At 72.6% G+C, this 55556-nt stretch carries 56 protein-coding genes (2 of these 56 cut by a window edge); 19 read left to right on the top strand and 37 right to left on the bottom strand.

Annotation, left to right across the window (positions count from 1 at the left end; genetic code table 11):
- Positions 1 to 27 carry the 3' end of a 3-deoxy-7-phosphoheptulonate synthase gene (aroF, locus tag KUV85_RS03090; protein ID WP_219961754.1) on the top strand. It extends 1011 nt beyond the left edge of the window, so only the last 27 of its 1038 coding nucleotides appear in the window; its start codon lies beyond the left edge, outside the window; it ends in the stop codon at positions 25 to 27.
- Here the strand turns inward: aroF and KUV85_RS03085 are convergent, their stop codons facing one another.
- The 4 genes from KUV85_RS03085 to KUV85_RS03070 all read right to left on the bottom strand — a co-directional run bounded on the left by KUV85_RS03085 (position 28) and on the right by KUV85_RS03070 (position 4186).
- The gene (locus tag KUV85_RS03085) at positions 28 to 1026 is read right to left on the bottom strand and encodes a threonine aldolase family protein (RefSeq protein ID WP_219961753.1); all 999 of its coding nucleotides are present in this window, start codon (positions 1024 to 1026) and stop codon (positions 28 to 30) included.
- Positions 1023 to 2360, bottom strand: a complete 1338-nt coding sequence (locus KUV85_RS03080; RefSeq protein ID WP_237690189.1) for a class II 3-deoxy-7-phosphoheptulonate synthase — start codon at positions 2358 to 2360, stop codon at positions 1023 to 1025. The genes KUV85_RS03085 and KUV85_RS03080 overlap by 4 nt, the downstream gene beginning before the upstream one ends.
- 69 nt (positions 2361 to 2429) lie before the next feature.
- Positions 2430 to 3482 carry an S-adenosylmethionine:tRNA ribosyltransferase-isomerase gene (locus KUV85_RS03075; RefSeq protein ID WP_219961752.1) on the bottom strand — a complete coding sequence of 351 codons (1053 nt, stop codon included), beginning with the start codon at positions 3480 to 3482 and terminating at the stop codon, positions 2430 to 2432.
- Positions 3479 to 4186 carry an SDR family NAD(P)-dependent oxidoreductase gene (locus tag KUV85_RS03070; RefSeq protein WP_219961751.1) on the bottom strand — a complete coding sequence of 236 codons (708 nt, stop codon included), beginning with the start codon at positions 4184 to 4186 and terminating at the stop codon, positions 3479 to 3481. The genes KUV85_RS03075 and KUV85_RS03070 overlap by 4 nt, the downstream gene beginning before the upstream one ends.
- An 83-nt stretch (positions 4187 to 4269) precedes the next feature.
- On the opposite strand from KUV85_RS03070, the gene soxR reads away from it, so the two are divergent.
- Entirely contained in the window at positions 4270 to 4743 is a 474-nt protein-coding gene (gene soxR, locus KUV85_RS03065; RefSeq protein WP_219961750.1) for a redox-sensitive transcriptional activator SoxR, read from the top strand.
- Positions 4744 to 4764: 21 nt separating this feature from the next.
- On the opposite strand, the gene KUV85_RS03060 is transcribed toward soxR, so the two are convergent.
- Positions 4765 to 5793: a 6-phosphofructokinase gene (locus KUV85_RS03060; RefSeq protein ID WP_219961749.1), complete on the bottom strand. Its 1029-nt coding sequence runs from the start codon at positions 5791 to 5793 to the stop codon at positions 4765 to 4767.
- Between the two features lie 68 nt (positions 5794 to 5861).
- Here KUV85_RS03060 and KUV85_RS03055 point away from each other — a divergent pair, with 68 nt between their 5' ends.
- A complete protein-coding gene (locus KUV85_RS03055) occupies positions 5862 to 6677 on the top strand; it encodes a DUF1028 domain-containing protein (RefSeq protein WP_219961748.1) in 816 nt (271 codons plus the stop codon).
- Positions 6678 to 6690: 13 nt separating this feature from the next.
- Here the strand turns inward: KUV85_RS03055 and KUV85_RS03050 are convergent, their stop codons facing one another.
- Genes KUV85_RS03050 through KUV85_RS03030 form a run of 5 tightly spaced genes read right to left on the bottom strand, consistent with a single transcriptional unit; the run spans position 6691 to position 10639 of the window.
- A complete protein-coding gene (locus tag KUV85_RS03050; RefSeq protein ID WP_219961747.1) occupies positions 6691 to 7584 on the bottom strand; it encodes a hypothetical protein in 894 nt (297 codons plus the stop codon).
- A complete protein-coding gene (locus tag KUV85_RS03045) occupies positions 7577 to 8221 on the bottom strand; it encodes a response regulator (RefSeq protein WP_219961746.1) in 645 nt (214 codons plus the stop codon). The genes KUV85_RS03050 and KUV85_RS03045 overlap by 8 nt, the downstream gene beginning before the upstream one ends.
- A 10-nt stretch (positions 8222 to 8231) precedes the next feature.
- Positions 8232 to 8747 (bottom strand): flavin reductase family protein, encoded by a 516-nt coding sequence (locus KUV85_RS03040; protein ID WP_219961745.1) that lies wholly within the window; start codon positions 8745 to 8747, stop codon positions 8232 to 8234.
- Complete coding sequence (gene macS / locus KUV85_RS03035; protein ID WP_219961744.1) at positions 8744 to 9871, bottom strand: MacS family sensor histidine kinase; 1128 nt, start codon at positions 9869 to 9871, stop codon at positions 8744 to 8746. The genes KUV85_RS03040 and macS overlap by 4 nt, the downstream gene beginning before the upstream one ends.
- A gap of 24 nt (positions 9872 to 9895) precedes the next feature.
- Positions 9896 to 10639 (bottom strand): lysophospholipid acyltransferase family protein, encoded by a 744-nt coding sequence (locus KUV85_RS03030; RefSeq protein ID WP_219961743.1) that lies wholly within the window; start codon positions 10637 to 10639, stop codon positions 9896 to 9898.
- Positions 10640 to 10704: 65 nt separating this feature from the next.
- Here KUV85_RS03030 and KUV85_RS03025 point away from each other — a divergent pair, with 65 nt between their 5' ends.
- A complete protein-coding gene (locus KUV85_RS03025) occupies positions 10705 to 11472 on the top strand; it encodes an alpha/beta hydrolase (RefSeq protein ID WP_219961742.1) in 768 nt (255 codons plus the stop codon).
- A gap of 21 nt (positions 11473 to 11493) precedes the next feature.
- Positions 11494 to 11931 (top strand): hypothetical protein, encoded by a 438-nt coding sequence (locus KUV85_RS03020; protein ID WP_219961741.1) that lies wholly within the window; start codon positions 11494 to 11496, stop codon positions 11929 to 11931.
- Positions 11932 to 11946: 15 nt separating this feature from the next.
- On the opposite strand, the gene KUV85_RS03015 is transcribed toward KUV85_RS03020, so the two are convergent.
- The 5 genes from KUV85_RS03015 to KUV85_RS02995 are packed head-to-tail and all read right to left on the bottom strand — an operon-like array spanning position 11947 to position 15933.
- Entirely contained in the window at positions 11947 to 12885 is a 939-nt protein-coding gene (locus tag KUV85_RS03015) for an ROK family protein (RefSeq protein ID WP_219961740.1), read from the bottom strand.
- Positions 12882 to 13823, bottom strand: a complete 942-nt coding sequence (locus KUV85_RS03010) for an ROK family glucokinase (protein WP_219961739.1) — start codon at positions 13821 to 13823, stop codon at positions 12882 to 12884. The genes KUV85_RS03015 and KUV85_RS03010 overlap by 4 nt, the downstream gene beginning before the upstream one ends.
- Entirely contained in the window at positions 13820 to 14242 is a 423-nt protein-coding gene (locus KUV85_RS03005) for a hypothetical protein (protein WP_219961738.1), read from the bottom strand. The genes KUV85_RS03010 and KUV85_RS03005 overlap by 4 nt, the downstream gene beginning before the upstream one ends.
- Positions 14239 to 15468 (bottom strand): ArsA family ATPase, encoded by a 1230-nt coding sequence (locus tag KUV85_RS03000; protein WP_219961737.1) that lies wholly within the window; start codon positions 15466 to 15468, stop codon positions 14239 to 14241. Before KUV85_RS03000 ends, KUV85_RS03005 begins: the two co-directional genes overlap by 4 nt.
- A gap of 9 nt (positions 15469 to 15477) precedes the next feature.
- Positions 15478 to 15933 (bottom strand): SRPBCC family protein, encoded by a 456-nt coding sequence (locus KUV85_RS02995; RefSeq protein ID WP_219961736.1) that lies wholly within the window; start codon positions 15931 to 15933, stop codon positions 15478 to 15480.
- A gap of 17 nt (positions 15934 to 15950) precedes the next feature.
- Between KUV85_RS02995 and KUV85_RS02990 the strand changes: the two genes are divergently transcribed.
- Positions 15951 to 17828 carry an AMP-dependent synthetase/ligase gene (locus KUV85_RS02990; RefSeq protein WP_219961735.1) on the top strand — a complete coding sequence of 626 codons (1878 nt, stop codon included), beginning with the start codon at positions 15951 to 15953 and terminating at the stop codon, positions 17826 to 17828.
- A gap of 25 nt (positions 17829 to 17853) precedes the next feature.
- Here KUV85_RS02990 and metF read toward each other — a convergent pair whose 3' ends face one another.
- Complete coding sequence (gene metF / locus KUV85_RS02985) at positions 17854 to 18744, bottom strand: methylenetetrahydrofolate reductase [NAD(P)H] (RefSeq protein WP_219961734.1); 891 nt, start codon at positions 18742 to 18744, stop codon at positions 17854 to 17856.
- 111 nt (positions 18745 to 18855) lie between these two features.
- On the opposite strand from metF, the gene KUV85_RS02980 reads away from it, so the two are divergent.
- A complete protein-coding gene (locus KUV85_RS02980) occupies positions 18856 to 19926 on the top strand; it encodes a polyprenyl synthetase family protein (protein WP_219961733.1) in 1071 nt (356 codons plus the stop codon).
- A 3-nt stretch (positions 19927 to 19929) separates the two neighbouring features.
- Here the strand turns inward: KUV85_RS02980 and KUV85_RS02975 are convergent, their stop codons facing one another.
- From KUV85_RS02975 to KUV85_RS02955, 5 genes are all read right to left on the bottom strand, one after another.
- Positions 19930 to 20814, bottom strand: a complete 885-nt coding sequence (locus KUV85_RS02975) for an alpha/beta fold hydrolase (RefSeq protein ID WP_219961732.1) — start codon at positions 20812 to 20814, stop codon at positions 19930 to 19932.
- A 59-nt stretch (positions 20815 to 20873) separates the two neighbouring features.
- Entirely contained in the window at positions 20874 to 22178 is a 1305-nt protein-coding gene (locus KUV85_RS02970) for a hemolysin family protein (protein WP_237690238.1), read from the bottom strand.
- Entirely contained in the window at positions 22165 to 22641 is a 477-nt protein-coding gene (ybeY, locus tag KUV85_RS02965) for an rRNA maturation RNase YbeY (protein WP_219961730.1), read from the bottom strand. Before ybeY ends, KUV85_RS02970 begins: the two co-directional genes overlap by 14 nt.
- A complete protein-coding gene (locus tag KUV85_RS02960; RefSeq protein ID WP_219961729.1) occupies positions 22631 to 23668 on the bottom strand; it encodes a PhoH family protein in 1038 nt (345 codons plus the stop codon). The genes ybeY and KUV85_RS02960 overlap by 11 nt, the downstream gene beginning before the upstream one ends.
- A 100-nt stretch (positions 23669 to 23768) precedes the next feature.
- Positions 23769 to 24119, bottom strand: a complete 351-nt coding sequence (locus KUV85_RS02955) for a histidine triad nucleotide-binding protein (RefSeq protein WP_219961728.1) — start codon at positions 24117 to 24119, stop codon at positions 23769 to 23771.
- Positions 24120 to 24230: 111 nt separating this feature from the next.
- On the opposite strand from KUV85_RS02955, the gene KUV85_RS02950 reads away from it, so the two are divergent.
- Positions 24231 to 24743 (top strand): Gmad2 immunoglobulin-like domain-containing protein, encoded by a 513-nt coding sequence (locus tag KUV85_RS02950; protein ID WP_219961727.1) that lies wholly within the window; start codon positions 24231 to 24233, stop codon positions 24741 to 24743.
- A 2-nt stretch (positions 24744 to 24745) separates the two neighbouring features.
- Here KUV85_RS02950 and KUV85_RS02945 read toward each other — a convergent pair whose 3' ends face one another.
- The 3 genes from KUV85_RS02945 to hrcA all read right to left on the bottom strand — a co-directional run bounded on the left by KUV85_RS02945 (position 24746) and on the right by hrcA (position 27775).
- Positions 24746 to 25483 (bottom strand): 16S rRNA (uracil(1498)-N(3))-methyltransferase, encoded by a 738-nt coding sequence (locus KUV85_RS02945; RefSeq protein ID WP_219961726.1) that lies wholly within the window; start codon positions 25481 to 25483, stop codon positions 24746 to 24748.
- A 16-nt stretch (positions 25484 to 25499) separates the two neighbouring features.
- The gene (gene dnaJ / locus KUV85_RS02940) at positions 25500 to 26669 is read right to left on the bottom strand and encodes a molecular chaperone DnaJ (RefSeq protein WP_219961725.1); all 1170 of its coding nucleotides are present in this window, start codon (positions 26667 to 26669) and stop codon (positions 25500 to 25502) included.
- Positions 26670 to 26758: 89 nt separating this feature from the next.
- Complete coding sequence (hrcA, locus tag KUV85_RS02935) at positions 26759 to 27775, bottom strand: heat-inducible transcriptional repressor HrcA (RefSeq protein ID WP_219961724.1); 1017 nt, start codon at positions 27773 to 27775, stop codon at positions 26759 to 26761.
- Between the two features lie 159 nt (positions 27776 to 27934).
- On the opposite strand from hrcA, the gene KUV85_RS02930 reads away from it, so the two are divergent.
- The 3 genes from KUV85_RS02930 to KUV85_RS02920 all read left to right on the top strand — a co-directional run bounded on the left by KUV85_RS02930 (position 27935) and on the right by KUV85_RS02920 (position 30468).
- A complete protein-coding gene (locus KUV85_RS02930; RefSeq protein WP_219961723.1) occupies positions 27935 to 28669 on the top strand; it encodes a hypothetical protein in 735 nt (244 codons plus the stop codon).
- 28 nt (positions 28670 to 28697) lie between these two features.
- A complete protein-coding gene (locus tag KUV85_RS02925) occupies positions 28698 to 29549 on the top strand; it encodes an MBL fold metallo-hydrolase (RefSeq protein ID WP_219961722.1) in 852 nt (283 codons plus the stop codon).
- A 67-nt stretch (positions 29550 to 29616) separates the two neighbouring features.
- Positions 29617 to 30468, top strand: a complete 852-nt coding sequence (locus KUV85_RS02920; protein WP_219961721.1) for a DUF3097 domain-containing protein — start codon at positions 29617 to 29619, stop codon at positions 30466 to 30468.
- Between the two features lie 397 nt (positions 30469 to 30865).
- On the opposite strand, the gene KUV85_RS02915 is transcribed toward KUV85_RS02920, so the two are convergent.
- The 3 genes from KUV85_RS02915 to KUV85_RS02905 all read right to left on the bottom strand — a co-directional run bounded on the left by KUV85_RS02915 (position 30866) and on the right by KUV85_RS02905 (position 34396).
- The gene (locus KUV85_RS02915; RefSeq protein ID WP_219961720.1) at positions 30866 to 31228 is read right to left on the bottom strand and encodes a TM2 domain-containing protein; all 363 of its coding nucleotides are present in this window, start codon (positions 31226 to 31228) and stop codon (positions 30866 to 30868) included.
- Between the two features lie 27 nt (positions 31229 to 31255).
- Positions 31256 to 32479: a radical SAM family heme chaperone HemW gene (gene hemW / locus KUV85_RS02910; protein ID WP_219961719.1), complete on the bottom strand. Its 1224-nt coding sequence runs from the start codon at positions 32477 to 32479 to the stop codon at positions 31256 to 31258.
- A 93-nt stretch (positions 32480 to 32572) separates the two neighbouring features.
- Positions 32573 to 34396, bottom strand: a complete 1824-nt coding sequence (locus KUV85_RS02905; protein WP_219961718.1) for an AMP-dependent synthetase/ligase — start codon at positions 34394 to 34396, stop codon at positions 32573 to 32575.
- A 120-nt stretch (positions 34397 to 34516) separates the two neighbouring features.
- Between KUV85_RS02905 and KUV85_RS02900 the strand changes: the two genes are divergently transcribed.
- Positions 34517 to 35587, top strand: coding sequence for an NAD-dependent epimerase/dehydratase family protein (locus KUV85_RS02900; protein WP_219961717.1), 1071 nt, complete (start codon positions 34517 to 34519; stop codon positions 35585 to 35587).
- A 16-nt stretch (positions 35588 to 35603) separates the two neighbouring features.
- Here KUV85_RS02900 and lepA read toward each other — a convergent pair whose 3' ends face one another.
- On the bottom strand, positions 35604 to 37481 hold the full coding sequence (lepA, locus tag KUV85_RS02895) for a translation elongation factor 4 (protein ID WP_219961716.1): 1878 nt from the start codon (positions 37479 to 37481) through the stop codon (positions 35604 to 35606).
- A 71-nt stretch (positions 37482 to 37552) separates the two neighbouring features.
- Here lepA and KUV85_RS02890 point away from each other — a divergent pair, with 71 nt between their 5' ends.
- Both KUV85_RS02890 and rpsT read left to right on the top strand, forming a co-directional pair.
- Complete coding sequence (locus KUV85_RS02890; protein ID WP_219961715.1) at positions 37553 to 38506, top strand: phosphotransferase family protein; 954 nt, start codon at positions 37553 to 37555, stop codon at positions 38504 to 38506.
- 225 nt (positions 38507 to 38731) lie between these two features.
- A complete protein-coding gene (rpsT, locus tag KUV85_RS02885) occupies positions 38732 to 38992 on the top strand; it encodes a 30S ribosomal protein S20 (protein ID WP_219961714.1) in 261 nt (86 codons plus the stop codon).
- Between the two features lie 118 nt (positions 38993 to 39110).
- On the opposite strand, the gene holA is transcribed toward rpsT, so the two are convergent.
- From holA to KUV85_RS02865, 4 genes are all read right to left on the bottom strand, one after another.
- Positions 39111 to 40055 (bottom strand): DNA polymerase III subunit delta, encoded by a 945-nt coding sequence (holA, locus tag KUV85_RS02880; protein WP_219961713.1) that lies wholly within the window; start codon positions 40053 to 40055, stop codon positions 39111 to 39113.
- Positions 40056 to 40099: 44 nt separating this feature from the next.
- Positions 40100 to 42397 (bottom strand): ComEC/Rec2 family competence protein, encoded by a 2298-nt coding sequence (locus KUV85_RS02875; protein WP_219961712.1) that lies wholly within the window; start codon positions 42395 to 42397, stop codon positions 40100 to 40102.
- Between the two features lie 4 nt (positions 42398 to 42401).
- Complete coding sequence (locus KUV85_RS17525; protein WP_237690188.1) at positions 42402 to 43343, bottom strand: helix-hairpin-helix domain-containing protein; 942 nt, start codon at positions 43341 to 43343, stop codon at positions 42402 to 42404.
- Between the two features lie 97 nt (positions 43344 to 43440).
- Positions 43441 to 44301: a DegV family protein gene (locus tag KUV85_RS02865; protein WP_219961711.1), complete on the bottom strand. Its 861-nt coding sequence runs from the start codon at positions 44299 to 44301 to the stop codon at positions 43441 to 43443.
- 115 nt (positions 44302 to 44416) lie between these two features.
- Between KUV85_RS02865 and KUV85_RS02860 the strand changes: the two genes are divergently transcribed.
- Together KUV85_RS02860 and KUV85_RS02855 are read left to right on the top strand one after the other, a co-directional pair.
- A complete protein-coding gene (locus KUV85_RS02860) occupies positions 44417 to 45334 on the top strand; it encodes a hypothetical protein (protein ID WP_219961710.1) in 918 nt (305 codons plus the stop codon).
- A gap of 120 nt (positions 45335 to 45454) precedes the next feature.
- The gene (locus KUV85_RS02855) at positions 45455 to 47044 is read left to right on the top strand and encodes a S8 family peptidase (protein ID WP_219961709.1); all 1590 of its coding nucleotides are present in this window, start codon (positions 45455 to 45457) and stop codon (positions 47042 to 47044) included.
- Between the two features lie 254 nt (positions 47045 to 47298).
- Here the strand turns inward: KUV85_RS02855 and leuS are convergent, their stop codons facing one another.
- On the bottom strand, positions 47299 to 49770 hold the full coding sequence (gene leuS / locus KUV85_RS02850) for a leucine--tRNA ligase (protein WP_219961708.1): 2472 nt from the start codon (positions 49768 to 49770) through the stop codon (positions 47299 to 47301).
- A gap of 55 nt (positions 49771 to 49825) precedes the next feature.
- Between leuS and KUV85_RS02845 the strand changes: the two genes are divergently transcribed.
- A complete protein-coding gene (locus KUV85_RS02845; protein ID WP_219961707.1) occupies positions 49826 to 50587 on the top strand; it encodes an SDR family NAD(P)-dependent oxidoreductase in 762 nt (253 codons plus the stop codon).
- Between the two features lie 16 nt (positions 50588 to 50603).
- Here KUV85_RS02845 and KUV85_RS02840 read toward each other — a convergent pair whose 3' ends face one another.
- Genes KUV85_RS02840 through KUV85_RS02830 form a run of 3 tightly spaced genes read right to left on the bottom strand, consistent with a single transcriptional unit; the run spans position 50604 to position 54076 of the window.
- Positions 50604 to 52676, bottom strand: coding sequence for a PhoX family protein (locus KUV85_RS02840; RefSeq protein ID WP_219961706.1), 2073 nt, complete (start codon positions 52674 to 52676; stop codon positions 50604 to 50606).
- Positions 52677 to 52705: 29 nt separating this feature from the next.
- Positions 52706 to 53392: a Pr6Pr family membrane protein gene (locus KUV85_RS02835; protein WP_219961705.1), complete on the bottom strand. Its 687-nt coding sequence runs from the start codon at positions 53390 to 53392 to the stop codon at positions 52706 to 52708.
- A 51-nt stretch (positions 53393 to 53443) separates the two neighbouring features.
- Positions 53444 to 54076: a hypothetical protein gene (locus KUV85_RS02830; protein ID WP_219961704.1), complete on the bottom strand. Its 633-nt coding sequence runs from the start codon at positions 54074 to 54076 to the stop codon at positions 53444 to 53446.
- Between the two features lie 154 nt (positions 54077 to 54230).
- Between KUV85_RS02830 and KUV85_RS02825 the strand changes: the two genes are divergently transcribed.
- Both KUV85_RS02825 and KUV85_RS02820 read left to right on the top strand, forming a co-directional pair.
- Positions 54231 to 54755 carry a sigma-70 family RNA polymerase sigma factor gene (locus KUV85_RS02825; RefSeq protein ID WP_219961703.1) on the top strand — a complete coding sequence of 175 codons (525 nt, stop codon included), beginning with the start codon at positions 54231 to 54233 and terminating at the stop codon, positions 54753 to 54755.
- Positions 54756 to 54817: 62 nt separating this feature from the next.
- Positions 54818 to 55477: a zf-HC2 domain-containing protein gene (locus tag KUV85_RS02820; protein ID WP_219961702.1), complete on the top strand. Its 660-nt coding sequence runs from the start codon at positions 54818 to 54820 to the stop codon at positions 55475 to 55477.
- A gap of 21 nt (positions 55478 to 55498) precedes the next feature.
- Here the strand turns inward: KUV85_RS02820 and KUV85_RS02815 are convergent, their stop codons facing one another.
- Positions 55499 to 55556, bottom strand: partial view of a hypothetical protein gene (locus tag KUV85_RS02815; protein ID WP_219961701.1) — the 3' end only. 1496 nt of this gene lie beyond the right edge of the window; only the last 58 of its 1554 coding nucleotides appear in the window; its start codon lies off the right edge, out of view; its stop codon occupies positions 55499 to 55501.

Below are 55556 nucleotides of genomic sequence, written 5' to 3'. Positions count from 1 at the left end.
GGGCGCTCGCCGGCGGCTCCGGCCTGATCAGGCCACGACGGTCGCGAGCTCGGCGGCCGCACGCCGGGCGTCTTCGGCCGTGACGTCGAGGTGCGTGACGAGGCGAACCGTGCGCGGGCCGACGGCACTGATCAGTACGCCGCGCTCCTTCGCCGCCGCGACCACCCCCGGGGCGTCGTCGTGGTCGAAGGTGACGATGTTGGTCGCGACCGTGGTCGGGTCGACACCGCACGCCTCGGCGAGCAGGCGGGCGTGCTCGTGGTCCTCGGCCAGCCGCTCCACGTGGTGGTCCAGCGCGTGCAGCCCCGCCGCCGCGAGCACCCCCACCTGACGCATGCCGCCGCCGAGCCGCTTGCGTCGCACGCGCGCCTCGGCCACGGCGTCGCGCGAGCCCACCATCAGCGAGCCCACCGGGGCGCCGAGTCCCTTGGACAGGCACACGGCGAGGACGTCCACCGTGGCGCCGTACGCCGCCAGTGGGGTGCCGGTCGCGACGTGGGCGTTCCAGATCCGGGCGCCGTCCAGGTGGACCGCGGTGCCGCGGCGGTCGGCGAACTCGCGCAGGGCCTGCAGGTCAGCCAGCGGCAGCACGGTGCCGCCGGCGAAGTTGTGCGTGTTCTCCACCGAGATCGCGGCGGTCGGCACGAAGAACGGCCCCATGTCCGGGGCGTGGAGGTCCTCGAGGGCAGCGAGGTCGACCTGGCCCCCCGGGTCGGACCAGGTGCGCATGGTCAGCCCGGTGACCGCACCGTGGGCGCCGAGCTCGGCGCGCGCGATGTGGGCACGCGCCTCACACAACACCTCCTGCCCGGGACCGACGACCGAGGCGACGGCGAGCACGTTGGCCAGCGAGCCGGTGGGGGTGAACAACGCGGCCTCGTGCCCGAAGGAGGCGGCCACCCGCTCCTCGAGCGCCGCCACGGTGGGGTCCTCGCCGTAGACGTCGTCGCCGACCTCGGCCCGCGCCATGGCGGCGCGCATGTCCTCGGTGGGGCGGGTGACGGTGTCGGAGCGGAGGTCGATCATGCGTGGCGGAGCATGTCGGCGACCTTGAAGGCCATCTCCAGGCTCTGCACGCGGTTGAGCCGCGGGTCGACGACCGACTCGTACCGGTGCGCGAGCCCGTGCTCGTCGAGCTCCTCACCGCCGCCGATCACCTCGGTGACGTCGTCGCCGGTGTTCTCCACCAGGATGCCGCCGGGCACCGTGCCGAGCTGGCGGTGGACGTCGAAGAAGCCCTGCACCTCGGCGAGGACGTCCTCGAACCGACGGGTCTTGAAGCCGGTGGAGGCCTCGAAGGTGTTGCCGTGCATCGGGTCGCTCATCCAGGTGACGTTGGCGCCCTCCGCGGTGACCTTCTCCACCAGCGGCGGCAGGCCCTCGCGGATGCGGTCGTGGCCGAACCGGGTGATGAAGGTCAACCGTCCCGGCTCGTTGTCCGGGTTGAGGGTGCGCGCGAGTGCGAGCGCGTCGTCGGCGGTCGCGTTGGGACCGAGCTTGCAGCCGATCGGGTTGTGGATGTGGCGGAAGTACTCCACGTGCGCGCCGTCGAGCTGCCGGGTGCGCTCACCGATCCACACGAAGTGGCCCGAGACGTTGTAGGGGCGCTCGGTGCGCGAGTCGATGCGGGTCATCGCGTGCTCGTACTCCAGCAGCAGCGCCTCGTGGCTGGAGTAGAAGTCGACCCGGTGGAACTCGTCGGGGTCGGCGCCGATGGCCTTCATGAAGGTGAGGGCGCGGTCGATCTCGGCCGCGACGGCCTCGTAGTGCTGGCCGACCGGGGAGTTGCGGACGAACTCGGAGTTCCACGCGTGCACCTGCCGCAGGTCGGCGTAGCCACCGGTGGTGAAGGCCCGCACGAGGTTCAAGGTGGAGGCCGAGGCGTGGTAGACGTCCAGCAGCCGCTGCGGGTCGGGACGCCGCGACTCGGGGGTGAAGTCGAAGCCGTTGACGGCGTCGCCCCGGTAGGCCGGCAGCGTGACGCCGTCGCGGGTCTCCATGTCGCTGGAACGGGGCTTGGCGTACTGCCCGGCGAGCCGGCCGATCTTGACCACCGGCACCGAGGCGGCGTAGGTCAGCACGACCGCCATCTGCAGCAGCACGCGCAGCTTGTTGCGGGTGTTGTCCGCCGTGGCCTCGGCGAACACCTCCGCGCAGTCACCGCCCTGCAGCAGGAACGCCTCGCCGCGACCGGCCGCCGCGACCTTCTGGCGCAGGTCGTCGCACTCCCCCGCAAACACCAGCGGCGGGAGGCCACGCAGCCGCTCGACGGCACCCGCGAGCGCCGCGGGGTCGTCGTAGGTGGGCTGCTGCTTCGCGCCGATGGCGTGCAACTGCTCGAGGGTGGGGAAACTGCTCACCCCTCAAGGGTACGGCGAACCGGCCGACGTCCCGATTCGAGGACGACCCGTCGAGACGCCGGCCCGCACTCACGGCAGGAACAGCGCACTGTCCCCGAACTCGTGCCACCGGTAGCCGCCCGCCACCGCCGCGTCGTAGGCGCGCTGCGCGAGTGCGGCGCCCGCCACCGCCTCCACCAGGAGCAGGTGGGAGGCGCCGGGGTCGTGCCAGCCCGTGACCAGCCCCGACACGACGCGGGGCGGGTCGGCCGGCGTCACGACCCGCTCGGTCCAGCCGTGGTGCGCACCGAGCCGGTCACCGTCGACGGCGGACTCCAGCGCGCGCGTCACCGTCGTGCCGACGGCCACCACGCGGCCGCCACCGGCGCGTGCGGCCTCGACCAGTCGCGCGGTGCTCCCGGGCACCGCGAACCACTCCGGCTGCGGCGCCTCGCCCGCCTCCTGCGAGCTCACGCCGGTGTGCAGCGTGACCGGCGCGACGGCGATTCCCCGCGAGACCAGACGGGTGACCAGCTCGGGCGTGAACGGGCGTCCCGCGGAGGGCATCTCCGCGCTGCCCGGACGGGTGGCGAAGACCGACTGGTAGGCCGCGAGCGGGTAGCGCCGGTCGAGATAGCCGTAGGAGATCGGGCGCCCGTGGGCGGACAGCACCTCGTCCAGCGGCCCCGAGACGGCCGCGCGCCACAGCCGGTTGCCGGTCCCGGTCGGTGAGGAGGTCGCCGGGTACGGCGCCACCAGCTGCACCGACGCCGCCCCCGCGGTGACCCGGTCCCCGACGGCGGCATCGAGGAGGGCGCGGTCGGCACCGGGCGGCGTACGCAGCTCCACGACGCGGGTGCCGTCCGGCAGCCTCGTCGCCACGTGCAGCACCACCGGACCGCGGCCGGCGAGGTCGGCGTCCAGCTGGCCGAGCACCGTAGCGCTGTCGTTGACCACGACCACGTCGCCGGGCCGGAGGTGGTCGGCGAGCTCGCCGAACGCGGTGTCGGTGATGCCGTCGGGGCGGGCGAGGAGCAGGCGGACGTCGTCGCGGGCGCCGCCACGCGCCTCGGGCGGTTGCGCGGCCGTGGCCCGGTGCGGCGACGGGAACACCACGCGGGGGGTCTCGTTGAGCAGCGTCATCGCACGACCGCCTCTCCGGGAGTGCCCGGAGCCGCGGCCGCCCAGTCCGCGGCGCGGTGACGACCGCTGGGCGGCCGCCGGTCGAACAGCGCCAGCAGCTGCGGCACCACGCTCTCGGGCAGCGGCCGGTCGGAGATGTCCTCGCCGGGGAACGCCGCCTGGTGCATCGCCGTCCGCATGTCGCCCGGGTCCACGGCGTACGCCGCGATGCCCGGATGCTCGGCGCCGAACTGGGCCGTCGCGTGGTCCAGGGCCGCCTTCGAGAGCCCGTAGGCACCCCAGCCCGGCTCCTGCTCGACGGCGACGTCGGAGGAGATCGAGGCCAGGATGCCGCCCGTCGCCTCCAGCCAGAGCAGAAGGCGCTGGGTGAGCGCCACCGGTGCCCACACGTTGGTGGCGATGACCCGGGCCAGGTCCTCCTCGGTGACCGCGCCGAGCTCGGGCAGCGGCGTCGGTCCCAGGGTGCTGGCGTTGTGCACGAGGAGGTCGAGTCGGCCCTCCGCCGCGACGGCGGCGAGAAGGTCTCCCCGGTGGTCGGGATCGGCGACGTCACCGGGGACGGCGCGCACCGCTGGGTGGTCGACCTCGGCGAGCCGTGCCGCGTCCCGCGCGTCGGTGATCACGCGCCAGCCGCGGTCGGCCAGGGCGCTCACGAGGGCACGGCCGAGTCCGGCCGATCCTCCGGTCACCAGTGCTACTGACATGTCGTACTCCTTGTCGAAGGGTTCGTTGCATGTCAGTCTTGAAGTTCAAGTTAACTTTATTTCAAGTGCGATCGGGAGGAATCATGGACAAGCACGACGTGCTGACCGTGACGCAGGTCAGCGAACGCAGCGGGTTCGCCCCGTCGGCACTGCGCTTCTACGAGGAGCGCGGACTGATCAGTGCGAGCCGCTCCCCCGGCGGACGGCGCCGCTACGAGCGCAGCGTCCTGCGTCGCCTCGCCTTCATCCGCGCGGCCGCGAACGTGGGCCTCACCCTCGACGAGATCCGCGACGAGCTCGACCGGCTCCCCTCCCACCGCACGCCCACGAAGGCCGACTGGACCCGGATCTCCCAGCACTGGCGCACCCGTCTCGACGAGCAGATCAGCGCGCTGCGAGCGCTGCGCGACGGCCTCGACTCCTGCATCGGCTGCGGCTGCCTGTCGCTGCGGACCTGCGGCGTCGCCAACCCCGGGGACACCGCAGCGACCAGCGAGCGTGCCCCCGGCGCCACCCGGCTCCCCGCCGCGTTGCGCCGCCCCCACGGACTCGGGTGAGGGCCGCGGGGACGCCGACGATCAGCCGAAGAAGACCTGCGCCTCGGCGTACTCCTCCGGGCTCACGAGCTTGAGTTCACCGGTGCCCTCGATCAGGGGCACACGGACGATGTCGGTGCCACGCAGCGCCACCATGACGCCGTGGTCCCCCTCGGCGACGGCGTCGATCGCCTGGAGACCGAACCGGGTCGCCAACCACCGGTCGAACGCCGACGGTGTGCCGCCCCGCTGCACGTGGCCCAGGACGACTGCCCGCGCCTCCTTGCCGGTGCGCTGCTCGATCTCGTGGGCCAGTCGGTCGCCGATGCCGCCGAGCCGGACGTGACCGAAGGCGTCCTCCTCCCCCGACTGCAGTGTCATGCCGCTCCCGTCGGCGGGGACCGCCCCCTCGGAGACCACCAGGATCGGGGCGAACTGCGACTCGAACCGCTGCTCGACCAGGGCACACACCTGGTCGATGTCGAAGGGCTGCTCGGGCACCAGCACGATGCTGGCGCCGCCGGCGATGCCCGAGTGCAGTGCGATCCAGCCGGCGTGCCGTCCCATCACCTCCACCACCAGTGCCCGGTGGTGGGACTCCGCGGTGGTGTGGAGCCGGTCGATGGCCTCGGTCGCGATGTTGACCGCGGTGTCGAAGCCGAAGGTGAAGTCGGTGCCGGAGAGGTCGTTGTCGATGGTCTTCGGCACCCCCACGACCGCGACGCCGGCATCGGCGAGCTTGGTCGCCACGCCCAGGGTGTCCTCCCCGCCGATCGCGATCAGGGCGTCGACACCGGCCGCCGCCAGGTTGTCCTTGATGCGCTCGACGCCGTCGTCGAGGCGGAACGGGTTGGTGCGCGAGGAGCCGAGGATGGTGCCACCACGGGGCAGGATGCCGCGGCAGGTCTCCACGTCGAGCGGCATCGTGGTGCCCTCGAGCGGCCCGCGCCAGCCGTCCCGGAAGCCGACGAACTCGAACCCGTGCTCGTTGACACCCTTGCGGACGACGGCCCTGATCACGGCGTTGAGGCCGGGGCAGTCACCGCCTCCGGTCAGCACTCCGACTCGCATGGGCCCTCCCCGGGGTCGACGTCGCGTGCCACGAGCCTAGTCGTGCGGCGTACCCCTAGGCTCACGGCATGACCTTCTCCATCGTGGCCCGCTCCGCCGATGGCGCGTCCTGGGGCGTCGCCGTCGCGTCGAAGTTCCTCGGCGCCGGTGCGGTCGTGCCCGCCGCCGTCGCCGGGGTCGGTGCCGTCGCCACCCAGGCCGACGCCAACGTGGCCTGGAAGGGCCTCGCCCTCGCGCACCTCGACGAGGGCGCCACCGCCGACGTGGCGCTGCAGTCGCTGCTGGACGACGACGAGGGACGCGACCACCGCCAGGCCGGCATCGTCGACGCCACCGGCGGGGCTGCCGGGCACACCGGCGTCGCGTGCATCCCGTGGGCGGGCGGGGTGACCGGGGACGGCTACGCCATCCAGGGCAACTGCCTGGCCGGATCCGACGTGGTGGCCGACATGGAGGCCACCTGGCTGGGCGGTGACCCGGAGGCCCCGTTGGCCGAGCGACTGGTCGCGGTACTCGCCGCGGGTGACGCCGCCGGTGGCGACAAGCGTGGCCGCCAGTCGGCCGGCGTGTTCGTGGTGCGGGACGCGGCCGGGTACGCCGGCCGCGACGACGTGGCGGTCGACCTGCGCGTCGACGACCATGCGGCACCGATCCCGGAACTGGCCCGGCTCCTCGACCTCCACGCGCTGTATCTCACCGCCAGCACCGAGGAGGAGAAGGTGCCCGTCGATGCGGACCTGCGCGAGGAGCTGCAGCGGTTCGCCGCGGCGGCCGGACACGACGACTTCGCGACCTGGGTCGGCACCGAGAACTACGAGATGCGGGTCGCGCCCGACCTCAGCTGGATCGATCGCCGCATCCTGGCGATCGTCCGCGCCTCCTAGCCAGCGCCGTCGGTCAGCCGAGCCGGTCCACCGCTGCGGCGGCCGCGTCGCGTTCGGCGTCCGCGGTGCGCAGTGCCGCGGAGGCCTCGTCGCGGACCTCCTGGGCGTCGGCGAGCTCGTCGTCGACCTCCTCCAGCTCGTCCTCCAGGCCCGCGATGGTGCGGCGCAGCTCGTCGATCTCGGCCTGCAGCTGGAGCTCGCGGGCGTTGAGGCGCTCCACGTCGGCCTCCGCCTCGGCGTGGGCGGCGGTCGCCTCCTCGTGCGCCGCCGTGGCGTCCTCGAGCCGCTCCCGCGCCCGGGAGCGCTTCTTCTCCTCGGCGTCGGGGTCCGGGACGACGTGCAGGTCCGGTCGTGGCGCCGGGGCGGCCTCCCGCGACGATGCGGTGAAGCCCAGCGCCTCGGGCAGGGCGACCGCGGCGGCCACCTCCGCCTCGGCCACCGGCTCGACACCGGTGGTGGCGAGCGGTGCCACCAACAGTCCGCTGCGCACGGCGCGGCCACACTCCGCGTCCACCATCGCGGCGGTCAGCGTCGCCTCGACCTGGTCGGCCACGGCTCGCGTCACCCGCAGCCCCTCGTCGCCGGCGTGGCGCCGGGCCTGCTGTGCCACGGCGGCCGTGACCTGTCGCCGCTGCCTGGTCAGGTTGCGGAGCTCGCCGCTGGACATCGCCTGCTGTGCCTCCCGCAGCGCGGCGCCGACGTTGAGCAACTGGTCGACCTGGTCCGGCTCGCGCCGGACGAGCAGGTCGACCACCCAGGCCGCGGTCGTCGGCTTCCGCAGGCCCTTGATCCGCGTCGCGAGGTCGGTGCCCCGGTGCGCGCGTGCCCGCTCGTCGCGGGCCGCGGTGAACTCGCCCAACGGCAGGCCGTAGAGCTCGTCGGCGACCGCGAGCAGCTCCTCACTCATCCAGGCCCTGCTCGATGGCGTAGCGGGTCAACTCCACGCGGTTGTGCAGCTGGAGCTTGCGCAGGGTGTTCTGGACGTGGTTCTGCACGGTGCGGTGCGAGAGCACCAGACGCTCGGCGATCTGCTTGTAGGACATGCCCTTGGCGACCATCTTCAGCACCTCGGTCTCGCGCTCGGTGAGGCGCTCCCCCGGCGGCGTCTCGGGCTGGTTCATCCGGCGGAACTCCCCCAGCACCAGTCCCGCCAGCCCCGGGGTGAAGACCGAGTCGCCGGCCGCGACGCGGCGTACGGCGTCGAGCAGCTCGCCCTTGGAGGCCGACTTGACCAGGTAGCCGGTCGCGCCGGCCTTGACCGCCTGCAGCACGTCGTCCTGCTCCCCGCTGGCCGAGAGCACCAGGACCCGCGCCGCGGGGTCGCGCGCCAGCACCGTGGCCGTGACCTCCACACCGTTCGGCGGCGGGATCTGCAGGTCCAGCACCACGACCTGCGGACGGGCGGCGGCGAACCGGGCGATGGCCTGCTCGCCGTCCGCCGCGGTGGCCACGACCTCGAATCCGGCCGCCGTGAGGTCACGCTCGACGGCGTCGCGCCACATCGGGTGGTCGTCGACCACCATGACGCGCACCGCACTCTCCATGGCAGGGACCCTAGGCCATCGGCGGCGTGAAGAACCGGCCCCGACGGTGCAGCAGCGGCTCGTCGTCCTCGTCGCCGACGGCGACGTCGTCCAGGGTCGCGGTCACCTCGACCGACCAGCCGACCTCGCGCTGGTCGGCCAGCGACACCGCCGCCCAGGCGTCCGCGTCCACCAGCCGCGGACCGTGCTCGGTGTCGACGAACTCGCCCTGCCGGAACGCGCCGCCGGGGGCCGGAGCGGTGCCGGCGAAGGCCTCGGCGAGCTGCCGGTGCTCCCAACGCAGCAACTGGACCACGGCCCGGCCCGAGTCCTCGAAGGCGTCCCGGAAGTCGCTGTCGGGGTCCAGCAGCGCCAGGACCCGTGGGGTCTCGCCCAGCGCGATCATCGTCGAGCTGATCGTCAACCCGGCACGCCCCGGTCCCTGGCCGGTGGTCCACAGCGTCACGGTGTTGCCCAGTCGTCCGCGCAGCCGGCGGGCCGGGTCCGGGTCGGGGTCGGCGAAGGGGTGGCTGGTGTGGATGGTCACTTGGGTACCTCGAACTCCCACTCGGTGCCGAAGTCGCCGGTGCTCAGCTGCGCGGTGCCCCCGAGGTCGCGGATGCGGCCCCGGATCGACTCGCTCACACCCAGGCGGCCCTCGGCTGCGGCATCGTTCAGACGGCCCTCGGGGATGCCGGGACCCTCGTCGCGCACCGACAGTGCCACACAGTCCGGGAGGTCCTCCACCAACACCCAGGCGGGCGCACCCTCGCCGACGTGGCGCGCGACGTTGTCCAGGCACGCGCCGACGACGCCGACGAGCTCGGCAGCCGTCCGGGCGGGCACGCGGACCGGCCCGGACGGCACGGCGACCTCCACGCCGGGCCGAGCAGCGAGCGCTCCCAGCGCGGCCGCCAGGTCGTCGTACCCGTCGTCGGTGTCGGGCGCGACGGAGTCCTGGCTGCGGATCAGGTTGCGCAGGGCCGTCTCCTGCTCTCCGGCCAACCGCCCGAGCTCGGCCATCTCCCCACCGACCTCGGTGCCCCGCCGCTGCACCAGCGCCAGCACCTGGAGCACGCCGTCGTGGACGACGCGCCCGAGGCGGACCCGCTCCTCGGCGGCCGCGGCCTCACGTTGGGCGACGTCGCGCTCACCGGCGAGCTGCTTGAGCGACTCGCTGACGAACCCGATCATCGGACCGGCCAGCAGGAGCAGGAAGACCTGGCCCACGTTGCCCTGGCTGATGTCGTCCCGGGCGAGCAGGTCGGTGGCGCCCAGCAGCACGGCGGCGGCGAGGCCGCCATGCCAGCCGTAGCGCGCCGCCCACGCCAGGAGGGCTCCGACGACCCAGAAGCCGGGAATGCTGGCGTCGAACCACTCACCCTTCGCGAACGGCGTGATCGCGAGCGCCCCCACCGCCAGGGCGAGGTCGACGGCCAGGAGGGGCCAGCTGCGCCGGTCGGCGCGGGCACACCACCAGATCACCAGTCCGGTCCAGACCGCCATCGCGGCGAGGACGGACCAGGCGAGCGCCGGCCGCTCGAAGTTGGCGCGGTAGGCGTTGAGCCCGACCGCATTGGCGAGCACCACCACGCGGACGACCGCGAGCGCGGCGAAGAGGCGGTCCTCGACCGCCAGCGAGGCACGAAGCCGGGTGGCGGGCGCGCTCATCGTGGCCATGGACCGGGACACGGCCTAGGAGGCGAGCTTGCCCTCGTCGCCGCCTCCGGCCTCCTTGGCCTCCTGCTTGGCCACGGCGGCGTACTTGTCGACGTACTCCTGGCCGCTGAGCTCCATGATGTCGTAGACGATCTCGTCGGTGATCGAACGCAGGATGTAGCGGTCGTTCTCCATGCCGGCGTAGCGGCTGAAGTCCAACGGCTTGCCGTAGTGGACGCGCGGGCGGGTCCAGCGGCCGAAGACCTTGCCCGGCGGGGCGAGGACATCGGTGCCGACGACCCCGACCGGGATCACGGGGACCCCGGTCTCCAGTGCGAGGCGGGCGACACCGGTCTTGCCGCGGTAGAGCCGGCCGTCATGGCTGCGCGTCCCCTCCGGATAGATGCCGAAGAGGCCGCCGTCGGCCAGCACGCGCTTGGCCGAGAGGAGCGCACCGGACGCCGCGTCCGCGCCGGAGCGGTCGATCGGCACCTGACCGGTGCCACCGAAGAAGGTCTTCTTGAACCAGCCGCGCAGGCCCGGCTCGGTGAAGTACTCCGACTTGGCCACGAAGGTCACCCGGCGCGGCAGCGACAGCGGCATGAAGAGCCAGTCGGCGTAGGAGAGGTGGTTGCTGGCCAGGATCGCGGGGCCCTCGGTGGGGACGTTGTCGATCCCGGTCGCCTTCGGCCGGAAGATCACCCGAAGCAGCGGCCCGAGCGCAATGAACTTCAGGAACCAGTAGAACAAGACACCGCCCTTTCCTCCCACGACCGTCACCGCCACCCTAGGGCATGTCGGCGGGCTGCCGGGGCGTCGGTGCGGGCTGGTGCCAGAATCGCCCCATGGAGATCGACCCCCATGCCGCGCCGCTGTCCGTGACCGCACGCCCCGAACTCACCGGTGGGCGTCGCATCGGCGTCCTGCTGAGCCACGGCTTCACCGGCTCGCCGGCCTCGATGCGACCGTGGGGCGAGCACCTCGGCGCCCTGGGGTACGGCGTGGAGGTGCCCCGCCTGCCCGGTCACGGCACCACGTGGCGCGACCTCAACGAGCACCGGTTCGGCGACTGGTACGCCGAGGTCGCAGCGACCTTCGACCGCATGCGGGCCGATCACGACCAGGTCGTCCTGGGCGGGCTCTCCATGGGCGGCACGCTGGTGCTGCGCCTCGCGGCCGACCACCCGGGCGACGTCGCGGGGGTGATGCTGGTCAACCCGGCCGCCGCGAGCAAGCGCCTCGACCTCAAGGCGCTTCCGGTGCTCAAGCACCTCATCGCCGGGTTCCCCGCGATCGGCAACGACATCAAGCGCGAGGGCGTCGACGAGCACGGCTACGGCCGCACGCCGCTGAAGGCGGTGCACTCACTCGTCCAGGCGTGGCCGCACCTGCAGCGCGACCTGGCCGCCGTCACGTCCCCGCTGATCTACTTCCGTTCGACGGTCGACCACGTCGTCGACGACGCCTCCGAGCCGGTGATCCTCGACGGGATCTCGTCCACCGACGTGACGCGGGTGCGGCTGCCGGACTCCTACCACGTGGCGACGCTGGACAACGACGCCGACCTGATCTTCGACAAGTCCGTCGAGTTCATCACGCGCGTCACGTCCTGACCCGGGTCGTAGGCTGGTCCCGTGCAGCGCAACGACGAGGACGACGCCTGGCAGGCGATCGTCGACAACTACGGCGAGCGCCCCACGCTGGAGGACGAGCCGGCTGCCGACGGAGCAGACGACGACACCGCCACCGGCCAGGTGGCCGGCGGCCACGATGCCGAGGCCCTGACCGACACCGACGCACCTGACGTCGACGCCGAGGCCGACCCCTTCGAGGAGGAGTTCGTCCCGCCCCGCCCGGCACCGGCACCGCGCCCGCCCGCGGACCGGCTCGCCGCCTGGTGGGGCGTCCTGGGCGCCCCCGCGGTGCTGGTGGTGCTCGCCGTCGCCGGCATCGACCTGCCCGACTGGGTCCTGCTGGGCCTGGTGGCCGCGATCATCGGTGGCTTCGGCTACCTCGTGGCGACGATGAACCGCGAGCCGCGCGACCCCTGGGACGACGGCGCCCAGGTCTGACGCGGCGGCACGGCCTCACGCCACCGGACCCGCCCGGCGTCCCGACGCGGCCAGCAACGCGGCTCCCAGGGCTCCGGCCTCGGCTCCGAACGCGGCCGGGACCACCGGGGGCACCGTGCGGCGGTCGGCGGCCTGCAGCGAGTCCGCCAGCGCCGCACGGGCCGGCTCCAGCAGGAGGTCACCACCGGCCGACACGCCTCCCCCGACGACCACCAGCGCCGGGTCGAAGCTCGAGGCGAGCCCCGCGATGCCCACACCCAGCCAGGTGCCGATGGCGTCGAACGCGCCGCGGGCGACGTGGTCACCCGCCCGGGCCCGGGCCGAGATCTCCGGACCGTCCAGGTGGGAGCCGACCGCGACGCGCATCACCCGCTCGAGCGCGCGACCGCTGCAGTACTGCTCCCAGCAGCCGCGCAGCCCGCACTCGCACGGCAGCCCGTCGGGCACGACCTGCACGTGCCCGAACTCCCCGGCCATGCCGTTCGCTCCCCGGACCAGGGCGCCGTCCAGCAGGATCGCGCCGCCGATGCCGGTGCCCAGGGTGATCATCAGGGCCGACCCGGCTCCCCGCGCGGCCCCCGCCGCGGACTCGGCGTACGCCGCGCAGTTGGCGTCGTTGTCGAGCACGACCGAGGTGCCCCACCGGTCGGCGAGGCGGCGGCGTACCGGCGCGTCGCGCCACGGGAGGTGCGCGGCGAACCGCAGCCGCTCGCGTTCGGCGTCGACGAGGCCGGCCGCGGCAACCCCCACCGCCGCCACCTCACGACCAGCGGCGAGCCGGGTGACCGCCGCGGTGAGCGCGTCCTCGACCTCCCGCTCCGAGGCGTCGCGGCCCGGCATCGGCACGTGGGTGGCTGCGACGACGCCTGCCTCGGGACCGAGCTCGACCGCCAGCACCTTGGTGCCGCCGATGTCGACGCCCAGGACCGGACCGGGCGCGGGCACGTGCGTCACGCCCGCGCGAGGTCGGCGGCGCCGATGATGCCGGCGCTCCCGCCGAGCTCGGCGGTGCGGATCTCGGCCTCGGGACGGTGGTGGCGGCCCGTGAGGTGCTCGCCGAATGCCTCGCGTGCCGGAGCCAGCAGCAGGTCACCGGCCGCGCCGACGCCTCCACCGACCACGATCACCTCGGGGTCCAGCACCGAGGCCAGGGACGCGAGGCCCAGGCCGAGCCAGCGCCCGAGGAGGGTGAACTGGTCGACGGCGAACCGGTCACCGTCGCGGGCCGCGGCGGTCAGCAGCGGTCCGGTGACTGACGCGGGGTCGCCACCGGCGCGGTCGAGCACGCCTGCGGTGGCCGGGTCGCCCGCGGCGACGGCGGCGCGCGCACGCCGCACCAGCGCGGTGCCGCTGGCGTAGGCCTCGAGGCAACCGCGCTTGCCGCACCCACACCGCTCCCCGTCGGGCACCAGGCGCAGGTGCCCGATCTCGGCGGCGACCCCGAAGCCGCCCCGGAGCAGCTGGCCGCCGGCGATGATGCCGCCGCCGACACCGGTGCCGACGGTCACCATCAGCTGGTGCTGGACGTCCCGGCCGGCGCCGTGCACGAACTCGCCCCAGGCCGCGGCGTTCGCGTCGTTCTCCACGACCACCCGCAGGCCGGTGAGCCGGGCGAGGTCCGCTCCCAGTGGGGCGTCGCGCCACGCGATGTTGGGGGCGAACAGGACGGTGGACCGGTCGGCGGCGACGTAGCCGGCGGCACCGACGCCGAGGGCGGCGAGGTCGTGGTCCCGTCCGAGGTCAGCGACGAGGTCGGCCACCGCGCGCTGCAGGGCGGCACCGTCGGTGGCCGGCGAGGTCGTGCGGCCCTCGGCGAGGAGCACCCCGTCGTCGTCGACGACGCCCCCGGCGATCTTGGTGCCGCCGATGTCGATGCCGCAGGTCGCGGTCACGACCCGTCGTCCGGTCCGTCGTCGAGGTCGATGTGCTCCACGTCCGGGCCACGCCGGGCCCCCTGCTCCTCCTCGCTGGGGGGCAGCGTGGCCAGCAGTTCGGAGGCGGCGTGCAGCAGCGAGGTGGCGGCGGTCGTGAGGTGGGCGCGGACCTCCGGGGAGGTCTCGCGCACCACGTGGACGACTCGACACACCGGGCAGTAGCGACACTCCGCGGCGTCGGTGGCGAGGTGGTCGTTGACCTCGTGCGCGAGGTGCGCGGCGTGCCCCGCGAACCCGCCGAGTCCCTCGCCGACGTCGCCGCCGTGCTGGCGGGCTGCGTCGGCGAGCGCACCGAAGAGCTTGGCGGCCTCCTCGCCCAGGCTGCCGACGTCGGGGTCGTGACCGTCACCGGACGGCCCGTTCGGACCTTCGGTCATGGTGCACCTCCCGCGGCACGGGGCTGGGAAACGTCGGGCGATGCGAAGCGTACGCGGAGCTCGCCCTCGACCACACGACCACCCGCGACCTGCATCCGCGCCAGTGCTGCCGGCAGTGTCAGCAGCCGGCGGGAGGATCCGACGGTGACGACCAGCTCGTCGCCGTTGCGCGCCAGGTCGACCTCACTGGTGCGGACGAAGGGCAGCGCGAGCCGCAGCGTGGCTCCCCCGTCCTCGGCGACCTCGACGCCGAACGGACCCTCGCCCACGGGCGCCGCGAACGGATCGGCCTCGTCGTAGAGGCGGTCGGCCAGCTCGGTCAGCGCCGTCAGGCCGCGCGGTTCGGCCGGCCGGTAGTCGGCCAGCCACTGCGGGAGTCCGGCGAAGGACTCGGCGACCTCGGCCAGCACGGCGGCCTGCGCGGCGACCCACTGCTGGCGCCACTCGTCGGCACCCTCGTCGGGGAAGACGCGGTTGGCGACGACCCCGTCGACGCGATAGCCGAACAGGCTCAGGCTGGTGTGGGCGCGTCGCGCCTCGGCCAGCACCAACTGCTCGGGCGTCAGCACGAGACGGATGCTGGCCTCGGGCCCCGCGAGCAGCCGGTGGACCTGGTCGAGCTCGTCGTGGAGCCGGGTGATGGCGTCGAACACGGTGTCGGTCGGCATCGGTACCCCGGCACTGCGGGTGAGCACCGGGCGCAGCGCCTTGACGAGCCGGCGCTGGATGGGCAGCAACCGCTCCATGTACCACCCCAGCGCCTCGGGCAGCGCGAGCAGCCGCAGCGTCTCACCGGTCGGGGCGCAGTCGATGACGATCAGGTCCCACTCCCCCGAACGCGCGTGGCGCCGCAGCTCCAGCAGCGCCAGCACCTCCTCGGCGCCGGGGATGACGGTCATCTCCTCGGCCGCCACCGGGTCCATGCCGGCCGCGTCGAGGACGGAGAGCAGGTAGCGCTGCACCTCGGCCCAGGACTGCTCGAACCGCAGCTGCGCGTCGACCTGCTGCACGTGGAGGCGCGGCGCCAGAGCGACGGGGTCGGCGGACCGCGTCGCCTCGGGTACGTCGTAGGCGTCGGCGAGGGAGTGGGCGGCGTCGGTGGAGAGCACCAGCGTGCGGAGCCCACGGGCTGCGCCGAGGGCAGCCGTCCCGGCGGCGACGGTCGACTTGCCGACCCCGCCCTTGCCGGTGAACAACAGGATGCGCACGCCCGACCAGTCCGTCACGAGGTCGGGTCAGCCGCGGCTCTCGACGCGCTTCTTCAGCCCCTTCAGCGCGGTGTCGATGAGGATCTTCTCGCCCTTGCGCTTGAGCATGCCGATCAGCGGGATGGAGACGTCCAGCGCCAGCCGGTAGGTCACCTGGGTGCGACCGCCGGACTCCTCCAGGACGTAGGCACCGTCGAGCTCGCGCAGCATCTTGCCCTCGACCAGGGTCCACTCGACCCGGTGGTCGCCGTGCCAGGTGTAGGCAAGCGTGTACTCGTCCTTGATCGGGGAGACGTCGAGGGCGAAGAACACCCGCTCGGCACGTCCGCGAGCCGCGGGGTCACCGTCGTCGTAGGACGCGACCACGTCGGCGACCGTCACTCCCTTGGCCCACTCGGGGTAGGCCGGGAAGTCCGCGATGACGGCCATGACGTCCGCCGCGGGTGCGTCGATCGTGATCGTCGAGGACGTCTGTTCGGCCATGTCGCGCAGGCTACCGGATGTCGGGGACCCCGTTCCCGCCGGTAACGTGTCGCATCGCCCACATCGCAGCCCGCCCCGCCCGCACGACCCAGGAGGCCACGGTGCGCGAGTACGCCACCCCGCAGACGGTCGACGCCCCCCAGGAGGGGAACCTCGCCGACGACGTCGTCCGCAACGCCGAGGAGGCGCCCGACGCCGCCGTGCTCAGCCGCCGCGACGCCGACGGCTCGTGGCACGACGTCACCGCTGCCGCGTTCCTCGCCGAGGTGCAGCAGGTCGCCAAAGGCCTCGTCGCCGCCGGGGTCGCAGCCGGCGACCGGGTCGGGTTGCTGTCGCGCACGCGCTACGAGTGGACGCTGGTCGACTACGCCGTGTGGCACGTCGGTGCGGTCACGGTGCCGATCTACGAGAGCTCCTCGGCCGAGCAGGTCGCACAGATCCTGGCGGACTCCGGTGCCACGGCGATCGTGGTCGAGGGCGCCTCGCACCGCGAGAGGGTCGCCGAGGTGCGGTCCGACCTCACCGACCTGAACCACGTGTGGTCCCTGGACGCCGGCGCGATCGACGAGCTGGGACGCCTGGGCCATGACACCGCGCAGGACGTCATCGACCAACGCAGGCGGGCGGTGGGTGCCGACGACCTGGCCACGCTGATCTACACCTCCGGCACGACCGGTCGCCCCAAGGGCTGCATGCTCACCCACGGGAACTTCCACCACGAGCTCGACGTGGCGGTCCACGAGCTGGAGGAGCTCTTCGGCGCCGACGACGCGGCCACCCTGCTGTTCCTCCCCCTCGCGCACGTGTTCGCCCGGATCATCCAGGTCGGCGCCATGAAGTCGCGCACGCGGCTGGGGCACAGTGCCGACATCCTGCAGCTCTCCGCGACGCTGCAGGAGTTCCGGCCGACGTTCGTGCTCGCGGTGCCGCGGGTCTTCGAGAAGGTCTTCAACACCGCCTCCCAGCGAGCGACCGCGGACGGCCGCGGCGCACTGTTCGACCGGGCCGCGGACACCGCCATCGCCTACTCCCGGGCGCTGGAGTCGGGCCGGGTGCCGCTGCGCGTCCGTGCGCGGCACGCCGTGTTCACCCGACTGGTCTACGGACGGCTGCTGGAGGCGCTGGGGGGCCGCTGCACCCACGCCATCTCCGGCGGGGCGCCCCTCGGTGAGCGCCTCGCGCACTTCTACCGCGGGATCGGCCTGACGGTGCTGGAGGGCTACGGCCTCACCGAGTCCACCGCGGCGCTGACGGTGAACCTCCCCGGCGCCCTCAAGATCGGCACCGTCGGCCGGCCGCTGCCGGGCACCGCGGTCCGGGTGACCGACGACGGCGAGCTCGCGTTCTCCGGTGGGCAGGTCTTCGCCGGGTACTGGGGCGACCAGGCGGCGACCGACGAGGTCCTGCAGGGGGGCTGGTTCCACACCGGCGACGTCGGCGAGGTCGACGACGAGGGCTTCGTGCGCATCACCGGGCGCAAGAAGGAGATCCTCGTGACCGCCGGCGGCAAGAACGTCGCTCCGTCGGTCCTGGAGGACCGCGTGCGCGCCCACCCGCTCGTGAGCCAGTGCCTGGTTGTGGGCGACGGCGAGCCGTTCATCGCCGCCCTCGTGACGCTCGACCCCGAGGCACTGCCGGACTGGGCCGAACAGCACGGCAAGCGCGGCCGGGACGCCGCAGACCTCCACGACGACCCGGACGTGCAGGCGGCCGTCCAGGAAGCCATCGACGACGCCAATCAGGCGGTGTCGAAGGCGGAGTCGATCCGGAAGTTCACCGTGCTCCCCCACGACTGGACCGAGGAGACCGGCCAGCTGACGCCCAGCCTCAAGCTCAAGCGCAACGTCGTACTGCGGGAGTCGGCCGACCGCATCGCCGACCTCTACGAGCGCTGACGCGGACCGGCACGCCGCGGGGGGGTCAGACGGTGATCTGCAGCTGGGCGAAGATCTCCAGGGTCGCCTTGGACCGGTTGAGCGTGTAGAAGTGCAGCCCCGGCGCCCCGCCCTCGAGGAGGTCGCGGCACAGCTCGGTCGAGATCCGGATGCCCTCGGCACGCAACTCCTCGGGCTGGTCGGCGAGCGGCTCGATGCGCGCCAGCACCTCCTCGGGCATGTGGCGCCCCGAGAGCTCGACCATCTTGCTCATGCCCCGCAGGCTGAGGATCGGCATGATGCCGGGCACGATCGGGATCGTGACGCCCGCGGCGCGGCAGCGCTCCACCAGCCCGAAGTAGTCCGATGCCCGCAGCACCATCTCGGTGACGGCGAACTCCGCACCGGCGGCCTGCTTGGCCAGCATCACCTCGACGTCGGCGTCCAGCGACGGTGCATCGACGTGGCCCTCGGGGAACGCGGCGACGCCGATGCAGAAGTCGGCCGCCTCGCGCACGATGCCCACCAGCTCGCTCGCGAAGTCCACCCCGCCCTCGGTCGGCACCCACGCGGTGTGGGGGCCACCCGGCGGGTCGCCGCGCAGCGCCAGCACGTTGCGTACGCCGGCCGCCCGCAACTCGTCGAGCACCCGGTGGATCTCCGGGACCGTGTGTCCCACGCAGGTGAGGTGGGCCATCGGCATCAGCGACGTCTCACGGGCGATGCGGCCCGTGATCGCCACCGTCGTGTCGCGCGTCGTGCCGCCGGCGCCGTAGGTCACCGACACGAAGGTCGGGCGGTAGGGCTCCAGCTCCTTGATGGCGCGCCACAGCTGCTCCTCCCCCTTTGCGTCCTTGGGCGGGAAGAACTCGAAGGAGAACGAGCGGTCCCCGGAACTGATCAACTCTCCCAGTGACGGTGCACGACGCTCAGTCATGGTGCGGAGTCTAGGGCGGACCGAACGCCGGTCCGGGTGGCGTCTCGTCACGGGCGGGCCGCACCGAGGCGGCGTGCGTCCCCGCCGTGCGGCTCATCTAGGCTCGCCGGCATGAGCAGCGACGGGTGGGACCGCAGCGCATTCCGCGACCGAGTACAGGTCACGCTCGACGACCACCTGGACCGGATGGCGACCCGCCTCTCACCGCTCGGGGACGACGCCGCCGCCCTGCTCGACGAGGCACGAGCGGTGGTCTCGGGCGGCAAGCGCTTCCGCGCCGCCTTCTGCTACTGGGGCTTCCGTGCGGTCCAGCCGGGTGGGGAGGACGAGGCGGCCGTGCTGCGAGCGGCCGCCGCACTCGAGCTGCTCCACGCCAGCGCGCTCGCCCACGACGACCTGATGGACGACTCCGACACCCGGCGCGGACGGCCCGCGACCCATCGCGGGTTCGCGTCGGCCCACGCCCGCGACGGCCTGCCCGGCGACGCCGAGGACTACGGGGCCGCGGCCGCCATCCTGCTCGGTGACCTGCTGCTGTCGTGGTCCGATGAGTTGCTGCGACGGTGCGGCCTGCCCGAGCAGCGGGTCGGTGCCGCACTGGACCTGTTCGACCAGTGCCGCACCGAGGTGATCGCCGGCCAGTTCCTCGACGTCTCGGTGCAGGCGCGCGGCCGGGCCGACGTCGACACCGCCATGCAGGTGCTGCGCTACAAGTCCGCCAAGTACTCCATCGAGCGGCCACTGCACATCGGTGCTGCCCTCGCCGGCGCGGACGCCGCGACGCTGGCGGCCCTCACGGCGTACGGCCTGCCCGTGGGCGAGGCCTTCCAACTGCGCGACGACCTCCTCGGCGTCTTCGGTGACCCGGACACGACCGGCAAGCCCGCGGGGGACGACCTGGTGGAGGGCAAGCGCACGGTCCTCGTCGCGCTTGCGCTGGAGGCCGCACCCGCCGAGGATGCCCGCCGCCTCGACGCCGCCCTGGGCACCGACCTGGGGACCGAGCAGGTCGCGGAGCTGCGCGGCATCATCCAGCGCTCGGGGGCCCAGGCGAGGGTCGAGGCGATGATCACCGAACTCGCCGACGACGCGCGGTCAGCACTCGAGCAGGCCCCGATCGACGACCACGCCCGCGCCGTGCTCGGCGAGCTCGCGGCCGCCGCGACGCAGCGCTCGGTCTAGCACTCAGCGCGGGACGTTGCGGACGATCTCGTCCACCATCTCCTCGAAGGCACCCACGACGATCGACAGGTGGCCCTCCCCCTCCAGCAGGTGAGGCACGACGCCGGGGATGTGCTCGGCGAGCCACTCGCCGTGGTGGAAGGGGACCATCTTGTCCTCGGTGCCCTGCCACAGGTAGGTCGGCACCGCGATGTCGGCGAGGTCGAAGCCCCAGTCCCGGGTGAAGGCGAGATCGTCGTCGAGCCAGCCGTACAGCTCACGGACCCCGCCCTGCAGGTTGCGGATCACGTCGACCCCGACCTCGTCGGTGAGCACGGCCCGGTCCACGTCGGGCAGCAGGCTGTCCAGGGTGGCGATGACGCCCTCGGCATCGGCGTCGACCAGGCCCTCGCGGTCGGCCTCGAGGAACGGCATCAGCGCCTCCTCGCCCTCCAGCGCGAGCGTGAACTCGGTGACGTTGTCCTCCCCCATGCCGGCCAAGAAGTCGGACTGGCCGACGTAGGGCTTGACGCAGCAGACCGCGAGCGTGGCCAGCACCCGGTCCGGCAGCCCGGCGCCGGTCGCGAGGGCGTGCGGACCGCCGCCGGATCCGCCGCCGGTGAGGATGTGCTCGGCCCCGAGGTGGTCGGCGATGGCGGCGACGTCAGTGGCGACGTCGGCCACGCTGCGTCCGGCGTTGCGGGTCGAGCCCGCGGCACCGGCGCGGGAGTAGCTCACGTAGCGCAGGCCCCGGCCGGCGAGGGCCCGCCGCTTGGCCGCCGACTGGTAGGAGCACCCGGGCGTGCCGTGGTGCCACACGAACGGCACGCCGTCCTCGGGTCCGGACACGCACACGTCCAGCACGCGGCCGTCGGGGAGGTCCAACGCGATCCGCTGCACTTCGTCCATGGGCCTCAGCCTGCCACGCGACGTCTCCGCCGGCGACGCGGCGGGGCCGGTCGACGTCCTCAGTCGTCGTCGCGACGGGCCTCGGCCGCGGCGACGGCCGCCTCCAGCTGCCGGATCCGCACCGTGCCGATCTTGTTGCGCCGCCCCGCCGTGTCCTCGGCAGTGAAGCGCAGGCCGTGGGCCTCCACGTAGGCCCCCGGGATCGGCACCTTGCCCAAGTGCTTGGCGAGCAGGCCGCCGACGGAGTCGACGTCCTCCTCGTCGACCGCGAACCCGAAGATCTCCTCCAGGTCGTCGATCGGGTAGCGCGAGGAGACCCGCACCTCCGCCTCGGCCAGCTGCTCCACGTCGATCTCGTCGGCGTCGAACTCGTCGGTGATCTCGCCGACGATCTCCTCCAGCAGGTCCTCGATGGTGATCAGGCCCGCCGTGCCGCCGTACTCGTCGACCACGATCGCGACGTGCTGCCGCGTCGCCTGCATCTCGCGCAGCAGCCCGTCGACGGACTTGGAGTCGGGCACCCAGGGCACCGGGCGCATGATCGTCTCCACCCGCTCGGTCACCTCCACGTCGGGGGCCTCGAAGTCACGCCGCACGATGTCCTTGAGGTAGGCGAAGCCCCTGACGTCGTCGAGGTTCTCGCCGATCACGGGGACACGGGAGAAGCCCGAGCGCAGGAACAGCGAGAGTGTCTGGCGCAGGTTCTTGGTGTGCTCGATGTAGACGACGTCGTTGCGGGGCACCATCACCTCGCGGACCGTGGTGTCCCCGAGCTCGAAGACCGAGTGGATCATGCGGCGCTCCTCGGCCTCGATCACCGAGGACGCCTCGGCCATGTCGACCATCTCCCGCAGCTCGGTCTCGGAGGAGAACGGGCCCTCGCGGAAGCCGCGACCCGGCGTGATCGCGTTGCCGATGCCGATCAGCAGCCGGGTCAGCGGCCCCAGCACCTTGGTCAGCAGCCAGACCGGCCACGCCGAGGTCAGTGCCACGGTCTCGGCGTGCTGGCGGCCCAGGGTGCGGGGCGCCACGCCGACCATGACGAAGGACACCACCAGCATCACGCCGGCGGCGACGGCCACGCTGGTCCACCAGCCCGCGACGTACTCGGCGACGAACAGCGCGACGATCACGATCGCCCCCACCTCGCACAGCAGGCGGAGGAAGATGACCGTGTTGACGTACGGCGCGGGGTCGGACAGCACCACGACCAGCCGGGACGCACCCGGACGCTCGTCCTCGGTCAGCTCCTCGGCGCGTGCGCGCGAGAACCCGCCCAGGGCCGCATCGGCGGCGACGAACAGGCCGGCGGCCACGACGAGGACGGCTGCTCCCAGGAGCAGCCCGAGATCACCGCTGTCCATCGTCGGTGGTGGCACGCCAGGAGCCGAGCAACTGGTCCTGAAGGCCGAACATCTCGCGGTGCTCCTCGGGCTCGGCGTGGTCGTAGCCCAGCAGGTGGAGGATGCCGTGGACGGTGAGCAGCTCCAGCTCGGCCCAGTGACCGTGACCGGCGGCCTCGCCCTGTCGCTCGGCGACGACGGGGCACAGCACGAGGTCACCGAGCACGGGCTGCTCGTCGGGGTCGGGGTCCTGGTTGATCTGGCCCGGGCGCAGCTCGTCCATCGGGAAGGCCAGCACGTCGGTCGGCCCCGGCTTGCCCATCCACTGCTCGTTGAGCTCGGCGATGGTGTCCTCGTCGACGGCCTTGATGCACAGCTCGGCCTGGGGGTGCACCCGCATCTCGTCGATCACGAAGCGGGCCAGTCGGGCCAACGCGGTGAGGTCGACGCCGGTGCCGGACTCCTCGAGGATCTCAATCGTCACGGTGACGAGTTCCCTCCCGACGTCCCCGCGAGCGCAGTTGGCCGGCCTCCGTCTCGGCGTCGTGCTCGTCGTACGCCGCCACGATGCGGCCGACCAGCTTGTGCCGGACGACGTCGCCGGCCGAGAGCCGGATGAAGGTGAGGTCCTCCACGTCGCTGAGGATCCCCTCGACGATCCGGAGGCCCGACCGCGTGCCCGAGGGGAGGTCGACCTGGGTGACGTCGCCGGTCACGACGATCTTGGAGCCGAACCCGAGCCGGGTGAGGAACATCTTCATCTGCTCCGGCGTGGTGTTCTGCGCCTCGTCGAGCACGATGAAGGAGTCGTTGAGCGAGCGACCGCGCAGGTAGGCCAGCGGCGCGACCTCGATCGTGCCCGCCGCGAGCAGCTTGGGGATCGTCTCGGGATCGAGCATGTCGTGCAGGGCGTCGTAGAGCGGCCGCAGGTAGGGGTCGATCTTCTCGCTCAGCGTGCCGGGGAGATAGCCGAGCCGCTCACCGGCCTCGACCGCGGGCCGGCTCAGGATGATCCGGTTGACCTGCTTCTCCTGCAGGGCCTGGACCGCCTTGGCCATCGCCAGGTAGGTCTTGCCGGTGCCGGCCGGACCGATGCCGAAGGTGATCGTGTGGTGGTCGATCGCGTCGACGTAGCGCTTCTGGTTGACCGACTTCGGCCGGATCGAGCGCCCGCGGTTGGACAGGATGTTGAGCGAGAGTACGTCGGCCGGTCGCTCCTCGGTCTCGGCGCGGAGCATGGTGACCACGCGCTCGACGGTCTCGGCGGTGACGCCCTGCCCGGTGCGCAGGATCGCCACGAGCTCGTCGAGCAGGCGCTCGGCGAGGGCGACCTCCCCCGGGTCACCCTCGAGGGTGATCCGGTTGCCGCGGACGTGGACGTCGACGCCGAACCGGCCCTCGAGGAGTCCGAGGTGTTCGTCCCCCGGCCCGAGCAGGCTGACCATGTCGATGCTGTTGGGGATCACCACGGCGTGGCGCGACGGCGTGGAACTGGTGCTGGTGTCGGTCATGAGCCCGGCTGGGCTGCCTTTCGGGGACGGGAGTGCAGTCCCCCCATGCTAGAGCGCGCGCGAAGCCCGCACCAATGCGTTGTCGTCGCGGTCACCGCGGTCACCCCGGCGGCCAGGCGAGGTCGCGCCCGCCGATGACGTGCAGGTGGGTGTGGAACACGGTCTGGCCGACGGCGGCCCCGGTGTTGAACACGGCCCGGTGGCCCGGCAGGCCCTCGTCCCGGGCGACCGCGGCGGCGACGGTGAAGAGCTCGGCGAAGCCGTCCGGGTCGGCGGCCGCGGACGCCGCGGCGTTCTCGTGGTGGGCCTTGGGGACCACCAGCACGTGGGTCGGCGCCTGCGGGTTGACGTCGCGGAAGGCCAGCACGCGGTCGGTCTCCCGCACCGTGTCACCCGGGATCTCGCCCGCGACGATCTTGCAGAACAGGCAATCGGGGTCGGCGGCACTCATGGGGCCACCCTAGGCGGTGTCGGGCCCGCGCCGGGGCGGTGTCGGGGCCGCGGTCCACGACACGCGCGGGAGGTGCGGACGAGGTGTGGCACCGGCGAGGATGATGCAGACATGCGACGCACATCCTTCCCCGCCCTCGTCCTGACCGGCCTGCTCGCCGCCGCGACCCTCACCGGTTGCGGCGACGACGAGCCCGCCACCGACCCCACGGCGTCGGACTCGGCGTCCTCACCCACCAGCGAGGCCACGCCGGAGGAGACCGAGACGACCGAGGCCACCGAGCAGCCGACCGAGGACTCCGGCGTCCGCGAGTCCGACAACATCACGCTGGACAAGCCGGCCGAGGGAGCCACCGTGTCGGGCCGCTTCACCGCCTCCGGCACCGCCAACTCCCCCGAGGCGAACGTCCCGTGGCAGGTGCTCGACGCCGACGGTGCGACCGTGCTGGAGGGCTTCGCCACCGCGGAGGGCTGGATGGACAGGCTGTACCCGTGGCGGACCAAGGTCGACGTCTCCTCGCTCGACGCGGGCACCTACACCTTCGTCGCGATGACCTCCGACCCCTCCGGTGGCGCGGAGGGCAACGGCGCGGAGGAGGTCCGGGCCACCATCGTGGTGGAGTGACCTCAGCGCCACCGCTCGGTCCGTGAGAGCAGGGCGGCGACGGCGCTGAGTCCCGCCGTGGAGGTGCGCTGCACCTCCACTCCCATGCGGACCGGCGTCGCGCCGGCCCGGGTGAACGCGTCGAGCTCCTCCGGCGCCAGTCCGCCCTCGGGGCCGACCACCACGACGACGTCCCCGGCCGGCTCGGGCAGGGCCGCGATCGCGGTGTCGGCATTCTCGTGCAGCACCACGGCCAGGTCGGCACCCGCGAGGCGGTCGACGACCTCGGAGGTCGTCGCCAGCGGGGTGACTTCGGGCGCCCACGCGCGCCGGGCCTGCTTGGCGGCCTCCCGCGCCGTCGCCTGCCACTTGCGGTGCGACTTGGTGGCGCGCTCCCCCTTCCAGACCGCGACGCTGCGGGCCGCGGCCCAGGGCACGACGGTCGCGACGCCGACCTCGGTGAGCACCTCGACCGAGAGCTCACCCCGGTCCCCCTTGGGCAGGGCCTGCACCACGGTGATGCGCGGCGTCGGCTCGGCGACGTCGTGCACCTCGTGGACGGCGACGTCGAAGGAGCGCTTCGTGGTCGCCACGACCTCGCCGACGGCGTAGCGGCCACGCCCGTCGCCGAGGCGGACCGACTCCCCGGTCCGCAGCCGGCGCACGACGACGGCGTGGTGGGCCTCCTCACCCTCGACCGTCACCACGCCCCCACGGACCGCGTCGGCCAGCGAGTCGACGAGGTGCTGCGGCAGCGTCACGTCGCGCTCCTGCGGCTCAGTGACTGAAGGCGTCGCGGAGGCGTCCGAACATCCCCCGCGGAGCCGGACCGACGCTGCCGGTGGGCTGCTCCTCGTGGCGCAGCGCCGCGAGCTCGCGCAGCAGCTCGGTCTGGCGGCCGTCGAGGCGGGTCGGGGTCTCCACGTCGATCGTCACGACGAGGTTGCCCCGGCCCCCGCGCAGGCCGGGTACGCCGTGGCCGCGCAGGACGTACTCCTTGCCCGGCTGGGTGCCCGCGGGCAGCTCCAGCTCGATGCTGGTCTGCACCTCGGAGTCCTCGGCCGGTTCCAGGTCGGCCTCGAGCAGCGGCAGCTGGAGCGTGGTGCCCAGCGCCGCCGCGGTCATCGGGACCGTCACGGTGCAGTGGAGGTCCTTGCCGTTGCGCACGAAGGTGTCGTGCTCGGCGACGCGGATCTCGACGTAGAGGTCACCGGCCGGGCCGCCGCCGGGGCCGACCTCGCCCTCCTCGGGGAGCTGGACCCGGGTGCCGGTGTCCACGCCGGCGGGGATCTTCACGGTGAGCGTGCGCCGGGACCGCACCCGACCGTCGCCGGCGCACTCGCGGCACGGGTCGGGGATCGTCGTACCGAAGCCGTTGCACGACGGGCACGGCCGCAGCGTGCGGATCTCGCCGAGGAAGGAGCGCTGCACCTGGGCGACCTCGCCCTGCCCGTGGCAGGTCTCGCACGGCACCGGCCGGGAACCCGGCGCCGCGCCGTCGCCGCTGCAGGCGGTGCACATGATGGCGGTGTCGACCTTGATCTCGCGCGAGACGCCGAAGGCGGCCCCCGCGAGGTCGACCTCGAGCCGGATCAGGGCGTCCTGCCCGCGGCGTACGCGGGAGCGGGGGCCACGGCCGCCGGCCGCGCCGCCGGGAGCACCTCCGCCGAAGAAGGCGTCCATGATGTCCGTGAAGGAGAAGCCCTGGCCCTGACCGAAGCTGCTGCCGCCGCCGAAGGGGTCACCGCCCCGGTCGTACGCCGCCCGCTTGTCGGGGTCGGAGAGCACCTCGTAGGCCGTCGACACCTGCTTGAACTGCTCCTGCGCCTCCGGGTCCGGGTTGACGTCCGGGTGGAGCTTGCGGGCCTGACGCCGGTAGGCCTTCTTGATGGCGTCCTCGTCGGCGTTGCGGTCCACGCCGAGCAACTCGTAGAGGTCCTGGGTCACGGGGTTCCTTCGGTTCCGTTGGTGTGTCGTCAGTGCTGTCGGGGCCGGATCCGGGCTGGTCCGGACTGGCTCGGCCGGTGCGTCGGTGGTCAGCCCTCGTCGAGGATGCGGGAGACGTAGCGGGCCACGGCGCGGACGGCGGCCATGGTGGTCGGATAGTCCATCCGCGTCGGCCCGACCACGCCCAGCGTGGCGAGCGCGTCGGACTGCGGTCCGTAGCCGGTGGCCACGACGCTGGTCGAGGAAAGTTCCTCATAGGGTCCCTCGGCGCCGATGCGCACCGTCACGGCGTCGCCGGAGGATGCCTCGCCGAGCAGCTTCAGCAGCACCACTTGCTCCTCCAGCGCCTCGAGCAACGGCGCCACGGCCGTCTCGAAGCTGTCGCCGAACCGGGCGAGGTTCGCCGTTCCGCCCACCACGAACCGCTCGTCGGAGCTGTGGTCGCTCATCGCCTCGACCAGGGTGAGCGCGACGTCCTTCGACACCGCGTCGAGCAGGTCGTCGGTGGCCAGGCCGTCCAGCGAGGAGACCGCCTCGACGATCTGCTTGCCGGTCGCCGCGACGTTGACGCGCGAGCGGAGCACCGCGAGGTCGGCCTCGCCGTAGTCGGTCTCCAGCTCCACGTGGCGCTGCTCCACGCGACCGTTGCTGAGGATCACCACCAGCAGCAGCCGCGACGGCGTCAGCGCCACCACCTCGATGTGGCGGACCGTGGACCGGGACAGCGTCGGGTACTGGACCACCGCGACCTGCCGCGTCAACTGCGAGAGCACCCGCACCGAGCGCGACACCACGTCGTCGAGGTCGTTGGCGCCGTCGAGGAAGGTGGAGATCGCCCGCCGCTCGGCACCACTCATCGGCTTGATGGTGGTGAGCCGGTCGACGAAGAGCCGGTAGCCCTTGTCGGTCGGCACGCGCCCCGCGCTGGTGTGCGGCTGGGCGAGGTACCCGTCCTCCTCCAGGGCGGCCATGTCGTTGCGGATCGTGGCCGGCGAGACCTGGAGACCGTGGCGCTCGACGAGCGCCTTGGAGCCGACGGGCTCCTCGGTCGCCACGTAGTCCTCCACGATGGCGCGCAGCACGGCGAGTCGGCGATCGTCCTGCATCTCGCTCCTCCTCGTGCTGGCACTCCGAACCGGTGAGTGCCAACTCTACCGTCGAGGCCCACCCCGGCCCGAACGGCGGCGCGCGGCCCGTGGGACGACTCACCTTCCCCGACCCCGAGACTGTAGGTTAGGCTCACCTAAACAAGTCAGGAGGACGTCGTGACCGTCGACCAGACCACCGGACACCGCCGGACCGCGGCCACCGCGCGCAGCATCCTGTCCTGCCCCGCCGACGTGCAACTCGTCGTCGACGGCATCGAGGACATCAGCGACGGCATCGAGCCCGACCACCCCGGCGCCGTACCCGTGCTGCGCATGCAGGACGTCGACGGCCGCCCCGGCTTCTCCTGCCCCGCCACCGCCGCACTCGCGCTGGCCGCCCACGAGGGACGCAGCGCACTGCTCACCGTCGCCAGCGGCCTCGGGGCGCCGGGCTCGCCCGACCGCGGCGAGGTCCTCACCATCGCCGGGCCACTGCGCGCCGATCTCGAGGAGTGCGCGTGCTGCTCGGAGGTCCGCACGCTGGTGACGGTGCACGCCGAGATGGTGGTGCTGGACCGCGAGGACCGGCCCGAGTCGCGCCGGCGGGTCCCGCTGGCCGCGTTCAACGCCCCCGACCTGCACCTCAACCGCGGATTCCTCCAGCGATCGATGGAGCACGCCAACGAGTGCCACCAGGAGGAGCTGCGCCACGCCGTCGCGACCTCGGCCGCCGTGCCGGCCGGCCGGATCGCGGGCGTCGGCCTCAGCGGCCTCGCGCCCGACCGCGTCGAGGTGCACTGGGTGGACCACTCCGGGGCGCACCGCCGCGAGCTGCGCTTCCCACGGACCGCGACCACCACCACCGAGCTCGGCGAGCTGCTGCGCGAGGAGCTCCACGCCGGCCTCTGCTGACACCACGCCCGGCACTACCGTGGGGGTCGTGCCGTTCACCGAGATCGCCGACCGCGTGTGGGTCGCCCACCAGGAATGGTTCGCGCTCAACGTGGGCCTGGTCGTCGGACGTGACGGCGTCGTGGTCGTCGACACCCACGGCTCCGGCACTGCCGCGCGCACCCTGGTCGACGACGTCCGCGCCCTGGGCGTGGGCGACGTGACCGCGGTCGTCAACACCCACGAGCACTTCGACCACACCTTCGGCAACGCCACCTTCCGTGACGCGTTCGGCGCCGCCCTGCCCATCCACGCGACCGAGGAGGCCGCGGCGCGCACCGTCGCCTCCGGGGACCGCAGCAAGGCGGCGTACGACGCCGACCCCGACGACACGCACCGCGCCGAGGTCCTGGCCACCGAGGTCGTCGCCGCGGACCAAACGATCTCCGGGGTCGGCGCACTCGACCTCGGTGACCGGGTGGTCGAACTCGTCCACCCGGGCCGGGGCCACACCGCCGGCGACCTGGTGGTGGGCGTCCCCGACGCCGGGGTGCTCTTCACCGGGGACCTCGTCGAGGAGTCGGGCCCGCCGGCGTACGGACCGGACTGCCACCCGTTGGAGTGGCCCGCCGCGCTCGACCTCGTGTTGGGACTGCTCACGCCGGACTCGATCGTGGTGCCGGGCCACGGGTCCGTGGTCGACCAGGCGTTCGTCGGGGCCCAGCACGGCGACGTCGGGGCGGTGGCCCAGACGATCCAGGACCTCGCCGGCAACGGCGTACCGGCGGAGCGCGCGCTCGCCGAGGGCGAGTGGCCGTTCCCCCGCGACCACCTGGCCGAGGCGGTACGCCGCGGCTACGGCCAGCTGCGGCGGGACCAGAAGCGACTCCCCCTCGCCTGAGATCGATCGGGCACTCACCGCGGGAAATGCGGGGATCGGCACGGTCGCGATGGGAGATTCACCCCTCGTGAGAGATCGTTACGGCTCCGACGTCCTGTCCGGCGACTGGCGCGCACCCAAGCGGGGACGTGCCACCGAGGCGCCCGCCGAGATCGGTGAGGTGGTCGAGGAGGTCACGACCGACTGGTGCGGCGAGATCGTCGCCGTCGACCGCGACCTGCACACGCTGACCCTGGAGGACCGACGGGGCAAGCGGCGCACCTTCCCCCTGGGGCCGGGGTTCCTGCTCGAGGGCAGGCCGGTGGTGCTCACCGCGCCGGTGCGACGTCCCGCGCCGGCGGGACCGTCGCGGCCCGAGCGCACTGCCAGTGGCTCGATCGCGGTGAAGGGCGCGAAGGCCCGCGTCGCCCGCGCGAGCCGGATCTTCGTCGAGGGACGCCACGATGCCGAGCTGGTGGAGAAGGTCTGGGGGGACGACCTGCGCATCGAGGGTGTCGTCGTGGAGTACCTCGGCGGCGTCGACGACCTCGCCGACCACCTGGTCGACTTCCGCCCGGGCCCCGAGCGCAGGGTCGGGGTGCTGGTCGACCACCTCGTGCGCGGCTCGAAAGAGTCGCGCATCGCCGCCTCGATCGCCCGGTCCGAGGTCGGGCCGCACGTGAAGATCCTCGGGCACCCCTACGTCGACATCTGGCAGGCGGTGAAGCCGGACCGGCTCGGGCTCTCGGCGTGGCCGACGATCCCCCGCACCATCGAGTGGAAGCACGGGATCTGCCAGCACCTGGGCTGGCCGCACCGCAACCAGGCCGACATCGCGCGGGCCTGGCAGCAGATCCTGTCGCGCGTGAACTCGTTCGCCGACCTCGAGCCGGAGCTGCTGGGGCGGGTCGAGGAGCTCATTGACTTCGTGACGACCTGAGGAGCTCGGCCGGAGTGGGCGCCGAGGAACGAGGTGCCGCGGAGGCGAGCACCGCAGGGTCGGCACCCGGACCAGCACCGTGACGACCTGAGGAGCTCGGCCGGAGTGGGCGCCGAGGAACGAGGTGCCGCGGAGGCGAGCACCGCAGGGTCGGCACCCGGACCAGCACCGTGACGACCTGAGGAGCTCGGCCGGAGTGGGCGCCGAGGAACGAGGTGCCGCGGAGGCGAGCACCGCAGGGTCGGCACCCGGACCAGCACCGTGACGACCTGAGGAGCTCGGCCGGAGTGGGCGCCGAGGGACGCGGCGGCGCAGGTGCGTACTGAATCGGGGAAAGTGCCGATTCAATGCTCAAGAAGTGCCGACTCGACCGGAAGAAGTGCCGACTCGACCTCGTTCAGGTGCGCAGCAGCCGGCCCTGGGGGTCGGTCGGCTGGCCGGCGAGGATCACGATGCCGTCGATGAAGGGCCACAGGGCGCCGACGCCGCAGGTGACGAGCGTGACCACGAGCTGGGCGATGCCGAGCCCGACGTGGCCGGTGTAGAAGCGACCGACGCCGAAGGGCAGCACCACCTGCAGCACGCCGGCGACGACCTTGGACTTGTCCGACAGCGGCCGCCCGGTGAGCGGGTCGAGCCCGTAGGGCGCACCCGGGTGGGGCACGGCGTACCCGGGCGGTGGGCCGTACGGGTATGGCGTGTAGGAGCCGGGCTGACGGTAGGGCTCGCCGGGCTCGGGCGGTGGAGCGGAGTCGGACACGCCACCACTGTAGGCGGCGCCTCCTCCTCAGCCGAGGAGTTCGCGCACCACGAGGTCGGCGAGCAGGCGACCGTCCCGGGTCAGGCGGACCCGTCCGCTGGCGCGCCACGCCTCGGGCTCGACCAGGCCGCGCTGCACCAGCTCCGGCACCACGGCCCGTTCGGTGGCGGTCAGGACGTCCGGGGGCAGGCCGTCGCGGAGGCGGACCTCGAGGAGCACCCGCTCGACGTGCCGGGTCGGGGCGTCGAGGACCTCCCTCCCCAGCGCCGGGCTGCGGCCGGCCGCGAGGCGGCCGGCGTACGCCGCGGGGTGCTTGACGTTCCACCAGCGCACCCCGCCGACGTGGGAGTGCGCCCCGGGACCGATCCCCCACCAGTGGCCGCCGGTCCAGTAGGCCAGGTTGTGGCGGCAGCGGGCGTCCTCGTCGCGTGCCCAGTTCGACACCTCGTACCACTCCAGGCCCGCCGCGGAGAGCGCCTCGTCGGCGAGGAGGTACTTGTCGGCCTGGTCGTCCTCGTCGGGGGCCGGCACCTCGCCGCGGTCGACCCGGCGCCCCAGGGCGGTTCCCTCCTCGACGATGAGCGAGTACGCCGACACGTGGTCGGGCTCGCAGGCGAGCGCGGCCTCCAACGAACGCGACCAGTCCGCCAAGGACTCCCCCGGCGTGCCGTGGATCAGGTCCAGGCTCACCTGGTCGAACCCCGCCGAGCGGGCGGCCGCGACGACGTCGGGCACGCGGTCGGGGTCGTGGGTGCGGTCCAGGGTGGCCAGCACGTGCGGCACCGCCGACTGCATGCCGAAGGAGATCCGGTCGTAACCGGCCTCGCGCAGCCGCGCCAGGCTCGCCGCGTCGACGGAGTCGGGGTTGGCCTCGGTGGTGACCTCGGCGCCCGGGGCGAGACCGAAGGTGTCGTCCACGGCCCTCAGCACCGCACCGAGGTCCTCGGGCGCCAGCAGGGTGGGCGTCCCGCCGCCGACGAAGACCGTCTCCACCGGGAGGTCGACCTCGCCGAGCACCTCGCGGGCGAGCCGCAGCTCGGCGATCGCGCTGTCGGCGTACGTCGCCCGCGAGACGCCGTTGCCCAGCTCCTCGGCGGTGTAGGTGTTGAAGTCGCAGTAGCCGCAGCGCACGGTGCAGAACGGCACGTGCAGGTAGATCCCGAAGCTGGTGGCGCCGAGCTCCTCGAGTGCGGCCCCGGGGAGGGCACCGTCCTCGGGGGCGGGCTCTCCGGCAGGTGGTGCGGACGGCATCGGAGCAGTCTCACACGGTGGGTACCGCCCCGACGACGAGAGCCCCACCGGGCGCTGGTGGCACCGGTGGGGCTCTCGGGTGTCGTCGGTGGGTCAGACGTAGAAGGAGTCGATCAGGTCGGCGTTGTTCTGCTCGACCACGGTCCGCTTGACCTTCATCGAGGGGGTCAGCTCACCGGACTCGATGGTGAGGTCGTGGTCGAGGATCTCCCACTTCTTCACCGTCTCCCAGCGGTTGAGCTGGGTGTTGAGCTGGTCGACGTAGTCGCCGATCATCGAGCGGACCTGCTCGGACTGGACGATCTCGGTGTAGTCCTTGCCGGCCATCCCGTTCTCCTCGGCCCAGGTCGCCATCGCGTCGGGGTCGAGGGTGATCAGCGCGGAGACGAAGTTGCGCTCGCTGCCGAAGACCATGAACTGGCTGACGTAGGGGCAGATCGCCTTGAACTTCGCCTCGATCGCCGGCGGTGCGACGTACTTGCCGCCGGAGGTCTTGAACAGCTCCTTGATGCGGCCGGTGATCGTGAGGAAGCCGTCGGCGTCCAGGGAGCCCTTGTCGCCGGTGCGCAGCCACCCGTCGTCGGTGAACGTCTCGGCGGTCTTGTCCGGCAGGTTGTGGTAGCCGGCCATGACGTGGGGGCCCTTGATCTGGACCTCGTCACCCTCGCCGATGCGGACCTCGGTGCCCGGGAAGGCGCGGCCCACGGTGCCCATCTGGTACTCCTCCAGGTGGTTGACCGTGGCGCCCGCGGCGTTCTCGGTCATGCCGTAGCCCTCGAGGATGAGGATGCCCGCGGCGTGGAACCACTGCGCGATGTCGGCGTTGAGTGCGGCCGAGCCGGAGATGAAGAACCGGACCCGGCCACCGAAGCGCTCCCGGACCTTGGAGAAGACCAGCTTGTCGAACAGGCCGTGCTGCAGCTTCAGCGGCAGCGGCACCGACTTGCCCTCACGCTTGAGGCGGTCCACCTCGATGCCGACCTGGAAGGCCTTGTTGAACAGCTTCTCCTTCGCACCGCCCTCGGCGGCCTGCATCGTGACGATGCGGGCGTGCGCCTTCTCGAAGATGCGGGGTGCGGCACCCATGAACGTCGGCTTCACCACGCCGAGGTTGTCCACGATCTTGTCCACGCGACCGTCGATCGCGGTCGGGAAGCCGCAGGCCAGCTGGGTGGAGAGCAGCACCTTGCCGAAGGAGTGCGCCATCGGCAGCCAGAGGAACTGGAGGTCGTTGGCGTCGAGGATGCCCTGGGCCTTGATGGCCTCGCCCTCGTACACCCACGAACGGTGCAGCAGTCGCACGCCCTTGGGGCGCCCGGTGGTGCCGGAGGTGTAGATGAGCGTCGCGAGGTGGTCGGACTCGATCGCCTCGGCGGTCTGCTCGATCACCTGCGGGTTGTCGGCCAGGTGCGCGTCACCGAGCTCGGCGAGCGCGTCGAGCGAGATCACCCAGTCGCCGTCGGCGATGGAGTCGTCGAAGGTGACGACCTTGTCCAGCTTGGGCAGGTCCGCGCGGTGCTTCTCCAGCTTCTCCAGCTGCTCGGCGTCCTCGGCGAAGACGACGCGGCACTCGGAGTCACCGAGGATGTAGGAGGTGTCGTCGTCCCCGGTGGAGGGGTAGACGGTGGTGGTCGCACCACCGGCGCACATGATGGCGAGGTCGGCGATGATCCACTCATAGCGGGTGGAGGACGCGATCCCGACCCGCTGCTCGGCCCCGAGCCCCAGCGAGATCAGGCCAGCCGCCAGGCGACGTACCCGCTCCCCCGCCTGGTTCCAGGTGACCGACTCCCACGCGTCGCCGACGGGGAACCGGAATGCCTCGGCATCGCCGGAGGCAGCAACCCGCTCGTGGAACTGCACGGCCACGTTCTTGGGCATGTGGTCCAGGAAGCTGGTGTCGAAGTTGATGGGCATGTCGCTCCTTGTGGTGCCCGGGGTGAATTACCAACGAGTACAACCTAGTTCACCGGACCCCGTCGGGGGGAGCGTTCCGTTTGCCGCGCGGACACGGCGTTTCGCCGGTAACGTGGCGGAATGGAGCGCATTCTGGTGACGGGCGCACTCGGCACGGTGGGGTCCGCCACCGTCGAGGAGTTGATCAGCCTCGACTGGCAGGTGATCGCGAGCGACCTCTACTCCCGGGCCAACCAGAAGTCAGCCAGCCACTTCGAGCACAGCGACATCGTCGGCGTGCACTGGTGCGACCTCACTGACCCCGAGGACGTCGCCCACCTGATCGAGCACACCGCTCCGGACGTCGTCATCCACCTCGCCGCCATCATCCCGCCGGACTGCTACGACCTGCCCGGCGCGGCCCGCGCGGTCAACGTGGAGGGCACGCGCCACGTGGTACGCGCCTGCGCCGGCGCGAGCGCGCCCCCGCGCCTCGTGCTGGCCTCGAGCATGGCCGTGTACGGCGCCCGCAACCCGCACGCCGGGCTCGGGCTGCTGACCGCCGACACCCCGGTCGCGCCGTACGACAACTACGGCCGCCAGAAGCTCGAGGCCGAGGAGATCGTGCGGGAGTCGGACCTGGACTGGGTCATCCTGCGCCTCGGCGGAGTCCTCGGGCCCGCGATGGCCACCGGCGGTGGCGGCGACGGCTTCCGGTTCAGCGCCCTGCTGCCCACCGACGGCAACATCCAGACCGTGGACGTGCGCGACGTCGCCCGGGCGTTCGCCGCAGCAGCTCTCAACGACGTCGTCGGCCAGACGCTCCTGATCGGTGGGGACGACTCCCACCGCCGCAAGCAGGCCGACATCGCCGAACTGCTCGCCGCGATGGGGCTCGACGGCGTGCTGCCGGAGGGCCGCGCCGGTGACCCGGCGGACGACGGCTGCTGGTTCGCGACCGACTGGATGGACACCACGGCCTCGCAGGCCGCGCTGGACTACCAGCGCATCAGCTGGCCGACCCTGCTCGAGGACGCGACGACCGCCGCCGGGCTGAAGCGGTACGCCCTGCGGCTCGCGGCGCCGATCGTCGGGGCCGTGCTGAGCCGCCGGGACCCCTACGCCGACGCCCCCGGCACCTACGCCGACGTGTGGGCGGGCATCCGCGACACGTGGGGGCCCGAGGCGTTGGACGGGCGCGCGGCCGACTGAGGCCGGCCGCTCGGCGCTACTTGGCGTCCCCGCTGCTGGGACCGGTGGTGGAGAGCGCAGCGACGAAGGCCTCCTGCGGCACCTCCACGCGGCCCACCATCTTCATCCGCTTCTTGCCCTCCTTCTGCTTCTCCAGCAGCTTGCGCTTGCGGCTGATGTCGCCGCCGTAGCACTTGGAGAGGACGTCCTTGCGGATGGCGCGGATGGTCTCGCGGGCGATGACCCGGGAGCCGACCGCGGCCTGGATGGGCACCTCGAACTGCTGGCGCGGGATGAGCTCCTTGAGCTTTCCGGCGAGCATCACGCCATAGGCGTACGCCGCGTCGCGGTGCACGATCGCGGAGAACGCGTCGACGGTGTCGCCCTGCAGCAGGATGTCGACCTTGACCAGGTCGGCGGCCTGGTCGCCGGAGACGTCGTAGTTGAAGGAGGCGTAGCCCTTGGTGCGCGACTTGAGCTGGTCGAAGAAGTCGAAGGCGATCTCGCCCATCGGCAGCGTGTAGCGCATCTCGACCCGGTCCGGGGACAGGTAGTCCATCCCCTTGAGGTCACCGCGCTTGCTCTGGCACAGCTCCATGATCGCGCCGATGTGGTCGGCCGGGGAGAGCACGGTGGCGTCGACCACGGGCTCGCGGACCTCGGCGACCTTGCCGTCGGGGAACTCGCTGGGATTGGTCACCTCGTGGAGCGAGCCGTCCTCCATCTGGACCTGGTAGACCACGTTGGGCGCGGTGGAGATGAGGTCGAGGTTGAACTCACGCTCGAGCCGGTCGCGGGTGATCTCCATGTGGAGCAGCCCCAGGAAGCCGCACCGGAAGCCGAAGCCCAGCGCGCCGGACGTCTCGGGCTCGAAGGTCAGCGCGGCGTCGTTGAGCTGCAGCTTCTCGAACGCCTCCCGCAGCACGGGGTACTGGTCGCCGTCGATGGGGTAGATGCCGGCGTAGACCATCGGCGTGGGGTCCTGGTAGCCGCCGAGCGGCCGGTCCGCGGGCTGGTTGAGCCGCGTGACTGTGTCACCGACCTTGGACTGCCGCACGTCCTTCACGCCGGTGATCAGGTAGCCGGTCTCCCCCACGCCGATCGTGGACGCCTTGGTCGGCTCCGGGCTGATGACGCCGACCTCGAGCATCTCGTGGGACGCGCCGGTCGACATCATCTTGATGCGATCGCGGTGGCGCAGCTCGCCGTCGAAGACCCGGACGTAGGTCACCACGCCGCGGTAGGTGTCGTAGACGGAGTCGAAGATCAGGGCCCGCGCCGGCGCATCCGCGTCGCCGACGGGCGGCGGCGTCTGCGCGACGATCTCGTTGAGGACGTCCTCGACGCCCTCGCCGGTCTTGGCGCTCACCCGCAGCACGTCCGTCGGCTCGCAACCGATCAGCCCGGCGAGCTCCTCGGCGTACTTGTCCGGCTCGGCGCTGGGCAGGTCGATCTTGTTCAGCACCGGGATGATGTGCAGGTCCGCCCCCATGGCCAGGTAGAGGTTGGCCAGCGTCTGCGCCTCGATGCCCTGGGCGGCGTCGACGAGCAGGATCGCGGCCTCGCAGGCGGCCAGGGAGCGCGACACCTCGTAGGTGAAGTCGACGTGGCCCGGGGTGTCGATCATGTTGAGCACGTACGTCGCCGGGTCCAGCTCGAGGACGGCGGCGGCCTCCTCGCCCAGCGTCCAGGGCATCCGCACGGCCTGGGACTTGATGGTGATGCCGCGCTCGCGCTCGATGTCCATGCGGTCGAGGTACTGCGCACGTGCCGCCCGCTCGTCCAGCACCCCGGTCAGCTGCAGCATCCGGTCGGCCAGCGTCGACTTGCCGTGGTCGATGTGCGCGATGATGCAGAAGTTGCGCAGGATGGCGGGATCGGTCTGCCCCGGCTGGGGTGGCGTGGGTACGGGCATGGTGCGGGCATTGTCCCAAAGGCCCCGGCCCGGCGAGGAATCGGCAGGTGCCGCTGGGTGAGGATGGCGCCATGGCCTCCTCGTCCGGCTCCTCCGCACCGCTGCTCCCCCACGGCCGCACGGCACGCCGCCTGGAGTGGCAGCACCTGCCGCCGGGAGTCCGCGCCGCCATCGAGCGTCGGCTGGGGTCGACGGTGACCGGGGCCAGCTCCCGCCCGGCGGGCTACACGCCCGGGTTCGCCTCGGTCCTGGACTGCGAGGACGGGAGCCGCCACTTCGTCAAGGCCGCCTCGCTCAAGGCACAGCGCGGGATCGCCCGTGCCTACCGGGAGGAGGCACGCAAGCTGCGCCTCCTCCCGCCGGAGACGCCCGCGCCCCGCCTGCAGTGGGTCGACGAGTTCGAGCACTGGGTCGCACTGGAGACGGCCTACGTCGACGCGGTGCTCCCAGAACGCCCTTGGCGGGAGGACCAGCTCGCGACCGCCTCGCAGACCTTGGTCACCGCCGCCGACACGCTGACGCCCGCCCCCGGGATCGGGCTGACCACCGCGGCTGAGGAGTTCGCCGAATGGCCGGCGTACTGGGAGCGGGTGCAGGAGGCCTACACCGGCGTCGACCAGGCGCCGTGGGCCCAGGAGCTCGCAACCGCGGCGCTGGAGGTGCTCGGCGGCGACACGCTGTGCCACACCGACGTCCGGGACGACAACCTGCTGGTGCGTCCGGACGGCTCGATGCTGCTGTGCGACTGGAACTGGCCCGTCCTGGGGCCGGACTGGTTCGACTCGCTCACCCTGCTGATCGGTCCGCGCGGCGACGGCCACGACGTGGAGGGCGTCATCGCCGAGCACCCGTTGCTGGCCGCCGTGCCGCGCGAGGACATCGACGGCGTCCTCGCGCTGCTGGCCGGCTACTTCCTGAAGTGCTCGGCCGATCCCGGGCCGCCGAGCTCGCCCTACCTGCGCGACGTGCAGCTGTGGCAGGGCGAGACCACCTGGGAGTGGCTGGCCGAGCGGCGGGGCTGGTGAGGGTCTCGACACGGCAGTCACTCCCGCTCGTACCTCGCGGGAGCGCGCCTACTCGACCTCCTCACCCGTCCGCGACGGACCTCGTTCCTCGATCCATCGCGCGGTTCGGAGATTTGGGGGCGTGAGGGGCCGCTGTTAGCCTTGTCAGTCGCGTCCGAAGGCACCGCTGTGCCCGGACGCGCTCCGGACCCAACTCGATCTCCACCGACACAGCGAGGCACACACGTGGCGAACATCAAGAGCCAGATCAAGCGGAACGCACAGAACGAGAAGCGCCGCGAGCGCAACAAGGCCGTCAAGTCCAGCCTGAAGACCGCGATCCGCAAGTTCCGCGAGGCCGCCGAGTCCGGCGAGAAGGACAAGGCGTCCGAGCTCGGCCGCGAGGCCAACCGCCAGCTCGACAAGGCGGTGTCCAAGGGCGTCATCCACAAGAACCAGGCCGCGAACCGCAAGTCGTCGATCTCGAAGAAGGTCGCCTCCCTCTGAGGGGCCCTCGGTCCGGAGACCACTCTTTGCGAGGAGGGCGCTCACCCCGACGGGGTGGGCGCCTTCTTTCGTGCGCGGACGCGGCCGCCCTCGGTCTGGGTGGCCGCGGCGCCCCAGGTCACCGCTCGCGCAGGCCCGCGATGGTCAGCACCAGCCGCTCCAGGGTGTAGGACGGATCGCTCGCGGCGCCCTTGAGGTCGGCGTCGGCCTGCGCGACCGCGCGGATCGCCAGGCCGAGCTCACGCTCCCCCCAGCCGCGCGCCTGTGTGTTCATCTTCTTCAGCTTCCACCCGGGCATGCCCCCGTCGCGGTTGCCGCCCACGTGGTTGGCCAGCGAGCGCAGCTGACCGGCCACGGTGGAGAGGATGTAGACCTCCGAGGCACCCGACTCCAGCGCCCAACGGAGCTCGTGCAACGCACGCTCGCGCCGCCCGGCGAGCATGGCCTCGGCGATCTCGTAGTTCTTCACCTCGGCCCGGCCACCGAAGTAGCGCTTGACCCGTTCCTCGTCCAGCGGTTGCCGCGGGAGGTCGTGCACGAGTTGGTCCACGGCCGCCGCGAGCGCCCGCAGGTCCGACCCGACCGCGGCGACGAGGACCTCGGCGGCGGGCTGGTCCATCCGGGCGCCCAGGCGCCGTGCCTCGCCGATCGCGAACTTCGGCATCTCCCACGGCTTGACCTCACCTGACTTGTGCTCGGTCACCGAGGAGAGCTTGCGCAGCTTGGCCAGGACGCCGCTGCCCTTCTGGCCACCGCCGTGCACGAGGACGACGGCGACGTCCTCGGCCGGGGCGGCGGCGTACTCCAGGATGCCGTCGACGGACTCGGCGGGCAGGTCCTCGAATCCGCGGACCACCACGCACCGCACGCTGGAGAACAGCGACGGCGCCGAGAGCTCCCCCAGCGTCGCCAGCGTGAGATCGCTCGCCGTGGTGTCGGAGAACTCCGCCTCCGGGTCGTGGGTGCGGACCAGGTCGCGCACCGCCTCGACGGTGCGGGCGCTGAGGTACTCCTCCTTGCCGGTGACGAGGGTGACCCGTCCCAACACGTCGCCGACCTGCATGGGGGCAACTGTCCCACACGCCACCGACGGTCGCGGGCCACGCCTCACCCGGCCGGGACCAGGCGCGGCTCACCACCCTCGGCCACGACCGCGACGTCGCCGTCCCGGTCGGTGCGCGCCACCCGCGTGCCGCCCTCGGCGAGGCCGGCGAGCAGGTCCGCATCGGGATGGCCGTAGTCGTTGTCGGCCCCCACGGGGACGAGAGCGACCTCCGCCCGCAGCGAGGCCAGCCATTCGACGTCCTGCTGCCGGCTGCCGTGGTGCGGCACCTTGAGCACGTCGACCTGCAGGTCGGGCAGTCGGGCGGCCAGGCGCTGCTGTGCAGGCGGCTCGACGTCGCCGGTGAGGAGGACCCGCAGCCCGTCGACCTCGACCAGGACCACGACACTGGCGTCGTTGGCGCCGGCCGTGGTGCCCGGCGCCGGTCCGACCACCTGCACCGTGGCCGCACCGTAGCGCCGGGTGTCGCCGTACGCCGCCTCGCCGACCGGCGTCGCGTGCTCGGCCGCGACGTCGTCGACCCGGGCTGCTGCCGCCGCCGGCTGCCGGACCGGCGAGACCGCGATCGCACCCACCCGTCGCCCCCGCAGCACCCCGGTGAGTCCGTCGACGTGGTCGGCGTGGAAGTGGGTCAGCACCACCAGCGGGACCTCCTGCACGGCCAGGCGGTCTAGGCACCCCGCGACGGCCGACGGGTCCGGACCCACGTCGACCACCACCGCGGCCCCCGGCGCGGTGCGGACGACCAGCGCGTCGCCCTGGCCCACGTCGCAGGCGACCACGGACCAGTCCGGCGACCCGCCGCCCGGCCACCAGCTTCCCGCCCGACCGGGGAGGTCGAGCACCGCCAGTGACACGACCAGCGTGAGGACGAGGGCCAGCCGCGGTCTCCGGACGAGCCGCGGTGCGAGCCACAGCAGTGCCACGCACAGCACGACCAGCGCCGCGACGGCCGGTGCTCCGGTGCCCCAGCCGACCGCAGCACGGGGCAGCCCGGCGCCCCACTCCGCGATCGTCACGATCCACGCGACGCACCAGCCGGCGGCCCACCCGCACAGGCCTCCGGCGGCGGGCCACACCAGTCCGGCCAGTCCGCCGGCAAGGCCCAGCACCGTCGCGGGTCCCACGGCCGGCGCCACGAGGAGGTTCGCCACGACGGCAACGAGGCTGACCTCGCCGGAGATGCCGGCGATCACCGGCGTCACCGCGGCCTGGGCCGCCAGGGGCACGGCCACCGCCTGGGCCAGCGGCACCGGCAGCCAGGTCGCGAGGGCCCGGGTGATCGGTGGACCGGCCACGACGATGCCGCCCGTCGCGAGCACCGACAGGGCGAACCCCACCGACACCGCCAACGGCGGCCACGCCAGCAGCAGTCCCGCGACGGCCACCCCGAGTGCCCGCATGCCCCGCCGGCGCCCGTCGGTGCCGAGTGCGAACAGCCCGACCAGGCCCATGGCCGCAGCCCGCAGCACACTCGGTTCGGTCCGGGTCAACAGGATGAAGCCCACGATGCCGAGCAGTGCCACGACGCGCAGGGACCGGCCGCGCACGCCGGCCGACCGGGCCAGCAGCAGCACGAACCCGAGCAGCAGCGTCAGGTTGGTGCCCGAGACCGCCGTGAGGTGGGTGAGGCCGGTGGTGCGGAAGTCGGCCTCCAGCGCGGGGCGCAGCGCACTGACATCGCCCACGACCAGCGCCGGCACCAGTCCGCGCCGGTCCGCCGACTGCGACCGGACCGAGGCACGCAGCGACGCGCGCACGGCTTCGGCGCCGCGCCACCACGCATCGGGAGGCTGCCGGTGTCCCGGCGGACCGCGCACGGTCAGCATCGCGGCGGTGTCCGGCTCCTCGGCCGGCAGCAGCCGACCGGTGACGGTCAGCTCCTCGCCCAGCCTGACCGCCGCCCACTCCTCGTCGGCGAGGGCGACCACCGATGCCCCGAGCCGGTAGGCGCGATGGTCCGTCTCGAGCGCGTGGACCCGGAGCGGGACGACCATCCGGTCACCCCACTGCCCGGCCACGAGCCGCGGGTCGGCCGCCACGCTCGCGCGCACGGAGACCTCGGCACGCTCACGTGCGAGGTCGACCACGGGGCTCTGCGTCGTACCGTGATGGCGCAGGAGGGTGCTGGTGGCCACGGCCAGCGCCACCATCGCCGCGGCAGCGACGAGGCGCCGCGTCGCCGGGGTCGGGCGCAGCCACCGCAGCAGCAACGGCGCGAGCAGGCCACCGGCCGCGATGGCGGGTACGACGACGTCCCCGGCGTGGTAGGCGGCGATGCCGGCGACCCAGGCCGCCGCGCCCACGATCGGCATCCGCAGGTCGTGGCGATCCTCGGTCACGCCGTCACACGGTGACCCGGGGCGCGATCTCGGCCAGGGTCTTCTCCCCGATGCCGGACACGTCGATGAGCTGGTCGACCGAGCGGAAGCCGCCGTGCTCCTCGCGCCACGCGATGATCGCTGCGGCGGTCACGGGCCCGACACCGGGCAGCTCCTCGAGCTCGGCCTGCTGGGCGAGGTTGAGGTTGACGGGACGCTCGGCCCCGGGCGAGGCCGGCGGCCCCACGGCGGCCGCCGGACGTCCGACGACGATCTGCTCGCCGTCGGTGAGCACGCGAGCGAGGTTGAGGCCGGCGGTCTTCACCCCCCGACGCGGGCCGCCGGCCGCCTCCACCGCGTCCACGACCCGGGCGCCCTCGTCCAGCACGACGATCCCGGGCCGACGCACCTTCCCCGCGACGTCCACGGTGACCTGCTCGTCGGTCCCACCGGCACCACCGCCGCCGTCGGAGCCACCTGCCTCATCGTCGGTGGACCCCGGCGCGGTCGAGAGCGGCACGACGGGCTCGGCCGCCGTCGAGGTGGTGGGCTCGGTGGGGGTGGCACGGTCGGTCAGCAACCACCACGCGGTGCCGGCGACGGCCACGGCGACCAGCACGGCGAGCAGCGCTACGTGCGCCGTCCCGATCCCGGGCAGCCTCGGCCCGTGGAGCCGTCGCCGGTCCGCGTGCCTGCCCGGGGGCGGGAAGGTGCCCGCGCCGCCGGGTGTCGGGTCCGGCTCCTCCCGGCGCTCCGGGCCCGGCTCCGCGCCGGGCCAGTGGTCCGGTGCCGGCCACTGCTCCCCCTCGGCGGCCGCGGCCGAAGCGGTCGTGAGTCGGCCGGCAGGCGCGGGCACGGCGCCGTCGACCCGGTGGCCGAGGTCGGCGGCCAGGGCGGCGAGGCGACGGGCGGCGGCCTCCTCCCGCTCGGTGCGGGAGTCGAACCCGGGTGGACGAGGCTTGCGCATGTCGGCACGCTAGGCCGGTCCACCACCGGTTCGGCACCGTCGGCGTGACGCCTGTGGAGGAGCGGCGTACGCCGGCACCCTGTGGAGCGGAGGTGGCTCAGTCCGTCAGCAGCGGGGCGACACAGATGGCCAGCATGCCGGGGCCGACGTGGGCCCCGAGCACCGCACCGAGCTCGGTGAACCGCACCTCCCGGTCCGCCAGCTGCTCGGCGAGCTCCTCCCGCACCCGGTCCGCCATCTCGGCGGCCCGGTCCGGACTGTCCAGGTGGGCGATGGTCACCTCGACCGCTCGCTCCCCCGCCGCCTCGGCCGCCAACGCCTCCAACCGCGCGATGGCGCGGGCGGAGGTGCGGACCTTCTCCAGCGTGGCGACCACGCCCTCCTCGATCCCGAGCAGCGGCTTCACCGCCAACGCCCCGCCGAGCAGCGCGGCCGCCGAGCCGATGCGACCACCCCGACGGAGGTACTCCAGGGTGTCGACGTAGAGGTACGTCACCGCCTCGGCGGCGCGCCGGTGCGCGGCCGCGGTGGCCTCCTCCACCGAGCCCCCGCCGTCGATGACGTCCTGCGCCGAGAGGGCGGCGTACCCCGTCGCGACACCGACCTGCCGGGTGTCCACGCACGTCACCGGGATGTCGGTACGCCGCGCCGCCACCTGGGCGGACTCGAACGTGCCACTCACGTCGCTGGAGAGGTGGATCGAGAGCACCGCGGTGGCGCCCTCCTCGGCCAGCCGCGCGTAGGTCGCGGCGAACGTCTCCGGCGTCGGTCGCGAGGTGCTCACCGAACGCTTGTCACGCAGCGCCTGCGCGACTGCGCCGGGCGTCGCGCCGGGCTCGCCCTCGACGAGTGCGTCGTCGTCGACGATCACCTGCAGCGGGACGACGGTCACCCCGCGCCGTGCGGCGACCTCGGGGTCCAGGCTCGCAGTGGAATCGGTGACGACGACGACGCTCACCCGGTCACGGTAGACGACGGCCGCACTCCCGGGGATGCCAACCGGGGCGTCGGGTCGGTCCGCGTCGCGGTGCCGGCGTTGCGCGGAGTGCGTCGGGGTCGCTTCAATGTCGTGCGTGAGTGAAACTATCGGGAGTTTCAACAACGACGTGCTGCCCGAGGGGCAGACCGACTTCGCCGACCTGCTGCGCGATGCCGTCGCCGCACGCGGACTGGGCCTGGAACGCATCAGGGCGCGCCTCGACCACGCCGGTACGCCGGTCAGCGTGGCGACGCTGAGCTACTGGTGCTCGGGCCGCAGCCAACCGGAGCGACGGACCTCCTTGGCGGCGCTGCCCCACCTGGACGCGATCCTGGACCTGCCGGCCGGCACCCTCGCGCAGTCGCTGGCCTGCCCGCGCGACCGCGGGAGGCGGCGGGACGTGGCGCGGCTGGAGAGCGTGTGGCCCGAGGTCACGACCCGGGAGGTGCTGGACCAGCTCGACACCGCCGGCGACGGCGACCTCGAGCGACTCAGCGTGCACGACCTGATCACGGTCGGTCCGGACCGCCGCGAGCAGGGCATGTACGTCCGCGAGGTGGTCCGGGCGCGGCGCGACGGCATCGACCGCCGCGTCGTGCTGCACTGCGTCGAGGACGGCACGGCGGGTCCCACCCAGCTCATCACCGGCAACGGCTGCCGCGCCGGACGCTGCGTCACCGGCCCCGACGGGACCTTCGGGGCGGAGCTGATGTTCCTCGAGCCCCTCGCGCGCGGCGAGACCGCCGTCCTGGAGTACCTCGTCGCGACCACGCCGCCTCGACCACTCGAGACCTGCTACGCGCGACGCTTCCGGGTGCCGGTCCGCGAGTACGTCCTGCAGGTGCGCTTCGACGGCAGTGCGCTCCCCGAGTCCTGCGAGACCGTCGGCGACGACGGTCCCCCACGCCCCCTCGACCTGGCGCCGGACCACAGCGTCCAACGCGTCGAGATCGACTGTCCCACCGGCCAACGCGGCGTGCGATGGCACTGGCCCGTCGGCGGCAGCAGTTAACTGTTAACGCCGCCGTCCCCCTTGCCCCGGGATGCTGGACGGCGCACGCTCATCGGGACCCGGATCCCCGGGTCCCGCCCCTGCGGGCGAGGTTCGTACACATTTCTCGGAGGTACTCGCATGTCCCGCAGATCCCTCATGGCCGGAGTCGCGGCCGCCGCCACCGGCGCGGCGCTCGCGGTCGGTCCCACGGCGACGGCCATCCCCGACCGTGACCCCGACCCGCGCCCCGACCGGTCCCCGTCGCCGTCCGCCTCGGCCACCCCCGGCAAGAAGGACCCGGCACCTGTGCTGGGCTCCTCGGCGCAGGACCGCTACATCGTGGTCTTCGACAAGGCCACCGGCAAGGGCAAGCAGCGCGCGGCCCGGTCCGGTGCCCGGTCCGACGGCGGCACCGTGCACCACCGCTTCGACACCGTCCTCGACGGGTTCGCCGCCACGCTGCCGGCCCAGGCCCTGCGTGGCCTGCGCAACAACCCGAACGTCGCCTACATCGAGGCCGACCGGAAGGTCACCGTGGCCGACACCGAGTCGCCGGCGACCTGGGGCATCGACCGTGTCGACCAGCGCGACCTCCCGCTGGACGGCAGCTACACCTTCGAGGAGTCCGGCGCCGGAGTGACGGCGTACGTCATCGACACCGGGATCCGCAGCGGGCACGCCGAGTTCAGCGGACGCGTCACCTCGGGCTACTCCGCCATCAACGACGGGCGCGGCACCGGCGACTGCAACGGACACGGCACCCACGTCGCCGGCACCGTGGGCGGCGAGACCTACGGCGTCGCACAGGACGTCGACCTCGTCGCGGTGCGGGTGCTGGACTGCGAGGGCAGCGGGACCACCTCCGGCGTCATCGCCGGCGTCGACTGGGTCACCCAGAACGCCAGCGGCAGCTCGGTCGCCAACATGAGCCTCGGCGGCGGTGCCTCCACCGCGCTGGACAACGCCGTGGCGAACTCCATCGACGCCGGCGTCACGTACGCCGTCGCCGCGGGCAACGACTACGGCGCCAACGCCTGCAACGGCTCGCCCTCGCGAGTCACCTCGGCGCTGACCGTCGGCTCCTCGACCAACAGCGACAGCCGTTCCGGCTTCTCCAACATCGGCACCTGCCTGGACCTGTTCGCACCGGGGAGCAACATCACCTCGGCCTGGATCGGCAGCAACTCCGACACCAACACCATCAGCGGCACCTCCATGGCCACGCCGCACGTGGCCGGCGTCGCAGCGCTCTACCTCGAGGCGAACCCCGGCGCCTCCGCGACCGAGGTGAGCGACGCCGTCGTCGACTCCTCGACCAGCGGCGCGCTCTCGGGCATCGGCAGCGGGTCCCCCAACCGCCTGCTCTACTCCGGGCTCGACAGCAGCGGCGGCAACCCGGACCCGGAGCCCACCGGCTGTGACTCCCTCACCGAGGGCGGCACCGGGCAGCTCAGCGGATCCGGCGCCACCGAGTACTGGCCGAAGTCCAACGGCTACTTCAACGCGGCCGCCGGCACGCACGTCGGCTGCCTGAGCGGACCGGCCTCCGCCGACTTCGACCTCTACCTGGACAAGTACCAGAACGGCACGTGGGTCGAGGTCGCCCGGAGCACCAGCAGCTCCTCGGAGGAGGAGATCAGCTACGACGGCACCAGCGGCTACTACTCCTGGCGCGTGGAGTCCTGGTCCGGCTCGGGCAGCTACTCCTTCGGCTACGACACCCCGTAGTCACCCCCCACCGCACCTCGACCACCGGCGTACGCGTCGGTGGTCGAGGTGTGTCCGGACCTCGCTCCCGGCGTTCAGACGACGAACCGGCCCAGTCGCTTCACGCCAACCCGCTCGTACCTCGCTCCCGGCGTTCAGACGACGAACCGGCCCAGTCGCTTCACGCCGACCCGCTCGTACCTCGCTCCCGGCGTTCAGACGACGAACTGGCCCAGTCGCTTCACGCCGACCCGCTCGTACCTCGCTCCCGGCGTTCAGACGACGATGTTCACGAGCTTGGGCTCGCGCACGATCACCTTCCGGATCTCACGGCCATCGATCGCCTGCTGCACCGTGGCATCGGCCAGCGCCGCGGCCTCGAGGTCGGCGGCCGAGACCTCCGGGGAGACCTCCAGGCGCGACTTCACCTTGCCCTGCACCTGCACCACGGCGGTCACCGACTCCTGCACCAGCAGGGCCTCCTCGACCACCGGCCAGGCCGCCTGCGCGACCGAGGGCTGGTGGCCGAGGCGCTCCCACATGTCCTCGGCCGTGTAGGGGGCGACCATCGAGAGCAGGATCGCGACCGCCTCGACCGCCTCACGGACGGCGGGGTCGGCCGGTCCGCAACCGGAGTCGATCGCCTTGCGCGTGGCGTTGACCAGCTCCATCGTCCGCGCCACCACCACGTTGAAGCGGTAGCCCTCGATGAGCTGCTCGGCCTCGCGCACCGTCCGGTGCGTGACCTTCCGCAGGCCCTCGTCACCGGCCGCCGGGTCGGCCCCGGGCTCGCTGGTCACCTCACCACTCAGCCGCCAGGCACGCTGCAGGAAGCGCAGCGAGCCGTTCGGCGAGACGTCGACCCAGTCGATGTTGTCCTCGGGCGGGCTCGCGAAGACCAGGGTCAGGCGCACCGCGTCCACGCCGAAGGCGTCGAGCTGCTCCCCCAGGCTCACGCCGTTGCCCAGCGACTTGGACATCTTCTTGCCCTCGTTGACGACCTTGCCCTGCGACAGGTACGCCGAGAACGGCTCGTCCCAGTCCAGCAGGCCCATGTCGCGCAGCGCCTTGGTGAAGAAGCGCGCGTAGAGCAGGTGCAGCACCGCGTGCTCGTCGCCACCGACGTAGAGGTCGATCGGGCCCCACTGGTTGGCCAGCTCGGTGGAGAAGGCCCGGTCCTCGTCGCCGGGCGAGAGGTAGCGCAGGAAGTACCACGAGGAGTCCACGAAGGTGTCCATCGTGTCGGTGTCGCGCTGCGCGGGGCCGCCGCAGGTCGGACAGGTGACCTCGACCCACTCGGTGGCCGCACCCAGCGGGGAGGTGCCCTTCGGCTTCAGGTCCGAGCCGCGCAGGTCGGGCAGCTCCACGGGCAGCTGGTCCTCGGGGACCGGGACCTCGCCATGGGTCGGGCAGTGGATGATCGGGATCGGAGCGCCCCAGTAGCGCTGGCGGCTCAGCAGCCAGTCACGCAGGCGGAAGTTGACCGCACCCGTCCCACGACCATCGGCCTCGAGGATCTCGATCGCGCGGTGGATGCCCGCTGCCTTGTCGCTCGTGCCGTCCAGCGGACCGCTGTTGACGTAGGTCCCGTCGCCGGTGGTGGCGACGCGGCTCTCGACCGGGTCGTCCTCGCCGGTGTCGACGACGCGGCGTACCGGCAGGTCCATCGTGGTGGCGAAGTCGAGGTCACGCTGGTCGTGGGCAGGGACCGCCATGATCGCGCCCGTGCCGTAGTCAGCCAGCACGTAGTCGGCCGCCCACACCGGGATCTCCTCGCCCGTGACCGGGTTGGTCGCGGTGATGCCCAGGTCGACGCCGGTCTTGGGTCGGTCCGTGGCGAGCCGGTCGATGTCGGTGGCCTTGCGTACCTCGGCGAGGTACTCCTCCAGTGCCGCGGCACGGTCCGGGGCGACGAGCTCGGTGGCGAGCGCGGCGTCGGCCGCCACCACCATGAAGGTCGCCCCCCACAGGGTGTCGGGCCGCGTGGTGTAGACCGACAGGCGCCGGGTCTCCCCCGAGGCCAGCGCCAGGTCGAAGTCGACGTGGGCGCCCTCGGAGCGTCCGATCCAGTTGCGCTGGGCGTTGACGACCTTGTCCGACCAGGTCGGCTGGAGGTCGTCCAGCGAGTCCAGCAGCTCCTGGGCGTAGTCGGTGGTCTTGAAGTACCACTGCGTCAGCTCGCGCTTGGTGACCTCGGCCCCGCACCGCTCGCAGGCGCCGTCGACCACCTGCTCGTTGGCCAGCACCGTCTGGTCCTGCGGGCACCAGTTGACCGGGCTGTTGCGGCGGTAGGCCAGCCCCCGCTCGTGGAACTTCAGGAACAGCCACTGCGTCCAGCGGTAGTACTCCGGGTCGGAGGTGTGCAGCCGGCGCGTCCAGTCGAACGACGTCGCGTACTTCTCCATCGACGCCGCCTGGGTGTCGATGTTGGCGTAGGTGTACTCCGCCGGGCGGGCGTCGTTGCGGATCGCGGCGTTCTCGGCGGGCAGGCCGAAGGAGTCCCAGCCCATCGGGTTGAGCACCTCGTAGCCGCGGAACTTCCAGTAGCGGCTGATCACGTCGTGCAGTGCGAAGACCTCGGCGTGACCCATGTGCAGGTCGCCGCTGGGGTAGGGGAACATCGTCAGCGCGTAGCGCTTCTCCCGCTCCCCCGAGAGCACCACGTCGTCGTGGGCGGTGAACGGCGCAAGGTCCCGCCAGACCGGCAGCCACTTCGCCTCGGTCGCGTGGACGTCGTACTCGCTCATTGCCTCAGGACCCTCTCTCGGACGTGCGTGCGGAGCACACACTACTGTCGTCGGCATGACGATCTCCGACCTGTACCGCCTCGACGACAAGGTGGCCGTGGTCACCGGTGCCTCCTCCGGACTCGGCGTCGCCTTCGCCCAGGCGCTGGCCGAGGCCGGCGCGGACGTGGTCCTCGGTGCGCGACGCGTGGAGCGCCTCGCCGAGACCGCGCGACTGGTGGAGCAGGCGGGCCGCCGCGCCCTCACCGTCGCCACCGACGTCGCCTCCCCCGAGGACTGCCAGGCGCTGGTGGACGCCGCGATGACGGAGTTCGGCCGCGTCGACGTGCTGGTCAACAACGCCGGCATCGGCACCGCGGTGCCGGCCACCCGGGAGACGCCGGACCAGTTCCGCCAGGTCATCGACATCAACCTCAACGGCTGCTACTGGATGGCGCAGGCCTGCGGCCGCGTCATGCAGCCGGGTTCCTCCATCGTCAACATCTCCTCCGTGCTCGGCATCACCACCGCCGGGCTGCCGCAGGCGGCGTACGCCTCCTCCAAGGCCGGCCTGCTCGGCATGACCCGCGACCTCGCGCAGCAGTGGACCCGCCGCAAGGGCATCCGCGTCAACGCGATCGCGCCGGGGTTCTTCACCTCCGAGATGACCGACGAGTACCCCGAGGGCTACCTGGAGTCGCAGGAGGACCGCATTCCCGCGGGCCGCAAGGGCGACCCGCGGGAGCTGGCGGCCAGCGTCGTCTTCCTCGCCTCCGACGCCGCCGGGTACATCACCGGTCAGGCGCTGCCCGTCGACGGCGGGATGACGATCACCTGAGCCCTCGCTGCCCTTGTCAGCGTCGGTGGTTGACGACCACCGACGGGCGGGGGAAGTCGTCGGTGTGGGGCCACGTGCTCGCCGGGGAGTCGAACGAGGAGCCGTCGACCTCGCCGGGGTGCTGGACTGCGACCCAGAGGTTGCGGTCGCGGTCGGTGATCAACGGCCCGCACGCCTCGGCCCCCTTGGGCACGGTGAGGAAGCACTCCACCCGGCCGCGGTCGGGGCCGTCGACCGGGACGCGGAACACGCCGTCGTTGCCGCCGAGCGCGTTGCCGTCGGTGGAGACCCACAGGTTGCCGGTGCTGTCGAAGGCCACGTTGTCCGGGCAGCTGATCGGGCTGACCCGGTCCTTGTCGACGCCACCGAAGTGGGTCTCGGGCGCCTCGGGGTCACCGCACACCAGGAACAGTTCCCAGGTGAAGCGGTCGTCGGTGTGGTCGCCACGTCGGGGCGCGAGCTCGAGGACGTAGCCGTTGCGGTTGCCGCTGGCGGTGGTCAGTGGTGCGGCGGGGTTGGCCCGAACCTGTGAAGAGGTGATCGGGTTCGCCTCGTCCGGCGGGAACGTGCTCCCCCGCTGCGAGTTGTTGGTCAGTGCCGCGTAGACCCGCCCGTTGACCGGGTTGGGCTCGACGTCCTCGGGCCGGTCCATCCGGGTCGGCGTGACCTTGTCCGCCGCGAGCCGGGTGAAGATCAGGACGTCGGCCACCGACATGCCCTCGACGAACGAGCGACGGTCGCTGCACAGCGGAATCCACCGGCCGGTGCCGTCGTACTCGTCGTCGTCGGTGCCGTCGCCGGTGAGCCGCGCGACGTAGAGCGTGCCCTTGCTGAGGAGCTGCTGGTTGTGGCGGCGTGCCTTCCGTCCGCGGCCGCCGGCGAACCGCTCCTGCGAGACGAACCTGTAGAGGTAGTCACCGCGCTCGTCGTCGCCCATGTAGGCCACCGCGCGACCGTCACGACTCAGGGTCACGTTGGCGCCCTCGTGCTTGAAGCGGCCGAGCATCGTGTGCTTCACCGGTGTCGAGGAGGGGTCGTAGGGGTCGACCTCGACGACCCAGCCGAAGCGGTGGGGCTCGTGCGGCTCCGCGGTCAGGTCGAACCGCTCGTCGACGTCCTGCCAGCCACGGGCGGTGCCGCCGCTGATCCCGTAGCGAGCGTACTCGTCGGCGTAGCGGGCGTCGAGGTCGCCGCTGGAGCCGAAGTACTGGTTGAAGTTCTCCTCCCCCGACAGGACCGTCCCCCAGGGCGTCGTGCCACCGGCGCAGTTGTTGAACGTCCCGAGCACCCGGCGCCCGGTCCGGTCGGCCGAGGTGCGCAGCCGGGGGTCGCCCGCGGCGGGTCCGTCCAGCCGGAACTCTGTCCGGTCGTGGATCCGGCGGTTGCGCCAGGCGCGGCGCCCGCGCTCGGCGCGCCACGACCCGCGGTGCTCCTCCAGCGTGACCACCGACATCCCGTGGTTGGCCATCTCGATCGCGATCCGCTCGGCGTCCTCGTAGACGCCGGCGGGGAACATCGCCGTCGGTGAGGTGTACTCGTGGTTGACCACGAGGACCGCCGACCTGCCCGGGAGCGGCAGCACGCCGACGTAGTCGCAGTTGAACCCGAACTGCTTCTCCGCCGCCGCGACGCTCTGGCGGTAGGGGTCGAACCGCGGCGCACCGGCCACCACCGGGTCGCCCCAGCGCATGACGACGTCGGACTCGTAGCCACGCGGGACCACCACGTCGTCGCGCGTGTTGGGGGCGACCGGCTCGAAGTCGGCGTTGGCGAGGCTGTCGCCCCGACCGTGTCCGTGTCCACGACCGTTGCGGCTCGGCGAGGTCGCGGCGGCGGCCAGCGAGCCGGAACCACCGACGCCGAGGACGAGAGCGCCGCCGCCGACCGCTGCACCGCGTAGCACCGAACGCCGCCCGACGGCCCGGGCGATCTCGTCGGCGATGTGCGGGTTGCCCGAGCGGTTCGGCTCGGGGTGGTCACACGCGTTGCCGCAGCGGAACGCGCAGGTGAGGTAGGAGCGCGATCCGTGGCGTACACCGGAGCGATCGACGGGAACGAGGGGCAGGGGCGTGCCGGGTCCGAGACTCATGCTGCGAGGCTGGCCCGCGACCCTGTCGTTCAGGCGTCGTCGTGGCCACTGCCGGGTGAACGGTCGGCGACCACGTCGTCGCCACCGTTGCGCGCCACCTCGACCCGCCAGACCACGGCGCTCAGCACGACGAGGAGCGCCACCACGCCGGCGGCATTGACCAGGACGGTCGGGTACCCGAGCTCGCCGACGTCGACGAACGGATAGGGATACCAGCCGGTGATCGCCCCGTGGGTGAGGGTCACCACGAGGTAAAGCGTCGGGAACGCGCCACTCCACGCGAGGTCGCTCGCTCCGAGGCGGAGGCGAGGGCCGGCCGCGATCCACGCGACCACCGCGAGCACCGGGACGAGGACGTGGAGCATCGCGTCCGCGACCGCGTTGGCCCCCTCGAGGTCCAGCAGGGGTCGGAGGAGCACGTAGTGGACCACACCGGTGACCACGATCCCGGTGACGGCGTTGAGCCGCAGCACCCGCCAGGCCCGGGTGAACGGTCCTCCGGTCGCCGCGCGCGCGGCAGTGGCGGCGACCAGTGCGTTGGACAGGATGGTGAAGTAGCAGAAATAGCGGGACACCCGAGCCGCACGGCTCGGTACGTCGGTCTCGTCGAGCACGGCCTGGCCCTGCCACACCAGCACGAACTGCAGCACGAGTGCGATGGCCGCCATGGCGGCGGTCACCCCGTGGAGGGACCGTGCGCGGGGGGCCGGGAGCATGGCCGCCATGCTAGGGCGCGGCGATGCCCCCGGCGACGACCCGCGGCCGGGTCAGGAGAGGTCCGCGCAGGCGAACTTCGTGCCGTCGTCGAGGTGCAGCACCATCGACTTCGCTCCCTCCGAGGCGGGATTGTCGTTGGTGATGGTGGTGGCGGCCGCCCCGTCGTCATCGGTCGGCACCATGAGGTGGACCTCGTTGGGCGGCTGGTCCGAGCCGTCGGGATCGAACTTGAAGTGGTCCCCACCGGCGTTCGGCGAGCACGCCTCGGCGTGCAGGTGCGACATGTACTCGGTGTCGGCCTCGAGGCCGGAGAGGTCGACCGACAGGGTGGTTCCGTTGTCGGTGCGCGCCAAGTACGCGCTGCCCGAGACCTCGGGACTGCCGTCGGGAGCGTCGTCGAGCAGCGCGAACTCGCCCTCGCGCAGTTGCGCGTCCGGGAGCTCGTCGGCCGGCGTCGCGTCGGGGTCACCGGTCATGGCGGCCATGTCCCCCATGTCCCCGTGGTCGTGGCCGTCGTCGCCGTGGTCGTGGGTGCTGTGGTCGTGCGGTTCGTCGTCACCGGGGGTCACCACGATGCGCTCGGAATCCTCCGCAGCGGCCGTCTCCGCATCGTCACCGCACGCGGTCAGGGCACCCAGCAGCGCCATGCAGGCCGCGGCCCGCACCAGCGTCGTGTGTCGCATCAAACTTCTCGTCTCTCCTGTACGACGTCCGGGAGCGGACGCCGGCCTGATCGGTCACCTTCGAGGGGTTGTCGTCGGAACAGTCTGCCGGGGGCGCCCTGGAGTTCCCGGACCGATGGCCTTTTCTTCGACGCCGCCCACCTAGGCTGTCCGCATGGACGACTGGACCTCGCTCGCACTCGCTGCGCGCGACGGCGACGCGGAGGCGCTCACCGCGCTGGTCCGGTTGACCCAACCGCACGTGTGGCGGCTCTGTGCCCACCTGGCCGATCGCGAGACCGCCGACGACCTCACCCAGGAGACCTACGTCCGAGCCCTGCGGTCGCTGGCCCGCTACCGGGGTGACTCCCCGATCCGGGTGTGGTTGTTCACCATCGCCCGCCGTGTGGTGGCCGACGAGATCTCGCGGCGGCAGCGACGTCGCCGTCGCCCGGAGCCGACACCGGCCCCACCGGCGCCCGACCACGCCGGTGCCGTGGCGACCGAAGCGCTCCTCGCCCACCTCGATCCGCAACGTCGGGAGGCCTTCGTGCTGACCCAGCTGCTGGGCTACCCCTACGCCGACGCCGCCGAGATCTGCGGCTGCCCGGTCGGGACGGTCCGCTCCCGGGTCGCGCGGGCCCGTGAACAGTTGGTGGACCTCCTCGGCGAGGACGAGTCCGCCGACCGCACCGCCTGAGCACCCGCGGAAATCTCCTCCCGGCCGGGAACCGATTCGCCCTTCCGTGGGACTGTTCGGGCATGGCCGAGGAGAACCAGATCCCGTGCAGCAGCGTCCGTGAGGCGATCTCCGCGATCGCCGACGACGAGGCCGCTCCCCTGTCGTCCGACGTGGTCGACCGCCACCTCGCGACGTGTGCCGCCTGCGCGGCGTACCGCACTCGCCTGACGACGCTCGCCGCGCAGGTTCCTGCCATCCCGGCCACCGACGCCCCTGATCTCACCGCCCGGATCCTCGCCGGCGGCTGGCCACCGGAGACGGCGCGGGCCCGGGTGCTGCGATGGGGCCTGGTCGCCATCGCCGGGGGTGGTCTCGCCTCGACCCTGTGGGTGCTGGCCCTCGAACTGCTGCACGCCGGTCCCGACCATGCCGGGCACGAGTCGGCGGCGCTCACCATCGCGCTCTGGGCCGGGTTCGGTCTCGTGGCCGCGCGTCCGGGCCTCGCACGCCCCTACCTGCCGCTCACCGCCCTGGCCGTCGGCGGCCTGATGCTGGCCGCCGCCGTGGACATCATCGGTGGGCGGGTGACCTGGACCGAGGAGGTGGTCCACCTCAACCTCGTCCTCGCTTGGCTCCTGGCGTGGCTGCTCGCCCGCGAGGTGCCCTCGACCGCGGTGCTGGCACGTCCGGGCAGCGGCCCGGTGTGGGTCCCGCCGCCCCGGGGCGCCGAGGCCCGCTGAGTCCGCTGCCGCCCGGTGCGGCTACGGGATGGTGTAGCGCATCTCGCAGGACCAGGCGCGGTCGCGCCCTCGGTTGCCG

The organism is Nocardioides panacisoli, from assembly GCF_019448235.1.
GTDB classification, from domain to species: Bacteria; Actinomycetota; Actinomycetes; order Propionibacteriales; family Nocardioidaceae; genus Nocardioides; species Nocardioides panacisoli_A.
This window is presented reverse-complemented; position numbering and strand designations above follow the sequence as displayed.

Excerpts from the sequence above, each read along its gene's own strand:
- KUV85_RS03085 (WP_219961753.1), bottom strand. The coding sequence starts at position 1,026 with ATGATCGACCTCCGCTCCGACACCGTCACCCGCCCCACCGAGGACATG.
- KUV85_RS03075 (WP_219961752.1), bottom strand. The coding sequence starts at position 3,482 with ATGACGCTGCTCAACGAGACCCCCCGCGTGGTGTTCCCGTCGCCGCAC.
- KUV85_RS03070 (WP_219961751.1), bottom strand. The coding sequence starts at position 4,186 with ATGTCAGTAGCACTGGTGACCGGAGGATCGGCCGGACTCGGCCGTGCC.
- soxR (WP_219961750.1), top strand. The coding sequence starts at position 4,270 with ATGGACAAGCACGACGTGCTGACCGTGACGCAGGTCAGCGAACGCAGC.
- KUV85_RS03060 (WP_219961749.1), bottom strand. The coding sequence starts at position 5,793 with ATGCGAGTCGGAGTGCTGACCGGAGGCGGTGACTGCCCCGGCCTCAAC.
- KUV85_RS03055 (WP_219961748.1), top strand. The coding sequence starts at position 5,862 with ATGACCTTCTCCATCGTGGCCCGCTCCGCCGATGGCGCGTCCTGGGGC.
- KUV85_RS03050 (WP_219961747.1), bottom strand. The coding sequence starts at position 7,584 with ATGAGTGAGGAGCTGCTCGCGGTCGCCGACGAGCTCTACGGCCTGCCG.
- KUV85_RS03045 (WP_219961746.1), bottom strand. The coding sequence starts at position 8,221 with ATGGAGAGTGCGGTGCGCGTCATGGTGGTCGACGACCACCCGATGTGG.
- macS (WP_219961744.1), bottom strand. The coding sequence starts at position 9,871 with ATGAGCGCGCCCGCCACCCGGCTTCGTGCCTCGCTGGCGGTCGAGGAC.
- KUV85_RS03025 (WP_219961742.1), top strand. The coding sequence starts at position 10,705 with ATGGAGATCGACCCCCATGCCGCGCCGCTGTCCGTGACCGCACGCCCC.
- KUV85_RS03005 (WP_219961738.1), bottom strand. The coding sequence starts at position 14,242 with ATGACCGAAGGTCCGAACGGGCCGTCCGGTGACGGTCACGACCCCGAC.
- KUV85_RS02995 (WP_219961736.1), bottom strand. The coding sequence starts at position 15,933 with ATGGCCGAACAGACGTCCTCGACGATCACGATCGACGCACCCGCGGCG.
- KUV85_RS02990 (WP_219961735.1), top strand. The coding sequence starts at position 15,951 with ATGTCGGGGACCCCGTTCCCGCCGGTAACGTGTCGCATCGCCCACATC.
- metF (WP_219961734.1), bottom strand. The coding sequence starts at position 18,744 with ATGACTGAGCGTCGTGCACCGTCACTGGGAGAGTTGATCAGTTCCGGG.
- KUV85_RS02980 (WP_219961733.1), top strand. The coding sequence starts at position 18,856 with ATGAGCAGCGACGGGTGGGACCGCAGCGCATTCCGCGACCGAGTACAG.
- KUV85_RS02975 (WP_219961732.1), bottom strand. The coding sequence starts at position 20,814 with ATGGACGAAGTGCAGCGGATCGCGTTGGACCTCCCCGACGGCCGCGTG.
- KUV85_RS02970 (WP_237690238.1), bottom strand. The coding sequence starts at position 22,178 with ATGGACAGCGGTGATCTCGGGCTGCTCCTGGGAGCAGCCGTCCTCGTC.
- KUV85_RS02960 (WP_219961729.1), bottom strand. The coding sequence starts at position 23,668 with ATGACCGACACCAGCACCAGTTCCACGCCGTCGCGCCACGCCGTGGTG.
- KUV85_RS02955 (WP_219961728.1), bottom strand. The coding sequence starts at position 24,119 with ATGAGTGCCGCCGACCCCGATTGCCTGTTCTGCAAGATCGTCGCGGGC.
- KUV85_RS02950 (WP_219961727.1), top strand. The coding sequence starts at position 24,231 with ATGCGACGCACATCCTTCCCCGCCCTCGTCCTGACCGGCCTGCTCGCC.
- hrcA (WP_219961724.1), bottom strand. The coding sequence starts at position 27,775 with ATGCAGGACGATCGCCGACTCGCCGTGCTGCGCGCCATCGTGGAGGAC.
- hemW (WP_219961719.1), bottom strand. The coding sequence starts at position 32,479 with ATGCCGTCCGCACCACCTGCCGGAGAGCCCGCCCCCGAGGACGGTGCC.
- KUV85_RS02905 (WP_219961718.1), bottom strand. The coding sequence starts at position 34,396 with ATGCCCATCAACTTCGACACCAGCTTCCTGGACCACATGCCCAAGAAC.
- KUV85_RS02900 (WP_219961717.1), top strand. The coding sequence starts at position 34,517 with ATGGAGCGCATTCTGGTGACGGGCGCACTCGGCACGGTGGGGTCCGCC.
- lepA (WP_219961716.1), bottom strand. The coding sequence starts at position 37,481 with ATGCCCGTACCCACGCCACCCCAGCCGGGGCAGACCGATCCCGCCATC.
- KUV85_RS02890 (WP_219961715.1), top strand. The coding sequence starts at position 37,553 with ATGGCCTCCTCGTCCGGCTCCTCCGCACCGCTGCTCCCCCACGGCCGC.
- holA (WP_219961713.1), bottom strand. The coding sequence starts at position 40,055 with ATGCAGGTCGGCGACGTGTTGGGACGGGTCACCCTCGTCACCGGCAAG.
- KUV85_RS17525 (WP_237690188.1), bottom strand. The coding sequence starts at position 43,343 with ATGCGCAAGCCTCGTCCACCCGGGTTCGACTCCCGCACCGAGCGGGAG.
- KUV85_RS02855 (WP_219961709.1), top strand. The coding sequence starts at position 45,455 with ATGTCCCGCAGATCCCTCATGGCCGGAGTCGCGGCCGCCGCCACCGGC.
- leuS (WP_219961708.1), bottom strand. The coding sequence starts at position 49,770 with ATGAGCGAGTACGACGTCCACGCGACCGAGGCGAAGTGGCTGCCGGTC.
- KUV85_RS02845 (WP_219961707.1), top strand. The coding sequence starts at position 49,826 with ATGACGATCTCCGACCTGTACCGCCTCGACGACAAGGTGGCCGTGGTC.
- KUV85_RS02840 (WP_219961706.1), bottom strand. The coding sequence starts at position 52,676 with ATGAGTCTCGGACCCGGCACGCCCCTGCCCCTCGTTCCCGTCGATCGC.
- KUV85_RS02835 (WP_219961705.1), bottom strand. The coding sequence starts at position 53,392 with ATGCTCCCGGCCCCCCGCGCACGGTCCCTCCACGGGGTGACCGCCGCC.
- KUV85_RS02830 (WP_219961704.1), bottom strand. The coding sequence starts at position 54,076 with ATGCGACACACGACGCTGGTGCGGGCCGCGGCCTGCATGGCGCTGCTG.
- KUV85_RS02825 (WP_219961703.1), top strand. The coding sequence starts at position 54,231 with ATGGACGACTGGACCTCGCTCGCACTCGCTGCGCGCGACGGCGACGCG.
- KUV85_RS02820 (WP_219961702.1), top strand. The coding sequence starts at position 54,818 with ATGGCCGAGGAGAACCAGATCCCGTGCAGCAGCGTCCGTGAGGCGATC.